Source organism: Buttiauxella cochleicola (assembly GCF_021282435.1).
Classification (GTDB): domain Bacteria; phylum Pseudomonadota; class Gammaproteobacteria; order Enterobacterales; family Enterobacteriaceae; genus Buttiauxella; species Buttiauxella massiliensis.
Map to the genome: position 1 here is coordinate 807,402 of NZ_JAJSOT010000001.1, position 57,671 is coordinate 865,072.

A 57,671-nucleotide genomic window follows, 5' to 3' on the forward strand; every position below is an offset into this window, starting at 1 on the left:
GTGCAATTGACCGGATCATAGCCGGCCTGCTTAACCAGCATATTTGCCAGCATGGTGATGATCGTACCCTGACTATGTGCCACGACGTTAATCACATCATTCTTAGTAACATCTTCACCACGGATCTGAATTATCAAATCTGCCAGACGCTGGGCGGCAAAAAACTGATAAATACGGTGCGGATTAGGGAAAATTGGATGGGTATAATCTCCTCCGTTCATATGCAGCGTGCCAAACCCGGCAACAGCTAACGCCACACCTCCGGCTCCCGGCCCCAACATATCGGGGATGTTGGTTGTCGCGTTCGCAAACGTCCCGCCATTTTTTGCAAAATTTGCATCCAGGGCGTTTTTGAAATTGTCGTTCTGGTACTTAAACGGGCTACTGCCATCGTTGCCCAATGCGGCTTTGTTCTTTTCGTTATCTTCCTGATAAGCGTCATATGGAAGATGGGCCGCGTCTGAAACTTTATCAATTTCTTCGCGGTAACGTTGCTGGTCAGCACGATAGTCTGCATGCGTCACCGGCTTATAACCCCAGTAGAATGGAATGACCGGAGATCGACCTGATTCAGAGACTTTCTTCTGTGCTTCTTCGTTATGCATCATGATGAAATCACGCCAGCCATGTGCATGAAAATCATTACGACCCAGGCGCTTACTTAGCCCTGCAATAATGCCTTTCTCCTGGTTTTGGTACGCTTCGCCAACATCATTAACGCCATGAATTAAAATCACAATACACGGCATCGGGCGTGGTACACCCACACGACAGGTCTGAGCCACTTCCCCCAGGTCTTTGTGTACCGGAATATCTCCCTGGGAAACTACCCGTGGGGCAAATGGGCTGTTTTTTGTCTCCGTCATTCCATTAACTCCAGCTTGTAGGTATCAAGATCATCCGCATCAAGCAGTGGGGAATAACCGTTGCTATCAGTGACGCCCTCCACCACCTGACCAGACGAGCTGGATAATTTAAATTTTCTGTTTGCAAGGACCTGGTCTGCATCGTCGCTCGCATGCAACTGATAACGCTGCTTAAATGCGCCTTTATTAAATGAAGGGGATTGTACCTGGGCACTTTCCGCACCGTCGTATTTCAGGTTAGGCGCTTTAAGTTCAATGCCCGTAGGCGAGAATATTGTCACTAACCCGCTCGGACTGACCCGAATCCCTCCACCTGCGCAAACAAACTGCAGCCCCTGTTTGGCACTACCGTTCAATTTCCCGGCCTTACTGACCATGGTGAAATCCTGCTCAGAAAGCATATGCATAGCACCGCGCTGGGCTTGGGTGTTGATGTCCCCTGCGCCAGCAATCAACTGGATACCGAGTTTGCGGACAAACAATGAAAGCTTTTCACCCACGGCCAGCGAGAATTTCTTCACTACGTTCACACTTGCGTTATTTCCCGCAGTCGCTATCAAATCTTTTCCAGCCGATAACTGCAGGCTCTGTGGCGTGACGTGTGCCATGCCTTCCCCGGCATAAGTCAGAATACCTGGAGCTGAGAGCTGGTTCAGCGTCTGACTTAGCGCATTTTGTTGCTCGGTATCCACATTACTGGCTCCTGCTGTATTGGCGCTTTGCTGTAAAGTCATTGCCACTTTCAAAGCAGCTTCCAGCTGTGCAATAGCGGCGTTCATATCCAGTTGTTGACCCAAGGCTCGGGGTTGTTTTTCGGTGGTAATCATCACCCCTTTTGCAGCACGCAATGTCATCCAGCTATCGGTGCGCGCCTCCAGACCTTCTCCACGTTTTTTCCCGTCGGCATCGACAAGGTGACCAACGCTAAGTTGCCCTTTGCTATATTCAGTGGAAATCTTGATATGTTGCTGATTGCGCCGGTCTTCAAGGCGAATTTTGTTCAGCCCAGCGGTGCGGATCACGTTGCGGGTATCATTGCGATTTGTCACCAGGTCCGGGCGACTTCCGTCATGCATGACGTGAGCGATAAATGGCCTGTCCGGGTCGCCACCTTCAAAAGCTACGGCCACTTCAGTCCCCTCAAGCAGTGGGAAGTGAAAACCATAGGTGTCACCGGCATACGGCCGTGCAAGGCGCACCAGAGCACTTTCAAAACCATCCCGCTTTTCATCCAGATCAAAATCAAACTGCACACGGTAACGGCCTTGAGCATCCACTCCGGCATATGTTTTATCGGAAGTCATGGCGGCCACTTTCGCGGGTACCGTTCCTGCAATCACTGGGCGAGAAATAAGTTCTGGGCGGAAATTGTAAATATGAAAATAAGGAATGCCTGTCAGGTCTGCGCAATAATGTTCTGCCCGGCTGCCCCTTATCGTCATGGCTGTTATGAGGAGTCCAGGTTTAAATCCATCGGGAATAGGGCCAGATATGTTGAACATGATGCCAGGCTGGAGTACAGGATCATTAGTTTTGGCCCCAAGAATACACTGCTCATTCAGTAGACGCTCATAACGAAGGCGAGCATAAAAGTTAGCTGTTTCAGCCTCTTTACCGTAAGAATCCCCTTTTTCCAAATAATGATCTGCGTAATGATATTCCTGCCCGTTATTTATACCGGCAGGCGTACTCTGTGTTGCGATGGTTTTATTTACCTGAGGTGATTGAGGGGTACGATAATTATATGTACGCACCAGTACACTTTGAGGGATTATCTTGTGCTGCTCTTCCAGATCCGTGACATATTCTTCATAGCTTGTCGTGCCAGAATCGCGAATATATGGTGTTTGTTTGTCGCTGAAAATATAACGTGCCGCAGAGTCACCAAAGATAGTGACCGTTTCCTTTTGCACTTTGTCGTGATTTTCAATGCGGAACCAGATACCCACCTCTGCAAGAAGTCGCTGGATAAACTGCAAGTCGTTTTCTTTCCACTGAATAACCATTTCACGCCGCGGATAATCGTGACTCAGCTTATCGAAATCGATGTTGAAACCTTCAAAAAAACCACTGTTTTTCATCACCAGCGTAACGAGATCTGGCACAGTTATATTCATATAAACAGCCGAACGATGATTTTGACTCAATAGTACTAATTCATGCTCCAGTACGCATTCGTACAGTGCCTCATCGGCTGAGGAACTGATACGTGATAAACGAGTGATTACGCCATTAATTTGTCGCACCAGCAACCAGTTAGATTCTCCGTGCCATTTTGCTATTGGGTTCGGAGCACGCAGTATAAATTCAGCCTTCTGATTGAGCACCGTATCAATAGAAATGTTTTGTTCTGAGGTTGTAAAACGGATGATATATCGATAAGGCTGGCTTAATGCTTCATTCGCTGTGAAAGAATTCACATCGGGTATAACACTCTCGTTACAGTGAAAATACAATAAATAGCGGTTTATAGTATCTTGCTGTTGAGCCGTTTCGGATAGCCCTGCCATAGCCAAAATCCTTTTAATTAAATCGAGTTTGTATGAAACAATATTTTTCGCTTTCCTTCAATTAAAACACCCTTCCATAGTGACATATAAGACATTACAAACTACTGCCTATTCATGAGGAAAATAAAAAAGTAAAAACTCATATGAAATAGAAATATTATCTCAGACAAAAATTATAATTAAACTCTATTAACAAAATGAGTAACTGTCCGCTGCACATCATGTGTATTAGTTAGATTATTATTAATATTGCCTATACTCTTCAAAAAGATTTGATACCCCAACCATCTGGACTGCTCGCTGACACGACCAACAAAGTATCGGCTATCATTTTGGTAAGTTTTAGCCAGATGGTGATTCCTGCTGAATTAACACCCACAATGTAACATCTTGTTAGCGCGCAATTGATTTCAAGTTGCAGTCTTAGCGCCATTCACTTACCGTGTTTTACAAACCTCATATCTATAAGGAGTGCTGCACGTGCTGTATGTCATTTATGCGGAAGATAATGCCGACTCTCTCGAAAAACGCACGGCTGTGCGCCCTGCCCACCTGGCCCGTCTACAACTTTTACGCGATGAAGGTCGCCTGTTAACTGCCGGGCCTATGCCTGCCGTCGACAGTAATGACCCTGGTGCTGCTGGTTTTACCGGTTCAACGGTGATTGCTGAGTTTGCATCTCTAGAAGATGCCCAAGCCTGGGCTGAAGCAGATCCTTATATTGCGGCGGGTGTCTATAAACAGGTAGCAATCAAGCCATTCAAGAAGGTATTCTGATTCAACTATTCGTACGGTGAATGAAGTTATCAGGAAATTTTTATGGATTTGTTTGATGAGTCTTATGAGCGCCACAAGCAATCTGTGGGTAATCAGGAAGCACGCTGGAACGCCTGGCTTGCCAAACATCCGTTGGTGATTGTCGCGGCGGCATCAGTCACAGTGCTGATTATTTTACTGGCAATGCATTTCTCGTAAGACCGAAGTTTCAGAAGATTTTGAAGATTTTGAAGATTTTGAAGATTTTGAAGATTTTGAAGATTTTGAAGATTTTGAAGATTTTGAAGATTTTGAAGATTTTGAAGATTTTGAAGATTTTGAAGATTTTGAAGATACTGGGCACCGCAAGCGGTGCCCTTTTCTTTACGACGCCCATTGATCGTGAATGGCAAACAGCAAGGAGTTACGCTGGCGGTTTGTCTGGCACTTTCTGATGGCGTGAATGCGCATATTACGGCGTGACTGACCTTCCAGCCAACGCGATCTGCGCCGTTGTGTCTGACGCAGCATACGCCAACGTCCGACCTCAGTTCTACTACGCCTCATTTTTACGACTCAGGTTGCATGTAAGACGCGCCATTATAGTGTCTTCTTCACGCCAGACCAGACGTTTTACGATTATACCCGTCATACTTCAAGTTGTTGGTGCGTTGGCTACTCGCCTTCACCCCAGTCACATTGTTATCTATGCTTCTGGGGACTCACGCGTTTGCCGCCTTCCTACAACTCGAATTATTTGGGTATTGTTTTATGGCGGTTATGCGTAAACTCAAAACATACGGTTTCTAAAGGATTTTTGAACTATGACAACCTTCTATACAGTCGTTAGTTGGCTGATAATTTTAGGTTACTGGCTATTAATTGCCGGCGTGACGCTCCGCATTTTAATGAAACGTCGCGCAGTTCCTTCTGCCATGGCTTGGCTTCTGATTATTTATATTCTTCCTCTGGTAGGGATAATCGCCTACCTCTCGTTTGGTGAGTTGCATCTGGGCAAGCGTCGTGCCGAACGTGCACGTGCTATGTGGCCATCAACCGCAAAATGGCTAAACGACCTTAAAAGCTGCAAACATATATTCGCCGAAGAAAATAGCGAAGTCGCGACATCGTTATTCCAGTTATGTGAACGCCGCCAGGGGATTGGTGGCGTTAAAGGCAATCAGCTTCAGCTCCTTACGACATCTGATGAAACCATGCATGCGCTGATCCGCGATATCCAGCTGGCGCGTCATAATATCGAGATGGTGTTTTATATCTGGCAGCCAGGAGGGTTAGCAGACCAAGTGGCTGAATCACTGATGGCTGCGGCTCGCCGTGGCATCCACTGCCGGTTAATGCTGGACTCAGCCGGTAGCGTCGCCTTCTTCCGCAGCCCGTGGGCAAATATGATGCGTAACGCCGGCGTGGAAGTCGTTGAAGCGCTCAAAGTTAATTTGATGCGTGTGTTCTTGCGCCGCATGGATTTACGCCAGCACCGCAAAATGGTGATGATCGATAATTACATCGCTTATACCGGCAGTATGAATCTCGTCGACCCACGCTTCTTTAAACAAGATGCAGGCGTTGGGCAATGGGTTGATTTAATGGCTCGTATGGAAGGCCCGGTCGCGACAGCTATGGGAATTGTCTATTCCTGTGACTGGGAAATCGAAACCGGTAAGCGCATTTTACCCCCTGCCCCAGACGCCAATATTATGCCGTTTGAAGAAGCCAGCGGTCATACCATTCACACGATTGCTTCAGGCCCAGGTTTCCCGGAAGATTTGATTCACCAGGCGTTGCTGACGTCAGTTTATGCGGCACGTGAATACCTGATTATGACGACCCCCTATTTTGTGCCGAGCGACGATTTGCTTCACGCGATTTGTACTGCGGCACAACGTGGCGTGGACGTCAGTATTATTGTGCCACGCAAGAACGACTCATTACTGGTGGGTTGGGCAAGCCGGGCATTCTTTACCGAATTGCTGGAAGCTGGCGTGAAGATTTACCAGTTCGAAGGCGGCCTACTGCATACCAAGAGCGTACTGGTCGATGGGCAACTCAGTCTGGTGGGTACGGTTAATCTGGATATGCGTAGTCTTTGGCTCAATTTCGAGATAACCCTGGTTATCGACGACTCCGGTTTTGCCAGCGACCTTGCCGCCGTACAGGACGATTATATCTCCCGCTCACGGCTAGTTGATCTACGCTTGTGGTTGAAACGCCCAATGTGGCAACGTGTGGTAGAGCGACTGTTTTACTTCTTTAGCCCGTTACTGTAAAACGTGGCGCATCAGTACTTAATAAGTGGAACCAGACATGGAAATGGATCTGAACAACCGCCTGACAGAAGATGAAACTCTCGAGCAGGCTTACGATATTTTTCTGGAGCTGGCGGTTGATAACCTCGACCCGGCAGATGTGATTTTATTTAACCTGCAATTTGAAGAGCGTGGCGGTGCCGAGCTTTTTGACCCCGCTGAAGACTGGCAGGAACATGTAGATTTCGACCTGAACCCTGACTTCTTTGCCGAAGTAGTGATTGGCCTAGCCGAGACAGACGGTGGCGAAATCAACGATATTTTTGCTCGTGTGCTGCTGTGCCGCGAAAAAGATCACAAGCTCTGCCATATCCTCTGGCGCGAGTGATGTTTTTTAGCGCGGCACTGCTGCCGCGCTACTCTTCTTTCCCTATTAGCGGTAATCGCCCACCACAAGACTTACAATATTGAGCGTTAGTCTCATGATCTTGCTGGTGACATAACGGGCATTTTCGCTCCAGCCTTTTGCGTTGTAATTCCGTCGTCATTTGCGCGGTCAAAATCCCCGTTGGGATAGCAATCACCGAGTAGCCAATCAAGATAAGCAATGAAGCCACTAACCTTCCTAACGGGGTATGAGGCGTAATATCGCCGTAACCTACTGTCGCAACCGTCACCACTGCCCAATAAACCGAAACACCAAGACTCGTAAAGCCGTTAACGGCCCCTTCAATTCCATACATTAATGCGCCAGCCGTGACTAATACGATGGCGATAAATGAATAGAATAGAATTAATTGATGCCGGGAGTTAACCACCGCACGCCATAAACTATTAAGCGCCGGCATTAAGCGCAGTAATTTCAGGATGCGTAAAACGCGAATTGCCCGCATGGCGCGCCAGGCAAAGAAATAGTGTATTGCCAGCTCCGGCCATAGCCACAAAACATACAGCGGCAAGATCGTCGCAAGATCGATAAATCCCCAGAAACTGAACACATAGCGCACCGGATCGGGCCAGACAAGCACGCGCAATACGTATTCAAGGGTAAAGACCAGGGTAAAACCAATTTCGATGGCGATAAACATCCGCCACTGATCTGGTGTGAAAGTGACTTGATTGCCGATGCTGGATTCAATAAAAACAGTGATGACACTAAGCAGCGCCAGTAAACCCCAGAATGCTTCACAGCGGCGCCCTGCGCGGGTTCGTTGGTCAAATAAAACGTGGTAACAACGTAGTCTTAAAGAACTCTTATTCCCTGTCACGAAAACCTCGCCTGTAAAAAAGGGCTGGCGTAATGCCAGCCCTGCGAGATTATAACGGGTCAACCTTCAGACAGGAAACGGCATGCTTGAAACTGCCTTCCAGAACCGGGCGAGTTTTCGCACATTCTGGGCCTGCAATCGGGCAGCGCGTACGGAATACGCAGCCTGACGGCGGGTTAATTGGTGATGGCAACTCCCCTTCAAGAAGTTGTATCGTTTTATTTCTCTCCAGATCCGGGTCAGGAATCGGCACCGCAGACATCAATGCTTTGGTATAAGGGTGCAGCGGGTTGTGGTACACCTCATCATAGGTGCCCAACTCAACAGCATGGCCCAGATACATCACCAGAACGCGGTCAGAGATGTGTTTTACCACTGCTAAATCGTGCGCGATGAAGATAAGGGAAAGCCCCATTTCACGTTGCAGTTTTTGCAGCAGGTTCACAACCTGAGCCTGGATTGATACGTCGAGCGCTGAAACCGGTTCGTCACAGATAATCAGTTTTGGCTCAAGGATCAAAGCACGGGCAATCCCGATCCTCTGGCACTGGCCACCTGAAAACTCGTGCGGGTAGCGGTTGATGAGGTTTGGCAGCAAGCCTACTTTCATCATCATCGCTTTTACACGGTCACGAACTTCCTGGCGCGGCATTTTTGGGTGATACGTGCGCAGTGGCTCAGCGATAATATCGCCGATATTCATACGCGGGTTGAGCGACGCCAGCGGATCCTGGAAAATCATCTGGATGTCGCTACGCACATCGCGCCACTCGTCCTGATTCATGCCCAGCAAATCTTTACCCAGCCATGCCACGCGGCCTTCAGTGGCTTTCACCAGACCGATAATAGCACGAGCAAATGTTGATTTTCCGCAGCCAGATTCCCCGACCACACCCAGCGTTTCGCCCTCATATAAACGCAGCGTCACGCCATCAACCGCTTTCAGGGTTTTAGAGGGTTGCCAGAACCACTGCTTGCCGTCTTTGATATCAAAGTGAACTTTCAGGTCAGCGATTTCTAAGAGGACTTTTTTCTCTTGCGTCACGGCGTTCATACTAACTCCTCCACTGGCTTAAAGCAGGCGCGTAAGCGGCCTTCACCAAATTGTTCCAGCGGCGGTGCTGTATTGCAGATTTCCATCGCATGTGGGCAACGCGGCTGGAACGGACAACCCTTCGGCAAACGCAACAGGTTTGGCGGGTTGCCAGGAATAGTCAGCAGTGATTCACCTTCAGCATCCAGACGCGGTACCGCATTTAGCAGACCGATAGAATACGGGTGAACCGGGTTGTAAAACACATCCCGCGCCTGACCATACTCCATAGTACGGCCAGCATACATCACCAGTACTTTGTCGCAGATCCCGGCAACAACACCCAGATCGTGGGTGATCATGATAATAGCGGTGTTGAACTCACGCTTAAGTTCATTCAACAGCGTCATGATTTGTGCCTGAACAGTTACGTCCAGTGCTGTCGTTGGTTCATCGGCAATCAGCAGTTTTGGACGGCACAGTAACGCCATGGCAATCATTACGCGCTGGCGCATACCGCCGGAAAACTCATGCGGGAACATGCGCATGCGTTTACGTGCTTCAGGCATTTTCACCGCATCGAGCATACGAACAGATTCTTCAAACGCTTCCGCTTTACCCAATTTTTTGTGCAACATCAGCACTTCCATCAACTGCTCGCCTACACGCATGTAAGGGTTCAGTGAGGTCATTGGGTCCTGGAAGATCATCGAAATCTGTTCTGCACGCAGACGGTTAAGCTGGCTTTCTGGAAGATTCAGAATCTCTTTACCATTAAACTTCGCTGAGCCACCAATACGGCCGTTCGCCGCCAGCAAACCCATCAAAGCAAAAGCCGTTTGCGATTTACCGGAACCGGACTCGCCCACAATACCCAGTGTTTCACCGGCTTTCAGGCTGAAATTCAGATCGTTTACCGCAGTAACATCACCGTCTGGCGTTCCGAAGGTGACGCGCAGATCTTTTACGTCTAACAACGTAGAAGTCTGGCTCAGTGGAGTAACCACCGCAGGATTTTCAATTGTGCTCATCGCGGCACTCCTTAACGATCTTTCGGGTCGAGGGCATCACGCAGGCCATCGCCGATAAAGTTGAAACAGAACAGAGTGATAACCAGGAAGCCTGCCGGGAACATCAGCAACCATGGGGAAACTTCCATGGAGTTGGCACCATCGCTCAACAATGCACCCCAGCTACTTAATGGCTCTTGTGTACCCAGACCCAGGAAGCTCAGGAAAGATTCGAACAGGATCATGCTTGGCACCAGCAGCGAAGCATAAACCACCACCACGCCGAGCACGTTCGGCACAATATGACGAACTACAATGTTAACGGTAGAAACACCGCCAACCTGGGCTGCTTCAATGAACTCTTTACGTTTCAGGCTCAGCGTCTGGCCACGCACGATACGCGCCATATCCAGCCAGGAAACCATGCCGATTGCGACAAAAATCAGCAGGATGTTTTGCCCGAAGAATGTCACCAGCAAAATTACGAAGAACATGAATGGGAAGGAGTTGAGGATCTCAAGCAGACGCATCATCACAGAGTCGGTTTTGCCACCCAGATAACCCGCAAGCGAGCCATACAATGTGCCAACTACTACCGCGACCAGTGCCGCTGCAACACCAACCATCAACGAGATACGACCACCGATTGCGACACGAACCAGCAGGTCACGGCCCGAGGAGTCCGTCCCGAAATAGTGACCTGAGGTCATATCCGGTGCAGCCGACATCATTCCCCAATCGGTATCAAAATAGCTAAATTGCGACAGCATCGGCGCGAAGGTCACGAACAGCGCGATAAGTGCCAGGACAATCAAACTCGCTACCGCTGCACGGTTATGCATAAAGCGGCGACGGGCGTCTTGCCAAAGGCTACGGCCTTCTACTTCTAGTTTTTCACTGAAGTTTTCCAGCGCCTCGCTGTTTTTATTACTCAACATCATGGCGTACTCCAGCGTCAGTAACGGATTTTCGGATCGATAACGGCATACAGCACATCAACAATCGCGTTAAAGAGAATAGTCAGCGCGCCAACCAGAATGGTCAGGCTCAGAACCAATGAATAGTCACGGTTCAACGCTCCGTTTACGAACAACTGGCCGATACCCGGTAATCCGTAAATGGTTTCAATAACCATCGAGCCTGTGATGATACCGACAAATGCCGGGCCCAAATATGACAGAACGGGTAGCAGTGCAGGTTTCAACGCGTGGCGCAAAATAATGCGGCGCATCGGTAAACCTTTCGCACGTGCGGTACGGATAAAGTTTGAGTGCAGAACTTCAATCATGGAGCCACGAGTGATACGCGCGATACTGGCAATATAAGCCAAAGACAACGCGACCATTGGCAGGATCATGTATTGAATGGCCCCTCCGTTCCACCCGCCTCCGGGCAACCACTTGAGGGTTATCGCAAATATCAGAACCAGTAATGGCGCAACCACGAAGCTCGGGATAACTACCCCGGTCATGGCTATCCCCATTACGGCGTAATCCCATTTGGTATTTTGATTCAGTGCGGCAATAACCCCAGCGAAAACCCCTAAAACAACGGCAAAGATAAATGCAGCAGCACCCAATTTTGCCGAGACTGGGAAGCTTGAGGCCACCAGGTCGTTCACTGAATAATCTTTATATTTAAATGACGGGCCAAAATCACCGTGAGCCAGTTGTTTCAGATAACTGAAATACTGGGTCGAGATCGGATCGTTTAAATGGTATTTGGCTTCAATGTTCGCCATAACTTCCGGCGGCAGTGCGCGTTCGCTGGTAAAAGGGCTACCTGGCGCAAGGCGCATCATGAAGAATGAAATTGTTATAAGAATAAATAGTGTCGGAATTGCTTCCAGACAACGACGCAGAATAAATTTCAACATTGCCCGTACCTTCTGGCTGTGCCTTTAGAGTGCGATAAAATAAGACACGATGGGGCAAGCTCTACCCTTTTATCTTAAATAATTCACGTTGCAGGAAGGCGACAAGCTCATGAACCCCCAGGAACATAGAAAACTATGTGACTGGGGTGAATGAGCGCAGTTAACGCACCTGCAGCGTGAAGTATGAGGGATAAAACCTGCCCCACGAATTGCCATTAATGTTTGATGATATACATATCTTTAGTATAGATATTATCCATCGGGTCTTTACCGGTATAACCGCCAACCCATGGTTTCACCAGACGGGCATTCACGTAGTAATAAACCGGAACGATTGCAGAATCTTTGCCCAATTGCTGTTCCGCTTTATCGTATGCAGCAGCGCGTTGTGCATCATCAGTCGCTTTCAGCGATTCCGCCATAATGGCGTCAAAGGCTGGGCTCTTATAATGCGCGGTGTTCATTGAGCTTGAAGACAGCATTGTGTTCAGGAAGGAAGTCGGTTCGTTGTAATCCGCACACCAGCCAGCACGTGCAACGTTGTAGTTACCCTGGTGACGCGTATCGAGGAAGGTTTTCCACTCCTGGTTTACCAACTTAACGTTCACACCGAGGTTTTTCTGCCAGATAGAAGCAGCTGCGATAGCCAGTTTCTTGTGCAGATCGGAGGTGTTGTACAACAGGTCGAAGGTCAGCGGTTTATCTTTGGTGTAACCCGCTTCAGCCAGCAACTTCTTAGCTTCTTCGTTACGTTTTTCCTGAGTCCATGAGAACCACTCAGGTTTAGTCAGTTTTGCACCGTCAGTATAAGGAGGGGTATAGCCATATGCTGGCAGATCGCCCTGCGCCTTCACTTTATTAACGATAATGTCACGATCCAGACCCAGTTTCAGAGCGGTACGGACACGCGCATCGTTAAATGGAGCTTTCTGGTTGTTAATTTCGTAGTAGTAAGTACACAGATATGGGTCAACGTGTACTTCAGCTGGAATTTCTTTTTTCAGTTTCTGGAACAGCTCGATTGGCAGGTTGTTATACGTCATGTCAATCTCGCCGCTGCGATAGCGGTTCACATCCGTGACTTCGGAAGAGATTGGCAGATAGGTGATTTGCGAAATAACGGTTTTCGCGTTATCCCAATAATTAGTATTACGCTCCATTACGATGCGTTCGTTAACAACCCAGTCTTTCAGTTTATAAGCACCGTTGCTCACGATGTTTGCAGGTTGGGTCCACTTCTCACCAAACTTCTCAATGGCGGTTTTGTTCACCGGGGACATCGCCGGGTTAACCAGAAGTTTGTAGAAGTAAGGAACAGGCTCGCTCAAAGTGACTTCCAGAGTGTGGTCGTCAATGGCTTTTACGCCCAGTTCACTTGGTTTCATTTTGCCGTCGATGATGGCATCAACGTTTACGATATGGCCGTATTGCGGGTAGCTTGCGTATGGGGAAGCAGTATTTGGATCAACCAGACGCTGCCAGCTATAAACGAAATCTTGCGCTGTGACTGGCTCGCCGTTAGACCATTTCGCATCTTTACGCAGATGGAAGGTCCAGACTTTGAAATCTTTATTATCCCAGGACTCTGCTACTCCCGGAATTGGGTGACCGTCTTTTGGAGAAGTAATCAATAAACCTTCAAACAGATCACGGCTGACGTTTGACTCAGGAACACCTTCAATCTTATTTGGGTCCAGAGACTGTGGTTCAGCACCGTTATTTCGGATCAACGTTTGCTTTTCTGACAGTTGAACACCTGCAGGAACTTCGGCCGCCATGGCCACATTGCCTACGATTAGCGCGGATAAAATGCTTGCTGCTACCAGACTTTTTTTTGTGATGATGGACATTGTGTTGATACTCCACTCATTATAATTACCGACCCGAAAGCCAGCCTCTTCCCCTTAGGGTTCCTTAACAGCGCAAGAGCGTTATGCGACTGTCCGGATTAACTTCTGTATTACTTGCTATCACCGACTTTATTTTTTGGGACGCTCTTATTGGCACCCTGTTCCGTCGATTCTTAATCAACCCACCCTGTACTCAGGTTGATTTTTATGAGTCATCTGTAAATGAAACATTTCTCAGATAATTGTGTTGCCCGGAAAGTATCAAAAGCCTTTGACGCTCGCCAATACAATTTGCAAATTTGTTAACCATTTCTCTTTTATCTATGTGGAGACTGGTTCGTAACGATGCTTTTGCCGTGCAAAACACTCGGTTAACTCTTTAAAAATAAAAGAGATACCGGTGACCAAAAAGATGGATTTCACGCAGACTGATGGCACTCAGCTGTCATTCACGAAAAAATAACAATTGGTTGTTTTTTAGCACATTCATCTACTGGATAGCATGATTTACTAATATCATCTCAATAAAGCGGCAGCAAGCATCATTGTGTAGTGTGAGTTAAATAACGAACTGATTGTCAGTTTTATGTACAGCGGGGAAAAGTGAAGGTTGTTAATACGCGGTTTCCAAAGCATTTTCTTATGAATAATTTTCTTATGAAAACTAAAAAAATGCTTATGCTTTAATCGCATTGGTAAAAAATTAACAAAAAAAAGCAGAATGGCTATTCTGCTTTTTCATATGCCGGTTTCAGCAGAACTAACTTAATAACCCTGGGAAGATCGTTTTCAGGCCAGTCACTATAAATTCGATACCCAGCGCCATCAACAACAACCCCATAATACGGGTGATAACGTTGATGCCGGTTTGCCCCAACAAACGGACTAACCACGGGGCAAGGCGGAAAACCAACCAGCAACAAAAAGCAAAGAGTGCAATAGCGATTGAAAAACCAACCAAATAATTCCAGCTATGGTAACGCGTGCCCCATACAATAGTCGAACTGATTGCACCGGGACCTGCCATTAAAGGCAATGCTAATGGCACAACACCCACACTTTCACGGATAGCGCTTTCTGATTTTTCTTGTTTGTTCTGTTTATCTTCCCCGAGCTTACCGCTGATCATCGACATCGCAATGGTGACCACCAGGATACCGCCAGCAATGCGGAAAGAATCAATTGATATGCCAAATAATTGCAGAATACCGTCACCGAGGAACAACGACGTCCATAAAATAATCGCTACCGACAAGTTGGCGGTAAGGTTTGTTTTATTCCTGGCCAACGCCGTTTGGTAGCTGGTCATACTGATGAATACAGGAATGATCCCCACTGGGTTTACCAGCGCGAACAAGCCAATAAAGAACTTAAAATAGGTAGGCAAATCGAACAAGGATTGAGCCACTCAAAACTCCGCGAATGAACGTAGCAAAGGCCGGCGTAATGTAATGGAAAACAGGTGCTGGCGCCACGCACTTTCGCAGCATAGATAACTACTTTTATTAGCAAATGCGATATTAAACGATATTGTTACCCACTTGTTGAAAATATGGTAATTTGTTTTATCTTTGCTGTGACTAAAATTTTAAAGACTTATCAGTTACCTGAATCCTCCCTGCTGAATGGAGTCAGCCTTAAAATATTGTGATTTATATCACAAAAAACCTACTCAGAAGTGAGTACTCTTGATGCATCTGAAGAGCAAATGATTCAGAAGATGAATAGGTTTTTTTAGGTAGGCTCTTTTAGTAAATCAGCAAGATGTTTTGGGAAGTTTTTGGATAGTCGTGGCTCGTGTCTTACGCAAGCTGTTGCCCGCTGACTATACTGTCGTCTCGAGCAGCTCATTTACTAAAAGAGTTTAAACATTATCAGGAGAGCATTATGGCTGTAACTAATGTCGCTGAACTTAACGCACTTGTAGAGCGCGTCAAGAAAGCCCAGCGTGAATATGCCAACTTTACTCAAGAGCAAGTTGATAAAATCTTCCGCGCCGCCGCTCTGGCTGCTGCAGATGCTCGAATCCCTCTCGCGAAACTGGCCGTTGCTGAATCTGGCATGGGTATCGTTGAAGATAAAGTGATCAAAAACCACTTTGCTTCAGAGTATATCTACAACGCCTATAAAGATGAGAAAACCTGCGGTGTGTTGGATGAAGACCACACCTTCGGGACTATCACCATCGCTGAGCCAATCGGTATTATCTGCGGTATCGTGCCAACGACTAACCCAACTTCAACGGCTATCTTTAAGTCTCTGATCAGCCTGAAGACTCGTAACGCGATCATCTTCTCTCCACACCCACGTGCAAAAGACGCGACCAACAAAGCAGCAGACATCGTTCTGCAAGCTGCGATCGCTGCTGGTGCACCTAAAGATCTGATCGGTTGGATTGACCAGCCATCTGTCGAACTGTCTAACGCTCTGATGCACCACCCAGATATCAACATGATTCTGGCAACTGGTGGCCCAGGCATGGTTAAAGCAGCATACAGCTCCGGTAAACCAGCAATCGGCGTAGGCGCAGGTAACACCCCTGTTGTTGTTGACGAAACTGCCGACATCAAACGTGTTGTTGCTTCTATCCTGATGTCTAAAACCTTCGATAACGGCGTAATCTGTGCTTCCGAGCAATCAGTTATCGTTGTTGACTCTGCTTACAACGCAGTGCGCGAACGTTTTGCATCCCACGGCGGCTACATGCTGCAGGGTAAAGAGCTGAAAGCTGTTCAGGATATCATCCTGAAAAACGGCGCACTGAACGCAGCTATCGTTGGTCAGCCAGCAACTAAAATTGCTGAACTGGCAGGCTTCACAGTACCGGCTGACACCAAGATCCTGATTGGTGAAGTAAGTGTTGTTGACGAATCTGAGCCATTCGCTCACGAAAAACTGTCTCCAACTCTGGCTATGTACCGTGCTAAGAGCTTCGAAGATGCAGTTGTTAAAGCTGAGAAACTGGTGGAGATGGGCGGCATCGGCCACACCTCTTGCCTGTACACAGACCAGGACAACCAGCCAGAGCGCGTTAAGCACTTCGGCGACAAAATGAAAACTGCACGTATCCTGATCAACACCCCTGCTTCTCAGGGTGGTATCGGTGACCTGTACAACTTCAAACTCGCGCCTTCCCTGACTCTGGGTTGTGGCTCATGGGGTGGTAACTCTATCTCTGAGAACGTGGGTCCTAAGCACCTGATCAACAAGAAAACCGTTGCTAAGCGAGCTGAGAACATGTTGTGGCATAAACTTCCGAAATCTATCTACTTCCGCCGTGGCTCCCTGCCAATCGCGCTGGACGAAGTGATTACTGATGGTCACAAACGTGCGATGATCGTTACCGACCGTTTCCTGTTCAACAACGGTTATGCAGACCAGATCACTTCTGTTCTGAAAGCAGCTGGCGTTGAAACTGAAGTATTCTTCGAAGTAGAAGCTGATCCAACTCTGTCCGTAGTACGTAAAGGTGCAGAACTGGCGAACTCCTTCAAACCAGACGTGATTATCGCGCTGGGTGGTGGTTCACCGATGGATGCTGCGAAAATCATGTGGGTTATGTACGAGCACCCAGAAACTCACTTCGAAGAACTGGCTCTGCGCTTCATGGACATCCGTAAGCGTATCTACAAGTTCCCGAAAATGGGCGTAAAAGCGAAAATGATCGCGGTTACCACCACTTCCGGTACTGGTTCAGAAGTGACTCCGTTTGCTGTTGTAACTGATGATGCTACTGGTCAGAAATACCCACTGGCTGACTACGCTCTGACTCCAGATATGGCGATTGTTGATGCCAACTTGGTCATGGACATGCCTAAGTCCCTGTGTGCATTCGGTGGTCTTGATGCCGTAACTCACGCACTGGAAGCTTATGTTTCTGTTCTGGCGAGCGAGTTCTCTGACGGCCAGGCTCTGCAAGCACTGAAACTGCTGAAAGAAAACCTGCCAGCATCTTACAACGAAGGCTCTAAAAACCCAGTTGCTCGTGAGCGTGTACACAACGCTGCGACCATCGCGGGTATCGCGTTTGCGAACGCCTTCCTGGGTGTGTGTCACTCAATGGCTCACAAACTGGGTTCTCAGTTCCACATTCCTCACGGTCTGGCGAACGCCCTGTTGATCTCCAACGTTATCCGTTATAACGCGAACGACAACCCAACTAAGCAGACTGCATTCAGCCAGTATGACCGCCCACAAGCGCGTCGTCGTTATGCTGAAATCGCAGACCATCTGGGTCTGAGCGCACCGGGCGACCGTACTGCTGCTAAGATTGAGAAACTGCTGGCATGGCTTGACAGCATCAAGGCTGAACTGGGTATTCCTAAGTCCATCCGCGAAGCTGGTGTTCAGGAAGCTGACTTCCTGGCTCACGTTGACAAACTGTCTGAAGATGCGTTCGATGACCAGTGTACCGGTGCTAACCCACGTTACCCACTGATCTCTGAACTGAAACAAATTCTGATGGATACCTTCTACGGTCGTGAATTCTCCGAAGAAGGCAACGAAGCAGCACAGGCTAAAACAGCAGCTCCTGCCGCGAAAGCTGACAAGAAAGCGAAGAAAACCGCTTAATTGTAATAGCTAATAAAAAACCCGCTTCGGCGGGTTTTTTTGTTTCTGCTTTCTAAAAACGCCGCACAAAGCCTCTCACGACGATGATTGAGAAAGGCACTCATCTGCCTTCCTATTTAATTTAATTCGCTCTGAATGCCTTCCAGAGAGCCTGTTTGCAGCGCTTCTTTATAGTGTTTACGGCAAACAGACACATAGCGCTCGTTCCCACCAATCACAACCTGTTCTCCCTGGTTATACGGACGACCTTCCTGGTCGAGGCGCAAAACCATGCTGGCTTTACGTCCACAAAAACAGATAGTTTTTAATTCCACGAGTTTGTCTGACCACGCTAATAAATATTGGCTTCCGCCAAATAACTCGCCCTGAAAATCAGTGCGTAGGCCATAACATAATACGGGAATATCTAATTCATCCACGACGTCTGATAACGCCAGAACTTGATCGCGTGTCAGGAACTGGCATTCATCTACCAGTACGCAATGCACAGCGTCCCGCTGATGCTCTTCACGTATTTCATTGAATAATTGGGTTGAGTCATTGTAGAGCTTTGCGGGCGACGATAATCCAATACGCGAACTCACCTTTCCAGAACCAAACCGATTGTCAATTTCTGCGGTATACACCAATGTACGCATTCCGCGCTCTTGATAGTTGTATGACGATTGCAGTAATGCCGTAGATTTACCCGCGTTCATTGCGGAATAGTAAAAGTAAAGTTGTGCCATTGGTCAGCTAGCCTGAGTTAAAATGTAAATATTATTAACACAGGATTATATCATAAGCCGTTAGGGAGTTGCTTTTACCTTATGACTCCAGGAAGAATTCATAGATTGTTAGAGAGATATATAAACCATAGCGTGGAATGCCTGAAATCGGCAGATGTTTGATGTTCATCACGTTGCACTTAACTTACGGAGTTTTCAGTGTTTTTGCTGGTACTCCCTGAAATCTATTGGATCATCAATAATAACTATCTATTAAAAATATCCACCATTACAGGCAATAATACCAAAGGTTGATATTTCACCATTAATGCGTTTATGTCTCAATTTACTACTTCGGCAACCCTGAAACTATCAGGGTTGTTGTAGAAAAAGTGAGTTCCCCACGTTTTGTTTACCTTAGATGCAAGCCAAAATTTAAGTTAATACCCTTTTATAAATCGACAAAATATTATGGAATTTTGAATTCCTTACATTACTTCCTATTGCAGAACTTAATTTAAGCCTCTATTATTAGCCCAACAAGCCAACCATCAATATAAGTTTGAGATTACTAAAATGAGCGAAGCACTTAAAATTCTGAACAACATCCGTACTCTTCGTGCACAAGCCAGAGAATGTACCCTGGAAACGCTGGAAGAAATGCTGGAAAAATTAGAAGTTGTTGTTAACGAACGCCGTGAAGAAGATAACGCTGCTGCTGCAGAAATTGAAGAGCGTACTCGTAAACTGCAACAATACCGTGAAATGCTAATTGCTGACGGCATTGATCCTAATGAATTACTGAATAGCATGGCTGCTGTTAAAACTACAGGCAAAGCTAAACGCGCTGCACGTCCAGCTAAATATCAGTACATCGACGAAAACGGCGAAAGCAAAACCTGGACTGGCCAAGGCCGTACTCCAGCTGTAATCAAAAAAGCAATGGAAGAGCAAGGCAAGAAACTGGAAGACTTCCTGATCGCCTAATTTTCGCTTTTAGTGCTGCTTATTAAATCCCGCTTCGGCGGGATTTTTATTTTGAGCGCATCATTAGCAGAATCTTTGTTACTACAAATAGTGCTCATAAAAAAAGGAAGCCAGGCTTCCTTTTTTCATTTAACTTCTCAGCATTAGCTGACTTTATAGAATGCCTTATACCAGTCTACGAAGCGCTGTACGCCATCCTGAACCGATGTCTGTGGTTTAAAGCCAATGACATCGTACAACGCCTTCGTGTCCGCACTCGTCTCCAGAACGTCACCTGGCTGCATAGGCATCATATTCTTCTGGGCAACCTTACCTAAAGAGGTTTCAAGGGCAGTAATATAATCCATCAACGTAACCGGATTACTGTTCCCGATATTATAAACTCGATAAGGTGCTGAGCTTGTCGCCGGAGTTCCTTCCTCTACTGTCCACGTGGCATCGGCTTGCGGAATGACATCCTGCAAACGAACGATTGCCTCTGCAATATCATCAATATAAGTGAAGTCACGACGCATTTGCCCATGATTATAAACGTCGATACTCTTTCCTTCGACAATCGCACGAGTAAATTTAAATAACGCCATATCCGGGCGGCCCCATGGACCATAAACGGTGAAAAAGCGTAACCCGGTCGTCGGTAACCCATATAAGTGCGAGTACGTATGCGACATCAACTCGTTAGCTTTTTTGGTTGCCGCATATAATGATATTGGATGATCGACAGTGTCATCAGTTGAGAACGGAAGTTTGCGATTTAGCCCATATACCGAACTGGACGAAGCATATAACAGATGCCCCACTTTATTATGGCGACAACCTTCAAGAACATTTAAATGCCCCACAAGGTTTGAATCAGCATAGGCGTGAGGGTTATCGATGGAATAACGTACACCTGCTTGTGCAGCAAGATGAATCACACGATCAAATTTCTCTTTGGCAAATAATTCCGCCATGGCATTACGATCGGCAAGGTCAATTTTATCGAAACGGAATGAAGAATGTGGTGCGAGGAGATCAAGACGAGCTTGCTTAAGATTGACATCGTAATAGTCATTCAGGTTATCGATACCGATAACCTGGTGACCGGCTGCCAGCAAACGTTCACTGACATGAAACCCAATAAAGCCTGCACTGCCGGTAACCAAAAATTTCATATAATCCTCATTTATACCCGTCATACTTCAAACTACATCTTTGTTGGCTTCGTAAACATACCCGAATCACCTACTGATGTAAGTTCATCGGGATGTGTTCACTTGCCGCCGCGATGCAGCTTGAATTATTTAGGATATATTACGCAATATTGATGGACGCTCCGCGGCCGATTGCATAATAGACAAAGCCGCGTTTGTTAAGTCTCTCAGGATCATACAGGTTACGGCCGTCAAAGATAACTGGTTGCTTTAGGGATTTCTTGATTGCATCAAAATCAGGTGCACGGAAACTTTGCCACTCTGTACAAATAACCAGAGCATCTGCATCTTGTAATGCGGCTTCTTTAGTTCCCATCAATTTCAGATCTGGACGATGTCCGTAAATGCGCTGAGCTTCGTCCATTGCTTCCGGGTCATACGCCTGCACCTGAGCACCGCGTTCCCACAGCGCTTCCATCAGGACGCGGCTAGAGGCTTCACGCATATCGTCGGTATTCGGTTTGAATGAAAGTCCCCACAGCGCGAAGGTTTTACCTTTCAGATCTTCACCGAAATGACGAGTAATAAACTCAGGGAGTTTTAACTTCTGGTCGTGGTTGACCTCTTCTACCGCTTGCAGAATACGTGGCGTGTAGCCAATCTGCTGAGCGGTACGAATCAGAGCCTGCACATCTTTAGGGAAGCAGGAGCCACCATAACCGCAGCCAGGGTAAATAAAGCTGTAGCCGATGCGGGAGTCTGAACCAATACCCATACGCACTTTTTCGATATCTGCGCCCAGCCGTTCTGCCAGGTTGGAGATTTCGTTCATAAAGCTAATTTTAGTCGCCAGCATGCAGTTCGCGGCGTACTTGGTCAGCTCAGCACTACGGATATCCATCAGGATCATGCGATCGTGGTTGCGATTGAACGGCTCGTACAATTCACGCAGCAAATCCACCACATCATCGTTATCGGTACCGATAACAATACGCTCAGGGCGCATGCAGTCAGAAACTGCCGCACCTTCCTTCAGAAATTCAGGGTTAGAAACCACATCAAATGGAATATCCACGCCACGGGCTTTCAGCGTCTCTTCCATTACGTTGCGAACTTTGTCTGCTGTTCCGACAGGAACGGTAGATTTATCGAGCACAACTTTGTGGGATGTCATGTGCTGCGCGATAGTACGTGCAACAGCGGTGACATATTTCAGGTCAGCAGAACCGTCTTCATCCGGCGGAGTTCCAACGGCAATAAATTGCATTTCACCATGATGGACGCCCAATTCAGCATCGGTGCTGAACTGTAAACGGCCTTCTTCATAGTTTTTCTTCACCAGTGGCGTTAAGCCGGGTTCAAAAATTGGGATCACGCCGTTTTTCAGATTTTCGACTTTCTTCGCATCGACATCTATGCACATTACATCGTGACCAACTTCCGCAAGCACTGCAGCCTGAACAAGTCCAACATAGCCGATACCAAATACAGTAACTTTCATCTTTCTATCCTGCGTTGAAATGAATTACTTTTTCGCGCCAACTGTCTCTTCTAGCCAGGCTTTAAAGTCTGCGCCCAAAGTGCTGTGACGGATACCGTACTCCACAAACGCCTGCATATAACCGAGTTTGTTACCACAGTCATGGCTCACGCCTCTCATGTGATAGGCTTCAACAGTCTGTTTTTCCATCAACATAGCAATGGAGTCAGTCAGCTGAATTTCATCACCAGCACCTGGAGGTGTTTTGGACAACAGCGGCCAAATATCAGCAGTCAGCACATAACGGCCTACAACTGCAAGATTAGATGGTGCAACATTGGCTTTAGGTTTCTCAACAATACCGACCATTGGCACGCTGTCACCTTCGTTTAACTCAACGCCTTTGCAGTCAACAACACCGTAAGCGGTAACATCTTCTACCGGCTCAACCATGATTTGGCTGTGGCCTGTAGTATCAAAACGTTTGATCATTTCGGCCAGGTTATCCTGCGAAAGATCGGATTCGAACTCATCAAGAATTACATCTGGCAGAATAACGGCTACTGGCTCATCGCCGACAACCGGATGGGCGCACAGCACTGCGTGCCCCAGGCCTTTAGCCAGGCCCTGACGAACCTGCATGATAGTGACATGCGGAGGGCAAATAGCCTGAACTTCATCCAGCAACTGGCGCTTAACACGTTTTTCGAGCATGGCTTCAAGTTCGAAGCTGGTATCGAAGTGGTTTTCGATGGAGTTTTTCGAAGAGTGAGTCACCAGCACAATTTCAGTAATGCCCGCGGCGATACATTCATTGACCACATACTGAATTAACGGTTTATCGACTAAAGGCAACATCTCTTTTGGAATAGCCTTGGTAGCCGGTAACATACGTGTGCCCAATCCCGCGACAGGGATTACTGCTTTTCTTACTTTAGAATTAATGGCAGCCATTGAAAAATCTCCTGGACTGTTCAAGTTTTCACTTGCACGTCAATTAAAAAAACGTCTCGAGTATATCAGCTTAAAAATGGAATCTGCGGCTGTTTACCCGTTGCGTTGATAATTTAAGACTAATACGATTTGGATAGATACGATATTACCACCAGCAATGATAGGGGAGAAAACCTAAATGATTTCAACCATCCAGATGCTCATTCCGCAGACAACATCAGCCGTAATCGCCCGCCACTTCCCCAAACCTGACACTGCCAGGACTCACAACGCTGGCTAATTTGATTGAGATAAGTATTGCCCAGTGTTCCCAAAGGCACACCGTTGCTGACCTGAATTTGATGCTCACCGGTATTTAAGGTGGCATTTAGCCCCGCCGAGACCAAAATGAGGTTTTTGAGTTCACTATGGTAATAACCCACCATCAGCGGAAACTGCCCGGTAAGATTGGCCTGACGTAATAATTGATTCACTTGTTTGAGTAAATTACCGAGCTCAGGTAAACGTTGGTTTTGTTTGGAAAGTTGTTCCTGCAATAGCCCGTTAAATAGCGCTCGTAATAACAGCGCCGCCAGCACCCCATTATCCCCTGCTCTTGTCACATCAAGGCAATAAAATGCCAGGTCGTTCTCTGACAAAGCAGCAATATCCAGAACAAGTCCTGGTTGATTATGAGTGATTAACTGGCGGTAATTCACCCGGCAATGCGAAATCACCTGTTGTACCGGGGGTTGTAGTTCTTGAAGTAGCGTAGATGCAGCCTGCGGGTCGCTGACCAGCGCATCCCAGTCCTGAAACAGCCGCTCTTCTTCTTCAACACGCGAATTAAACATGTTGGGATAGAGGCAGGCGAAGACTGTTTCACGCAGACGATTGAGGTCTTTAATTGGCTTGAGCAGAACATCCTGCACCCCAAAGCGTAAGGCTTTGGCGATATCTGACATGTTCTCGGTGGCTGAGATCACAAGGATTGGCGTCTGTACGCCTTCATTACGCAAGTGCTCTACCAGCTTCAATCCATTCATGCGCGGCATAGCCAGATCGCAAATCAGCAGATCGGGCGCAAAACTGGTCATCTTTTCCAGAGCATCTATACCATCAACGGCAACGGCAATGACCGCACCTAAGGAAGAGAGATAATTTTCCAGTAAAGAGCGGAAAACGGGCTCATCCTCAACAATGAGAATCAGTTTTCCAACGAGTGGCTGTGTCATTTTCGCTCCCCTGACTGGCGATAGATCAATAGTGGCATGGTATGACAATCACCGCCTGTCAGAATTGCCTGAAGATGCGAGTTTTCACCATACTCAATCATGGGTACGAACCAATGGCAGCAGCTCATCCATCTTTTTCTCGACGGCAAGACTGCCCGCACTTATCGCTTCCGCGGCACGGTGGAAATCAAGCGTTGAAATCTGGGGGCAAAAAGGTTGCAGCAAAATATCCGGTGGGTCACCCGCCATACGGTTACGCTTTAAGCGGTTTTCCAACACCTGAATAGAGGTGGTCATGATTTCCATGGCCGTTGGCGTGGTATTGGCACGACGGGTAGTGATTTTGCCGAGCTGTTCGCGCAAACGACCACGCCATGAATCAGGCTGCACCTGATTTTCAGCCAGAGGAGTCGTCATATTGACGGAGAGTAAATCTTGCTGCATCAAATGCGCATCATGTTGCAGGTCGACGGCAATCACGATATCGGCACCCAGCGCACGCGTTAGCGAAACAGGCACCGGGTTAACCACTGCGCCATCCACCAGCCAGTAGCCGTTATACCCGACCGGCGACAATAGCCCCGGCATACTGCAAGAGGCTCGAACAGCCTGATGCAAATCACCATCCGTGAACCACAATTCACGTCCAGTACTTAAATTGGTGGCAACAGAGCCAAAACGCAGCGCGCAGTCTTCAATTTTTTCTTCAGTGATGATTTTACGGACGTTGTTGAACACGCGCTCGCCACGCAACAAACCGCCACGACGCCAGGAAAGATCCATTAGTCGCAGTACATCCCAATAGCCGAACGATCGCACCCATCGTTCCATCATAGGTAAGCGATTACTTGCATACGCGGCACCGACCAGTGCCCCAACCGAGCAACCTGCAACGATATCAACCTGAATGCCTGCTCGTTTTAACGCATTAATGACACCAATATGCGCCCATCCTTTTGCTGCTCCCGACCCTAATGCCAGGCCGATCTTTACCTGTCTCATTTTGCCTCGGTCTTTCTTCCCCGGTTTATACCCATCATTCTTCAAGCTGCGGGAGGTGTTGATTGCAACTCAAATGCCCATGGATATATCACCTCGTGGCGAACTCGCCACAGCTCAGTTAACATAACTACCCCGCGTATTTACGCTGACTATTTTTTGTAACCAAGGAGATGCTGTGTCGCAACTTTGCCCTTGTGGTAGCGGTCTGGAGTATAGCGTATGTTGCCAGCCTTACCTACGCGCAGACAAGCCCGCGCCAACCCCATCACAGCTAATGCGTTCACGTTATAGTGCGTATGTGATGCAGGACGCAGACTATCTTGTCACGACCTGGCACCCGCAAACCCGCAGCCCTTCGCTGAAATCAGATATTTCAGGAAGTTTTGGCACAACCAAGTGGTTAGGTCTGACAGTTTATGAAGCTGCTGCCGGACGCGATGAAAACGAAGGTTTCGTCAGTTTTGTCGCGCGCTTTGAAGAACAAGGCGAAGAAAGTGGCATTATCGAGCGTTCGCGTTTCTTAAAGGAAAACGGCCAGTGGTACTATGTCGATGGAACACGCCCGCAATTTGGTCGCAATGACCCCTGCCCTTGCGGTTCTGGAAAAAAATATAAAAAGTGTTGTGGTCGTTAACTCACCGTGGCACAAATCAATTAGCAAACACACGCACAACAGGATTTCCCCGTGACACAAGCACTACAGCGAAAAGTACTCCGCACCATTTGCCCTGACGCTAAGGGCCTGATCGCCAAGATCACTAACATTTGTTACAAGCACGAACTGAACATTGTTCAGAACAACGAGTTTGTTGACCATCGCACCGGGCGCTTCTTTATGCGTACCGAGCTTGAGGGGATTTTCAACGACAACACGCTACTGGCTGATTTAGATGGCGCATTGCCTGAAGGTTCGGTGCGTGAACTCATTCCTGCGGGTCGTCGTCGCGTGGTGATCCTGGTAACCAAAGAAGCGCACTGCCTGGGTGACTTATTAATGAAAGCCAATTATGGCGGCCTCGATGTTGAGATCGCTGCCGTTATCGGCAACCACGAAACTCTGCGCACGCTGGTTGAGCGTTTTGATATTCCGTTTGAGCTTGTCAGCCATGAAGGTCTGACGCGCGAAGATCACGACCAACAAATGGCCGACGCGATTGCAGCGCACAAACCGGACTACGTGGTACTGGCGAAATACATGCGTGTGTTGACGCCTGAGTTTGTTTCGCGCTTCCCGAACCAGATTATCAACATCCACCACTCGTTCCTGCCTGCGTTCATCGGTGCGCGTCCTTATCACCAGGCGTACGAGCGCGGCGTGAAGATCATCGGTGCCACCGCGCACTATGTGAACGACAACCTGGATGAAGGCCCAATCATCATGCAGGATGTGATTCACGTCGATCACACCTACACTGCAGAAGATATGATGCGTGCCGGGCGTGATGTTGAAAAAAATGTTCTCAGCCGCGCACTGTATCAAGTGCTGGCCCAGCGCGTGTTTGTATACGGTAATCGCACGATTATTCTGTAGATCAATCATGTAATTGCTTAGGTTTGCGACGTTACGTGTAAAAAAACGGCAAACGATTCATTTTCTTACAGTGAATGCTTTACAGCGGCGCTTCATTTGATATGATGCGCCCCGCTTCCAGACGAAGGAGGCGAGTAAGAAAGCCAACAAAATGTAATACCCCTGGCGGGGTTCCCGAGCGGCCAAAGGGAGCAGACTGTAAATCTGCCGTCATCGACTTCGAAGGTTCGAATCCTTCCCCCGCCACCATTCTTGACCACTACATTGTGGTTAAGGCAATAAGTTATCATTGAGATGAGCACTTATTGGGGAAGGACGAGAATCTTCGATTAAGGTTCGAGTCGAACGTAGTGAGACAACGTTGCTTTAGCAACGGTCATCCTTCCCACTATGTTCAACAAGGCAACACCAATCAGGCTTTAGCAGTACCCAACACCCCTGGCGGGGTTCCCGAGCGGCCAAAGGGAGCAGACTGTAAATCTGCCGTCATCGACTTCGAAGGTTCGAATCCTTCCCCCGCCACCATTCTTTGCAACACCTTCCCAGCTCATCCAAATCGTACAATCTTCCATATTCCCGTTGGGGAAGGATGAGAAGCTTCGACTAAGGTTCGATTCGAGCGAAGCGAGAAAGCGTTGCCGCAGGCAACGACCCGAAGGGCGAGACGCAAAGCGTCGAGTAATCCTTCCCCCGTCACCATCTTCTGAAGTACCTTCCCAACTATTCCAAATCGCACCATATTCAACACCTCTGTTGGATGACGCTTCGCTTATCCAACCTACAAAACCAAATTCAAAACCAAACACAAAACGCAAAACCACAAACGCAAAACCGATCCGTAGGTCGGATAAGCGCAGCGTCATCCGACACAGCCCCACCAAAAAAACACAAAAAAATACCCGGCCGAAGCCAGGTATTTTCAATCCAACCAACAACCGTCAGCGGCGAGCGCGCACAATCTGATACTTACGCGTCAAATACTCCACCGGTGCGCTCCACACATGCACCAGACGGGTGAACGGGAACAGCAGGAACAGCGTCATGCCCAATACCAAATGCACGCGGAAGATAAACGCCACGCCGTCCAGATACTCAGATGCACCGCCGTGGAAAGTCACCACCGCCTGTGCCCAGCCCACCAGCTTCATCATCTCGCTGCCGTCCATATGCTGCGCCGAAAACGGAATCGTCAACAAACCCAACGCACACTGAATCACTAACAGGCTGAGAATCAGAATATCCGCCACGCTCGACGTTGCACGAATGCGCGGGTTAAACAGGCGGCGTTTCAGCAGCAGCAAACCGCCCACCAGCGTCATCACACCGCACGCGCCACCGGCAATCATCGCCATCTTCTGCTTCACATCAATCGGCAGGAACGACTCGTACATCCAGTGCGGCGTTAACATCCCCAGGAAGTGACCGGCAAAAATCCCGAGAATCCCGATATGGAACAGGTTTGACGCCAGATTCATCCCTTTGCGATCCAGCATCTGGCTGGAACCCGCTTTCCAGGTGTACTGGCCGTAGTCGTAACGCAACCAGCTCCCCAGCAGGAATACCGTCCCGCAAATGTACGGATACATGTCGTAGAAGAACACATTGAGAAATTGCATGATTACTGTCCTCCGATATTCAGATACTGCGGAGCGACAGCCCCGGCAAAACGCTTCTGATGGCTGGAAATTTCAGATTCACCGCAACCGGCGTCAGCCACAAATTTCACCTGCTCTTCTTCCCATACCGCATCCAGCGCCTGCGGCGTATCATCGCGCGCTTCGCCAGCAATCTGCTTGCTCACGCTCTCAACCGCCACATCGCTTTGCGACAGGCCGAGCAGCACATCAAACAGCGCCGCATAATCACTTTCGCGCTGTTTCAGGCGCGCAGCCAGCAGGGCGAGAATCGGTGCGACATCCTGCAAACCGCCACGCGCTTCACTTTCTTCACGCTGCGACAGATATTCCAGATACAGCGGCAAATGGTCCGGCAGCTCGCGGCTGTCGATCTCCATCCCGGCTTGCTCGTACTGCCCCATCAGGTTAACCATCGCCTGCCCACGGTCACGGGATTCGCCGTGAACGTGTTCAAACAGCAGCAGTGAAGTCGCGCGACCACGGTCAAACAACTCGCTGTAACTCGCCTGCGCATCCAGCAAATCGCGGCTGCACAACGAAGTAATGAAACCGTTAAGCTGAGCCGCCTGCTGCAAATTCAACGCGCTTCCTTCAGCCATCGCATCGCGCAGTTCCTGCTGATGCTGCCATAGGGCAGCATCCGGGTACTCAAGCAGACGGGAAATCACCAGAAGTTCAATCATGGTTTTGGCTCCGTTTTGCTGGATACATCAATCGCATCGATACGCTTGCTGTTGAACAGGTTGAATTTGGAATCCGAACCGTGGCAACCGTCGCCGAAGCTGAAACCACAACCTTTACTTTCCGGAAAGGCATCTGCAGCCAGCTCGCGGTGGCTTGATGGCACTACGAAACGGTCTTCGTAGTTGGCAATCGCCAGATAGCGATACATTTCCTGCGCCTGCGCTTCGGTCAAGCCCACTTCTTCCAGCGCGCTGATATCGTGAACGCCTTCTACCGTTTCCGCACGCTTGTAGTGGCGCATCGCCATCATGCGTTTCAGAGCGCGAAGAACCGGCGCGGTGTCGCCCGCGGTCAGCAAATTCGCCAGGTATTCCACCGGAATACGCAGGCTTTCAACGTCAGGCAGGATCCCGGTGTGCGGCAGTTCACCCGCGTCAGCCGCAGACTGAATTGGCGACAACGGCGGCACATACCAGACCATCGGCAGCGTGCGATATTCCGGGTGCAGCGGCAGCGCCAGCTTCCAGTCCATCGCCATTTTATAAACTGGCGACTGCTGTGCGGCTTCGATAACGCTATTCGGGATGCCGTCTTTGCGCGCCTGCTCGATAACCGCCGGATCGTTTGGATTGAGGAAAATACCCAACTGGCGCTCGTACAGATCTTTCTCGTTCTCGGTGCTGGCTGCGGATTCAATCGCATCCGCGTCATACAACAACACGCCGAGGTAGCGAATACGGCCCACACAGGTTTCCGAACACACCGTTGGCTGGCCCGCTTCGATTCGCGGATAACAGAAGATGCACTTCTCAGATTTACCACTCTTCCAGTTGAAGTAGATTTTTTTGTACGGGCAACCGGTAATACACATGCGCCAGCCGCGGCACTTGTCCTGGTCAATCAGCACAATGCCGTCTTCTTCACGTTTGTAAATGGCACCACTCGGGCACGTCGCCGCACACGCTGGGTTCAGGCAGTGTTCGCACAAGCGCGGCAGGTACGCCATAAAGGTGTTTTCGAACTGGCCATACATCGCTTTTTGCATGTTCTGGAAGTTCTGATCTTTGGAGAGCTTTTCAAACTCGCCACCCAGATCGTCTTCCCAGTTCGGGCCTGCTTCGATTTTGTTCATCCGCTGGCCGGTAATCAGCGAGCGTGGGCGCGCAATCGGCTGATGCTTGCCTGCTGGCGCGTTATGCAGATGCTGATAGTCGAAATCAAACGGTTCGTAGTAATCGTCGATGCCCGGCAGATGCGGGTTAGCGAAGATTTTGCCCAGCAGCATCGCGCGGTTACCCATGCGCGGTTGCAGTTTGCCGTTAATTTTACGGAGCCAGCCGCCCTTCCATTTTTCCTGGTTTTCCCAGTCAGTTGGGTAGCCGGTTCCCGGTTTGGTTTCCACGTTGTTGAACCACGCGTACTCCATCCCTTCGCGGCTGGTCCAGACGTTTTTACAGGTCACAGAACAGGTGTGACAGCCGATGCATTTATCAAGATTCAGCACCATGCCGACTTGTGAACGAATTTTCATTTTACGCTCTCCTGTTTCTGGTCGTTGCCTTCACCGTCTAACCAGTTAATGTCTTTCATCTTACGTACCACTACGAACTCATCACGGTTTGAACCGACGGTGCCGTAGTAGTTAAAGCCGTAAGCCAGCTGCGCATAGCCGCCAATCATGTGCGTCGGTTTCGGGCTAATTCGGGTGACCGAGTTATGGATACCACCACGCTGACCGGTAATTTCAGAACCCGGCAGGTTCACGATACGTTCCTGCGCGTGGTACATCATGGTCATGCCTTCCGGCACACGCTGACTCACCACCGCACGCGCGGTCAAAGCACCGTTATTGTTGAATACTTCAATCCAGTCGTTATCGACGATGCCCAAATCTTTGGCGTCGATTTCGCTCATCCAGACAATCGGCCCGCCGCGCGACAACGTCAGCATCAGCAAGTTGTCGCTGTAGGTTGAGTGAATGCCCCATTTCTGGTGCGGCGTCAGGAAGTTCAACGCTTTCTCTGGGTTACCGTTAGATTTTTTACCCATCACGCCTTTCACGGAGCGGGTATCAATCGGCGGACGGTACACCAGCAGGCTTTCGCCAAAATCACGCATCCACTGGTGATCCTGGTAAAGTTGCTGGCGGCCTGACAGCGTGCGCCATGGGATCAGCTCGTGAACGTTGGTATAACCGGCGCTGTAGGAAACGTGTTCATCTTCCAGACCCGACCAGGTTGGGCTGGAGATGATTTTGCGTGGCTGCGCCTGGATATCGCGGAAGCGAATCTTTTCGTCTTCTTTATTGAGCGCCAGGTGCGTGTGGTCGCGTCCGGTAAATTCGCTGAGTGCCGCCCAGGCTTTTACCGCAACCTGGCCGTTGGTTTCCGGTGCCAGGGTGAGGATCATTTCCGCGGCATCGATCGCCGTGTTGAGAGTCGGCTGGCCTTTCGCCGGGCCTTCGGTTTTGGTGTAGTTGAGCTTACGCAGCAGATCCATTTCGGACTGTGTGTTCCACGCAATACCTTTGCCGCCGTTGCCGATGGTTTCCATCAGCGGGCCAATCGAGGTGAAACGCTCGTAAGTCGCCGGGTAATCACGTTCAACGGTGATTAGATGCGGTGCGGTTTTGCCCGGAATCAGATCACATTCGCCTTTTTTCCAGTCCATCACGCCAAACGGCTGCGCCAGTTCTGCGGCGGAATCATGCTGAATCGGCAGCGTCACCACGTCGGTTTCTTTGCCCAAATGCCCGACGCACACTTCGGAGAATTTCTTCGCGATGGCTTTATAGATTTCCCAGTCGCTTTTTGAATCCCAGGCTGGGTCAACAGCGGCAGAAAGCGGGTGAATAAACGGATGCATATCCGAAGTATTCATGTCGTCTTTCTCATACCAGGTCGCCGTTGGCAGCACGATATCGGAATACAAGCAGGTGCTCGACAGGCGGAAGTCCAGCGTCACCACTAAGTCCAGTTTGCCGTCCAGCCCGTTATCCAGCCACTCGACTTCCTCCGGCATTACACCGCCTTCTTTACCCAGATCTTTACCCTGAATACCGTTCTCGGTACCGAGCAAATATTTGAGCATGTACTCGTGGCCCTTACCGGAAGAACCCAGCAGGTTTGAACGCCAGACGAATAAGTTGCGCGGATGGTTATTGCCCGCATCCGGTTGTTCTGCGGCAAAGCGAATGTCGCCGCTTTTCAGTTGCTGCGCGGTGAAATCAGCCGGGCTCATGCCTGCCGCTTTCGCCTGCTTCGCAATGTGCAGCGGGTTGGTATTAAGCTGTGGTGCCGACGGCAACCAGCCCATGCGTTCAGCACGCACGTTGAAGTCAATCAAATGGCCGCTATAACGGGATTTATCCGCCAACGGCGACAGCAGTTCTTCGGCAGTCAACGACTCGTAGCGCCACTGGCTGGAGTGGTTGTAGAAGAATGACGTGCTGTTCATCTGGCGCGGCGGGCGCTGCCAGTCGAGGGCGAACGCCAGCGGAGTCCAGCCGGTTTGTGGGCGCAGTTTTTCCTGGCCAACATAGTGTGCCCAACCGCCGCCGCTCTGGCCGACGCAACCGCAGAAGATCAGCATATTGATCAGACCACGGTAGTTCATGTCCATGTGGAACCAGTGGTTCATACCGGCGCCGACGATGATCATCGAACGGCCATGGGTTTTGTCGGCGTTGTCAGCAAATTCACGAGCGATGCGGATGATGTTCTGGCGAGTTACGCCGGTAATCTGCTCCGCCCACGCCGGAGTATACGCTTTTACATCGTCGTAGCTGGACGCACAGTTTTCGTCATTCAGGCCGCGATCCAGACCGTAGTTCGCCAGCGTCAGGTCATAAACGGTGGTCACCAATGCGGTAGAACCGTCTGCCAGCTGAATGCGTTTAACCGGCAGTTTATGCATCAGCACGTTATCGAGCTTCACGTTGCTAAAATGCTCGGTGCTTTCACCGCCGAAGTATGGGAAGCCAACTTCCGCCACTTCATCGTGGCTGCCGAGCAGGCTCAGGCGCAGTTCGGCCTCTTCGCCACTGGTGCCGTCGCGCTGCTCCAGGTTCCACTTGCCTTTCTCGCCCCAGCGATAACCGATAGAACCGTTCGGTGCCAGCAACTCGCCGTTCTGGCTGTCCATGGCGACCGTTTTCCACTGCGGGTTATTTTCCTGGCCCAAACCGTCAACCAGGTCAGAGGCGCGTAACATGCGTCCAGCGGCGTAGAAGCCGTCACGCTCTTCCAGCATCACCAGCATTGGCATGTCGGTATAACGACGCACGTAATCAGTGAAATATTGGCTTGGGTTATCGAGGTGGAATTCACGCAGCATCACATGGCCCATCGCCAGCGCCATCGCCGCATCGGTGCCTTGTTTTGGTGCCAGCCACTGGTCGCACAGCTTGGCGATTTCAGCGTAATCCGGCGTTACCGCGACGGTTTTGGTGCCTTTGTAACGCACTTCGGTAAAGAAGTGGGCGTCCGGCGTACGGGTCTGCGGAACGTTAGAGCCCCAGGCCATGATGTAGCTGGAGTTATACCAGTCGGCAGATTCAGGAACGTCAGTCTGCTCGCCCCAGGTCATCGGCGACGCAGGCGGCAAATCGCAATACCAGTCGTAGAAGCTCAGACAGGTACCGCCAATCAGGGAAAGATAGCGAGCGCCGGAAGCATAAGAAACCATCGACATTGCCGGAATCGGCGAGAAGCCCGCGATACGGTCAGGGCCGAAAGTTTTCGCGGTAAACACGTTAGCCGCGGCAATCAGCTCGTTCACCTCCTGCCAGCTTGAGCGCACAAAACCACCGCGACCACGGGCTTGTTTATAGCTTTTGGCTTTTTCCGGGTCGTTGATGATTGAAGCCCAGGCATCGACCGGATCTTGATGCAGGGTTTTCGCTTCACGCCACAGTTGGATCAGACGCTTGCGCATCAAAGGATATTTCAGACGGTTGGCGCTGTAGAGATACCAGGAGTAGCTTGCGCCGCGTGGGCAGCCGCGTGGCTCATGGTTTGGCATATCTGGGCGGGTACGCGGGTAGTCGGTTTGCTGGGTTTCCCAGGTTACCAGGCCGCTTTTGACGTAGATCTTCCAGCTACAGGAGCCCGTGCAGTTTACACCGTGAGTGGAACGCACCACTTTGTCGTGTTGCCAACGCTGGCGATAACCTTCTTCCCAATCACGATTGGTATCGAGCAGTTGGCCATGTCCATCGGCAAAAGTTTCGCCCTTCTGTTTGAAGTACCGAAACCGGTCAAGAAATTTGCTCATCGGGGTTCTCCTGATGTGGAGCCTGGAGGCTCTATCTTATGAAAACGACATTACTAACGATGGCGGCACGGTAACTCGCGCATATGAAGGGATAATTGATAAGGATCAACTGGGGTTGAGGATGTTTTAAGCGCGAAGTGGCGATATACCACCAAAGTGGCAATCGAATATTGATAGTTAATTAATTGATATATAAATAAAATACCCTTTCTCTACATTCTGTAAGGAGTAGAAATCAGAACGACTGGGTATTAAGGGGTAAGTCCGCCAAGATGGAGGGTGGGAAACCCAAAATGGGGCATCCTCTATCAGAGAAGCCCCATGTTGGATGGTGTCACAATCAGACAGAAGTTAACGGTTCAGCTTTGCGTTCCGCACGAATGTTTTTGATAAGCAGACCCGAAATAACTATCCCGGCGCAGGCGAAAACAGCCATCAAGCCAAACACGATTTTATAGCCCAATAACCCTGGGTTGGTATCTAAAATGTAGCCATACAGGCTGTAGCAGAACATCGCCGGGGCATAACCGATAAAACTGCCCAATGCCATTGCCGCACCGGTGTTTTTCTCACTGATTCCCGCTTCACCGATTGGGGCGAAGAATACTGCACGTTGCGTAAAGATAACCGCACCAAACATCAGCGTGCAGGCCATGCCCAAATAAACAGGCATTTGCTCATGCGGCAGTAATATCAAGGCAACCAACGCCAGAGCGCTAATAATAAAGGTATAGAACAAATACTGGCTGGGAGATTTTAAAACCTTGTCAGCAATTAAGCCACCAATAGGGCCGCCTACCATTTTCAAACAATATTGATTGATAATTCCATAGGCGCCCACCAGTGCAATAGGCAATGCGTAGACATTTCTTAAGAATGGAATAAAGAATGTCAATCCACAATACACCGCATAAACACAGAACACACTAAAAGCGATTAACCAGACGGTTTTGTTTTTTAATACATTCCCCAAACCTGGATTGCTTTCTTTTTTCGCTGCATTCTCTTTTTTCGCCGTTTGTTCTTCCGGGCTTTCTTTTAATACGAAGAAAATAATCACACCCACCGCAATCGCGATAAATGAGTAAAACAATATTGCGGCTTTAAAACCGAAATAGTCGCTACCAAACCAGGTGAAAACAGCCAGCGCGCTAAAGGCGATAATGGTATCAACAATGCCTCGCCCGGTTTCGAAGAAACCAAACAAGCGCCCCTGTTGGGTGTTGTCTCCGAGCAAACTCACCGACTTTAACAGCACAGGCCAGTTCAGCATGTCGCAGGTCACGCCGAACAGCGCCCAGACAAAAAGTATCCCCCAGTAGCCCGGCATGGTAGAGAGGTAGATCCCCAGCAGGCCAGTCGCAATCAGTGAAAGCGACATCGTAAAGCGGCGCGGTAATTTGTCGGAAAAGTAAATTGATAAGAAGAAACCAATGGTCGTAACAATGGAGTTAACCGACATCGCATTACCAATCTCACCGTTGGTCAGGTGAAAATACTCCTGCATAGGAACATAAAATGCGTCTTTCAATGACGGCAGTTTATATATTGTCCCACCGCACAGAACCAACAAGCTAAATATAGTCCATCTTTTTTTGGATAGCATAAGACACCCCACCCCTGAATTAGCGGAATTAATTATTATTTGAGAGTACAGTCACTTCACGAAAAGCAAAGCGCCGGAATTAAACGATTCGAATTATTTATTCCTGAAAAATAGCCATGGCATCTTTGTTAAGCTCAGAAAGAATATTACGCACATGCAATATTTGATTCATGGCATCGTCAATTTCTTTATTCAGTCTTTCTTCCAGTCCGGAGGTTGGCAACGGGGTTTCACTCATCTGCCGTAATGGAATCCACGGATTTTTATCTTCATTGGTGAAGCGAAATGCCGGGGCGTAATAATCCACTTCTTCTTCCAGACCAAATGCCGTGACCTGCGGTTTATCTTCACCTAAACAAATTAATTGCAGCAGTAACTCTTTAAACGGTAATTCACCCTGCCCGGAAATACACGCCGTATGCCCGCGCCCTTCACCTTCGTGAGTTATTAACGCATCTTTAATATGGACCTGGGTGACTTCATTTCCCATGACTGCCAACGCTTCAAGTGGCTCTTCGTTAGCGTTAATCATATTGGCAAAATCAAACAGCAGCGAAAGCTGAGGGAAGTCGGCCTGTTGAACCAGTCGTACCAATTCATGGCTTTGCAGATCTTCGTGTTGCTCGAGGGTAAATGTCAGGCCGCTATGTTGGTATTTCGCTTTAATGTATTGAATATCCTGGGCAATGATTTCCATCACCTCAGAAAGTGTCCCTTCATAGCGCGGATAAAAGCGCACCGAAGTCGCCCCGGATTTCAGCGCAATGTTCACTGCTTCATCAATGGTTTGGGCATCCGAGGCGCTGGTTTCGATGTGAACATCCAACCCCAACTGGCGCGATTTTTCTGCAAAACTTTCAAGCCGCTCATCGCTGGCATGCCTTAACGATTGGCTCTCACCATCCACGACGTGAATTTTCACCCCTTTCAGCCGCTGTTGGCTGGCGATATCCAGCAAATCTTCCGGCAGGATCTTCTCCATACGCATATTTAAATGAAACGCGTAGGCATGCAGATAAAGCGGCAAATTGGCAGCGCGCTCGACAATTTTTTTAGCCTGGATGTGGTTCATGGAAACTCCTAAAAATCGATATAAAACTCTACAGATTCAAAACGCCAATATTCGATATCAACCTGAATGACGTGCCCGGATTCGTCGGCACGGTATTTTTCAACGCGAATAGACGGTGTGCCCGGTGTGCCGCCCATGCCTTTGCACGCCCCCGCCGAGAGCCGCGTAGGTTTAAACGCTAAATGCTGCGTGTGCGAGCTTTTGCCAAAATCTTCTCGCCACACTTCGACAAAAGAACGCTCACCTAATTTGTCGATAAAACCAGGAGCGAACTGCGCGTTGATAAAGGTTTCGTGGTAGAAAACTTTATGGTTATCAAGCGCTCCCCAGCCGCAAATCTTGTAGATTTCATCGCCCTCTTTCACATTCAACTGCGCGAGGATTTCAGGTTCCGCTGTGTAAACCCGTTCTTTTTCCAGAAAGCCCCAGGACGGCAAACGCCCTTGTTCCAGAGCCGCCTGTTTAAAACTGGTGGAGGTATTTGGCGTGTACTTGAAACATGGCAAGGCAACAAACCAGCCACGACGATCCTTACGGAAGATCTTCTCTTCCCCTTCTAGAAACAACAGCGCCTGGCGCAGCGTCATGCGTTTAATGCCCAGTAATTCTTCCAGTTCACGCTCGGAAGGTAACTTACTGCCTGGCTGGACAACGCCTTTATTCAGCCAGTTGTTGAGCATCTCTTTTGCTGCTTCGACGGTGGAATGGTTTTTCATGCTTTAATCCATTTGGTTTAAACCAGATTTGTCATCACGGTACTCTTCACCAGCGAATGTGACAATGGTGCCCGGGCGGGTAGTTATTCTAAATGTGAGGTTTCTCGCAGAATAAAGCCGGATCGAGGAGGAATTTCAGGCAAAAAAAAAGCGCGACCTAAGTCGCGCAAGGGATAACCAAAAGGTCAATCGGTTGTCATCAGCGTGAAGATTTACGGCCATAAACGACCCAGGTAATCACCACGCACACAATATAAAACACGAGGAAAACTTTCATCGCACCTGCCGGAGAACCGGTCAGCGCCAGCGAAGTGCCGAACGCTTTCGGGATAAAGAACCCACCGATCGCGCCAATGGCAGAGATAAAGCCCAGCGCCGCAGCGGTGTCAGTTGCCGCTTCACGCAGCGCGCGCTCTTCAGTGCCACCCTGAGCTTTCACGCGGTCCATGGTCAACTTACGGAAGATCACGGAGATCATCTGGAAGGTAGAACCACTCCCCAGACCGGCGGTCAGGAACAGCATTAGGAACACGCCGAAGAAGGCAATAAAGTTACCGCCAACGCCATTGTGCGGCAGCGTGGTAAACAGCAATGCACTGAAAATCGCCATAAAGATGAAGTTCAACAGCGAAACACGTGTGCCGCCAAAGCGGTCAGAAATCGCGCCACCTGCAGAACGTGCCAGCGCACCAAACAGCGGGCCGAAGAAGGCGAAGTGCAGAATATTGATGTCAGGGAACTGGGTTTTCGCCAGCATCGCAAAACCGGCGGAAAAACCGATAAACGAGCCGAAGGTTGCCAGATACAGCACGCCCATAATCCACAGGTGTGCACGTTTGAGAACCGGCAACTGCTCTTTTAAAGAGGCTTTTGAGGTGGCGAGATCGTTCATCCCAAACCAGGCTGCAATAGTAAAGATTGCCAACAGTGGCACCCATACCCATGCCGCATTTTCCAGGAACAGCATAGTCCCGTCAGCCTGCTCAACACCTATGCCACCAAACACGGCAAACATGGAAAGTGAAATCACCAGTGGCGCAACCAACTGCATAACACTCACACCGAGGTTACCCAGGCCACCGTTGATACCCAGTGCACCACCCTGCTTCGCCTTCGGGAAGAAGAAGCTGATGTTCGCCATACTGGAAGCAAAGTTTGCGCCCGCAAAACCACACAGCAATGCAATGATGATAAACACACTAAAAGGTGTTGCAGGGTTTTGCACCGCAAAACCCAACCACACACAAGGGATGATCAGAATCCCTGTGCTGAACGCCGTCCAGCGGCGGCCACCGAAGACCGGCACCATAAAGGAGTACGGCACGCGCAGCAGTGCACCGGAAACCGAAGGCAGCGCGGTCAACATAAAGAGTTGATCGGTAGTGAAGCTAAACCCCACTTTATTCAGGTTTACCGCAATGGCACTGAAGAGCATCCACACGCAGAATGCCAGCAGTAAACAAGGAACGGAAATCCATAAGTTTCGGCTGGCAATGCCATGGCCTTTGCTTTGCCAAAATGCTGGGTCTTCAGGTCGCCATTCGGTAATGAGCGATCCCGTTTTTGGGCTGTGATCCGGTGACTGAGACATAAACACCTCAAAAAAGTGAGAGTAATTGCCGCCACCTTAGGTGCTAATGGGGAATAAAAATTGATGTGAATCAAGGGATAAACCATCTTACAGACGGCTAAAAAACAACTGTCATTCTTTATGGGTAAACGTAAAAAACATAAATAGTGTGGCTTTTCACAAACCTGAACGCAGGTGTTAGTCACCTTACACCGCGTTATGCTACTTCCGGCAATTAGTGGGTAATCCTTAAGGGGTATGGGTATACTCCGGGGGATGTCTGAGAATACCCGCAATAGATTTCCTTTACCCCGGAGTATACCTGTCAATGCTAAAACGCCTGCTTTCTCCCCTCACTTTGTTCAACCAACTAGCGCTGATTGTGCTGTTGTTGGCACTGTTGGGTGTCGCGGGGATGAGCCTTGCAGGCTGGTTGGCACAAGGTATTCAGGGAAACGCGCACGCTATCAATAAAGCCGGGTCGATGCGTATGCAAAGTTATCGCCTGCTGGCAGCCATTCCGCTAACCGAGAAAGACAACGTTCTGTTAGATGAGATGGAGCAAACCACCTGGAGTTCCGATTTACAAGAGGCGGCACAGCAAGACGGGCAGGAAGCAAAATTAGCTGCACTGCAACACTACTGGCGTGAAGAGTTAGAACCCGCTCTGCGCAAGGCACAAAGTGCAGAACAAGTTAAGCCGCATGTCGCCGGATTTGTCGGGCAAATCGATCAACTGGTCACCACTTTTGATCACACCACCGAAATGCGCCTGCACCGCATTATCCAGCTCCAGATGGGGATGGCAGCCTTAATGGGCTTGCTGATTATTTTTACCGTCATCTGGTTACGCAAGCGCCTGTTGCGCCCGTGGCAGAAATTATTGACGATGGCTCAGGCCATTGGGCAGCGAGACTTCACTCACCGCGTGAATGTGCGTGGCCGCAATGAAATGGCGACGCTGGGCATCGCGCTGAACAGCATGTCCGCCGAACTAGCTGAAAGTTACGCCAGCCTCGAACAGCGCGTGCGCGAGAAAACCGCCGGGCTTGAGCAAAAAAACCAGATCCTTTCTTTCCTTTATCAGGCCAACCGCCGCCTGCACTCTCAGGCTCCGTTGTGCCAGCGCCTGTCGCCGGTTCTCAGCGAGTTACAGCATTTAACTCCGCTGCGTAATATTGAGCTACGCGTGTATGAATATGAAGACGAAGAGAATTACGAAGAATATACCTACCAGCCGGACAGCAGCTGTGAAGCCAGCGGCTGTAACCTTTGCCCGCGCGAACCAATCCTGCAACCTTGCGAAACCACCGCACAAAAATGGCGTTTAACCGACAACCATATCCAGTACGGTCTGATGTTGGCTCAATTGCCCACTGGCCGCAGCCTGACACACGATCAGCAACAGTTAATTCTGACACTGATGGAACAGCTGACGGCGACACTTGCGTTAGAGCGGCAATATGAACATCAGCAGCAGTTGGTGGTGATGGAAGAACGTTCCGCTATCGCCCGCGAGCTACATGACTCCATTGCTCAATCGCTCTCTTGCCTGAAAATGCAGGTGAGTTGTCTGCAAATGCAAGGGGCTACATTGCCTGAGCAGGTGCAGACCTTGCTCGGGCAAATGCGTAGCGAACTCAATACTTCGTGGCGGCAACTCAGAGAATTACTGACAACGTTCCGCCTGCAACTAACTGAGCCAGGACTGCGTCCGGCACTAGAAGCAAGCTGCCGAGAATTTAGTGAGAAATTGGGTTTCCAGGTGAGTCTTGATTATCAAGTACCACCACGTCTGGTGCCGTCGCATCAGGCAATTCATCTGGTGCAAATCACTCGAGAAGCACTTAATAACAGCCTGAAACACGCCTGTGCCACTTCATGTGGAGTCAGTGTTTTCTATCACGACAAGCAAATTACATTAACCATATGGGATAACGGTCATGGCATTGCCGATAACGGTGAGCGCCGCAACCACTACGGACTTATCATTATGCGAGACCGTGCGCAAAGCCTGAAAGGTGATTGCCAGGTGCAAGCGCGCCCGGGTGGCGGTACCCAGGTCATCGTCAGTTTTATCCCCGAAATAGCCACAGGAGCAAATCATGAGTAACCCGGAAGCTTCAACCATACTGCTTATCGACGATCATCCCATGCTGCGTACTGGCGTTAAACAGCTCATCAGTATGGCTCCTGAACTTGCAGTTGTTGGTGAGGCAGGCAATGGTGAGCAAGGAGTGCTGCTTGCCGAAGAGCTTGACCCTGATTTGATCCTGTTGGATTTGAATATGCCGGGGATGAACGGGTTAGAAACGCTCGACTGCCTGCGCGAGAAACCGCTCTCGGGCCGCATCGTGGTGTTTAGCGTCTCGAATCACGAAGAAGATGTGGTGACCGCGCTCAAACGCGGCGCAGACGGCTATTTGTTAAAAGATATGGAGCCGGAAGATTTACTCAAAGCGCTGCAACAAGCTGCTGCGGGCGAAATGGTTTTAAGCGAAGCGCTCACGCCAGTTTTGGCTGCCAGCTTACGTGCGAACCGCGCCACGTCTGACCGCGATGTCAATCTGCTCACGCCGCGCGAGCGCGACATCCTCAAGCTCATCGCCCAGGGTTTGCCGAATAAGATGATTGCCCGCCGTCTGGATATCACCGAAAGCACGGTGAAAGTCCACGTGAAGCATCTGCTTAAAAAGATGAAGCTGAAATCCCGCGTCGAAGCGGCAGTTTGGGTGCATCAGGATCGGATATTTTAAGGTTTAAACGGTAAATGCGGTGGATGACGCGCCAGCGTCATCCGACATTGCTCCGCTACTGCGGCAACAGCTCATAACGCGGATCGTCCACGGGGCTGACCACCAGCGGCTCCGCCAGTTTCAGCGTAATCCAGTTAGATGTCACCTTCTGGCCTTTATCATCTTCTATAACCACCGACAGACGATACTCGTTCGGCCCTTCATTGTTCCAGGCTGGCATGATCATGCTCCAGCCGTTGGTGTCGCGGTTATCCGCAGGCGGCGTCAGGCTTAACTCCTGGGTATCGCCCTGCCAGGTAATATTGCGAATCTTATGGCTGGCGCGGATTTGCAACTTAAGTGCCACGGTTTCACCCGAGTGCAATTCCCATGGCGGCGTCGCCAAAAATACCGATAGCGTTTTACGCTGGCGATATTCCATTACTGGAAGCGAATCACGTTCTACGTTGTCATAACGGCTGCCACGCAGCGAACTGCTGGTCGCCACTTCGGCGGCAGAAAGCTGTTTTGCCACCGGCACGCCAAAACGGTAATTCAGCTTCAGGCCAAGATTATCCTGCGAAACGCCGCTTTCCCCCTGCTTATGCTGCGCGGTGAGCGTCAGCAGTGGGATCGGTGTGTAGCTCAGCCCCATAGTTACCGCCACCGGATTGCGATAACCGGTACCGCTATCAAACAAATCCACGCTGTTTCCGTAGTATTTCTCAAAACTCAGGCTGGTGTTGATATGGCGATAAAACGGTAGCCATGCCTGCGCGGTAATGTCATAACCTCGTGCCAGGCGTTGTTCCAGCGTTTCATTATCACCTTCCTGCCAGCTGGCTAACGGCTGGTAATAATTCGCGGAAAGGCGTAAATACTCGCCCCACGCTTCGGTACCGAATCCGGCGCGCTGCAATTGAGTGGCAAGCTGATTGTCATAAAACGCGTTGTAGCCCAGCAGCCAGTCGCCCGCCACCCAACGCTGCCCGGCACCGATATTGCCAATCGTGCCGTCGTCTTTCTGCGTAAAACCCACCTGGCTCCAGGTCAGATAACGGTTGTTATCCTCCCAGGGCGTAAACACCGAGGCGCTGCTGCCGTTCCAGTTCCCGTGTTCGTCGACCAGCAAATTAATGTTGGCTTTGCCCAGCGGCGACAACAGCGATTCCGCTTCGCTGGTCACTTTGTTGGTCAGCACATCACGCAGTTGGGTGAACGCGAGCGTGCGAGCCTGGTCGCCCGCATCCAGCCCGTCATCGACCATACTCGCTTCGCCAAATTTCTTAGCCATCGCGGCAATTTCACGCGCGGCGGCGTCAGTTTCTGGGGCAATACCCAAATCCGGTAATTGTTCGGTGGACTGGTCAAAAGGATCGGCGGCTTTTTCGATAAAGGTCTGGTGGGTACTGGCAGCCCCTCCTGCGCTGAGGAGTGCGTATGACAAAGTGAAAAATGGAACGGCTTTTCTAAACATCTGGAAATTATAACATCACACAACAGCAATTCATTCCCAAACTCGTAAACACAGATTACTCCGGGTGTTATTTCAACAATGCTTTCAGCTCTGGAATACAAGAGCCACAGTTGGTGCCACAGCGCAGTTTTACACCCAGTTGCGCGACTGACTGGCAGCCGCCTGCGATTGCGGCAATAATCGTTTTCTCCCCGACGCCAAAACAGCTACACACCGTGGCACCCGCATCCATAGCGGCTCCGGCAGTTTTTCCAGCTAATAAGCGATGACGTTCAGCGGCCGTTTCCGGTGCCTGTTCAAAAGCCGCAACGACCGCAGCTGAGCTGATATTCGGCCAGACGTTGGCGCTGTAAAACGCCAGCTGTAACTCCCCGTTTTGCCAGGCCAGTACATGATAAAACTGCCCATCCCCGCTGGCGGTTTGCAACTGCCATCCGCGCCCGGCGTCAAGGGTTTCAATCCATGCCTGGGCGTTACCGTCTGCGGCGCAAAGGAAGTGCTGCAAGCCAGATGTCGCCTGCTTCCACCATTGAATATCCTCTGCAAAAGCGATGTCATCGCGGGCGAAAATCTCCCCGCACCAGGCGGGCTGCCAGCGCTGAATGCGCACTGCGGATTGCTTGCTTTCGGGCTGCCCGGAATGCGGATCGCACACACTTTCCACCAGGCCGTTAATCTGCCCTTTGCGGGCAAACTGCTGGTTCCAGTGCATCGGTGCAAACACGTTTCCCGGTAACTGGTTTTCGCTCACCAGCACCTTCGCCACCATGCCGCCACAGCGCGAGGCGGTTCTGACCAGATCATTATGAGTGACACCGTAACGTTTCGCATCCGTCGGGTGAATTTCAAGAAACGGCATATTGATGTGCTGCATCAGGCGCGACACCGAGCCGGTGCGCGTCATGGTGTGCCATTGGTCGCGAATGCGCCCGCTATTGAGGATCAGCGGATAATAGCGATCGGCGTTTGCCTGGGGTAATGCCGGTTCAACCGGCAGCAACTGGAATTTTCCGTTCGGTCGCCAGCTTTTAAACGAAGAATGCACTTGTGCAGCGACCGGCCAGCGCACCGGTTCCAGCGCGTCATATTGCTCACGGCTTAACGTCGCCAGAGCGCTGATATCAAACGCACGCGTGCCGTTATTTTCATAACCGGAAAGTGCAGCATGTTCGCAAAAAATCTCCTGCGGATGCTGCCAGCTAAACGCTTCGCCATAACCCAGACGCTGGGCAATTTGAGAAATAATCCACCAGTCGGCACGCGCCCCGCCGGGTGCGGGTAAAAACGCACGCTGGCGGGAAATACGCCGCTCGGAGTTGGTGACGGTGCCGTTTTTCTCGCCCCACGCCAGCGCCGGAAATTTGACTGTGGCGAAGCGCGAGGTGTCCGTTTCGCGCACCACATCCGAGACAATTACCAGCGGGCAGTTCGCCAGCGCCTGTGCCACACAGGAGCTATCCGGCAGCGAAACCAGCGGATTGGTTCCCATGATCCACACGGCTTTGACCTCTCCGCGTCCTATCGCCTCAAACAGTTCGACAGCCATTAATCCCGGCGTTTCGGCAATGCGTTCGCTGCCCCAGAACCGCCCCAGGCAGGCAATATCCGCAGGTTCAAAATTCATGTGGCAGGCGAGCTGATTGGCAAGCCCGCCGACTTCGCGACCGCCCATGGCATTTGGCTGCCCGGTCAGCGAAAAGGGGCCGCAGCCGTCGCGACCAATTTTGCCGCTCGCCAGATGGACATTGATAATTGCGTTGCATTTGTCGCTGCCGCTCGACGACTGGTTGATACCCATGGTGTAGAGCGTCATGGCGCGGTCGGCCTGCGCAAACCATTGCCAGAAAGTTTGCACATCCGCGCTTTCCAGCTGGCAAAAGTCGGCGGTTTTTTCCAGTGTCCAACTGGCGGCTATTTCCAGCGCGGCGGTTTGTCCGTCAAAAGCGTTTGGCTCAGTCGGCGGCAAAACATTCAGCAAACCAACAAACAAAGCGGCGTCGCTTCCTGGGCGAAGTGCCAGGTGCATATCGGCGATATCACAGGTCGCGGTGCGGCGCGGGTCGATCACCACCACTTTCATATTCGGGCGCTGCTGTTTAGCCTTGACCAGGCGCTGATACAAAACCGGATGCGCCCATGCGGCGTTGGAACCCACCAGCACCGCTAAATCGGTTTGCTCGAGATCCTCATAGCTGCACGGCACAAAATCCGCGCCAAACGCCCGCTTGTACCCCACCACCGCCGAGGACATACACAGCCGCGAGTTAGTGTCGATATTCCCCGCGCCGATAAACCCCTTCATCAACTTATTGGCGGCATAATACTCCTCGGTCAGCAGCTGGCCGGAGGCGTAGAACGCCACCGCTTTGGGGCCGAATTCGTCAATAATCCCTTGCAGACGACGGGCGGTTTCATCCAGTGCGGCTTCCCATTCCACGCGCTCGCCGTTGATTTCCGGGTACAACAAGCGACCTTCCAGCCCGAGCGTTTCGCCGAGTGCCGCGCCTTTTACGCACAAGCGCCCAAAGTTTGCCGGATGCTGTTCGTCGCCGCTAATCTGCAAGCCGTTTTCCGTTTGCTGCGCCTTCACGCCACAGCCGACGCCGCAGTAAGGGCATGTTGAGCGCACAAAGTTTGTCATGATGCCTCCGCACGCATAATCAGCGCCTGGCTTCCCACCCACACGGTGCCCTGTTCCACTTTCACCGGCCAGGCACGAACCGCCTGTTCGCCATCCTGGGTGCGCCCGTCGCGCAGGCGAATGCGATGTTTATACAGTGGTGAAATGACAATCGGCTCGCCGCCCGCATCGCCGACAATCCCGCGCGAAAGCACGTTGGCATCGCTGCCCGGTTCAAGGTTATCAAGGGCATAAATCGCATCGCCAAAGCGGAATAGCGCAATTTGCTGATCGCCAAGACGCGCGCCGATTCCCGCCTGCGCGGGGATTTCGCTGACGTTGCACACCGCCTGCCACGGTTTGACCGGTGCGGCGGCTGGCAGATGCACCACTTCGCTGACCGGCTGTAACTGCCCGCGCAGTGTCTGGCGCTGCACCGCTTCATCCGGTTGTTCGCTGTTAACATAGGAGCGGAACAGCGCGAGGCGATCCGGGCTGTTGAGCGTGGTTTGCCATTCGCACTGGAAGGTATCGACCACGCTGACCATCTCTTTTTCCAGCTCGTCGTTGAGGCCGAGGCTGTCGTTAAGGATCACTTCGCGCAGGTATTCGATGCCGCCTTCGAGGTTGTCCATCCAGGTGCTGGTGCGCTGCAAACGGTCGGCGGTACGGATGTAAAGCATCAGCAGGCAGTCGATGGTGCGGATCAGCGTTTCCCTGTCGAGATCGCTGGCGAACAAATCTGCATGGCGCGGTTTCATGCCGCCGTTGCCGCACACGTACAGGTTCCAGCCTTTGTCGGTGGCAATCACGCCGATGTCTTTGCTTTGCGCTTCGGCACATTCGCGGGTGCAGCCGGACACCGCCATTTTGATTTTGTGCGGCGAGCGCAGCCCCTTGTAGCGGTTCTCCAGCTCAATCGCCAGCCCCGTCGAATCCTGCACGCCGTAACGGCACCAGGTAGAACCGACGCAGGATTTTACGGTGCGCAGCGACTTGCCGTAAGCGTGACCGGTTTCAAAGCCTGCCGCTACCAGCTCTTCCCAAATCGCAGGCAACTCCTCAAGACGCGCGCCAAACAGGTCGATGCGCTGGCCGCCGGTGATTTTGCTGTAAAGCTGGTAACGTTTTGCCACCTGGCCGATGGCAATTAAACCATCCGGGGTGATTTCCCCGGCGGGAACGCGCGGCACAATCGAGTAAGTGCCGTCTTTCTGGATGTTGGCAAAGTAGCGATCGTTGGTGTCCTGCAACGGTAAGTGCGCAGGTTTCAACAAATATTCATTCCAGCAAGACGCGAGAACGGAGGCCGCCAGCGGCTTGCAGATTTCACAACCGTTGCCGCGCCCGTAGCGGCTAATCAGCTGTTCGAAACTGCGGATATGGTTGACGCGCACCAGGTGGTAGATTTCCTGGCGTGAGTACGCGAAGTGTTCGCAAATGTCCTTTTTCACCTCCACACCCTGCTCTTGTAGCTGAAATTCCATCACCTGTTTCACCAGCGCCGAACAGCCGCCGCAGCCCGTCGCCGCTTTGGTGCAGGCTTTGACCGCGCCCATGTCGCCCGCGCCGTTGCTCACCGCCGCGCAAATATCCGCTTTGCTGACGTTATGGCAGGAGCAAATCTGCGCGGTTTCCGGTAACGCCGCCACGCCAAGCCCTTTTGGCGCACCGCCTGCAGATGCTGGCAAAATCAGGCTTTCCGGCTGCGCGGGCAGCGCCATACCGTTGAGCATCATTTGCAGCAACGTCGCGTATTCAATGCTGTCGCCCACCAGCACGCCGCCGAGTAGGGTTTTGTTATCGGCTGACACGACGATCTTTTTGTAGATTTGCTGCGGCCCGTTGGTCCATTGGTAGCTCTGGCAGCCGGGCGTGCGCCCGTGGGCGTCGCCAAACGAGGCCACTTCCACGCCGAGTAGTTTCAGTTTGGTGCTCATATCCGCGCCGAGGAAAGCAGATTCCGCGCCCGCAAGCGTTGCCGCCGCGACGCGTGCCATTTGATAACCCGGTGCCACCAGGCCAAAGATTTTCCCTTCCCATAAAGCGCATTCGCCGATGGCGTAAATCGCGCTGTCGCTGGTCTGGCAGCTGTCATTAATCACAATTCCGCCGCGTTCGCCCAGCGCCAGTTCGCTGGTTTTTGCCAGCGCGTCCTGTGGCCGGATACCGGCGGAAAAGACGATAAGATCGGCACTCAGCGTTTCGCCATCGGCAAAATTAAGCTGTAAACCGTCGACGTTGGTAATGGCGGTTGTCGATTTACTGGTATGAACCCGGACGCCGATTTCGCCGATCTTTGCGCGCAGCATCGCAGCCCCGTCATTATCGAGTTGCACCGCCATCAGGTTGGGGGCAAATTCCACCACGTGCGTTTCGAGGCCAAGCTGTTTGAGCGCGTTCGCCGCTTCCAGCCCGAGCAGGCCGCCGCCAATCACCACGCCACGCCTGGCGTTGCGCGCGCGTTCAGCAATCGCATCCAGATCGTCGAGCGTGCGATAAGCAAAGCAGCCGGGCAGATCGTTACCGGGAACAGGCGGCACAAACGGGTACGAGCCGGTCGCCAGCACTAACTTGTCGAAGTAAGTTTCGCGCCCTTCGCCGTCGCGAACCACGCGCTGCTGGCGGTCGATCTCCACGATTTTGCTGTTACAGCGCAGTTCAATGCCGTTCTCAACAAAGAAATCGCCCTGCACCATCGAAAGCGATTCGGCGCTGCGTCCGGCAAAATATTCCGAAAGATGCACGCGGTCATACGCCGGATGGCGCTCTTCACCAAACACCACAATGTGATAGCTGTGGTGCAGTTGCTGCGCCACGCACTGTTCCAGAAAGTGGTGCCCGACCATGCCGTGACCGATTACTACCAGCGTTGCTTTTGTCATGTCGTCATTTCCGGCAGCCAGCGGCTGCTCATCAGAGTGGTATTCGTCAAACAGCACGGCAGGCGTAACGGGCGCCGCGCTGAGTAAAATGTCGGTAAGCGCGTTGGCGGGCGTGATATCGCCCAGCAGCAATGCACCCACCAGCCTGTCGCCGCGCATATGCAGGCAGCGATAGTGTTTTGAAAGAGGATCGAAAGCGGTAAGGATGCGCGTGTCGGGTTGTTCGCCAAGATCGCCTGCGGAAAACAGCGGGATGCCGCTGACTTTGAGGCGCGTGCCGCAGTCCTGATATTGAAAATCTGCCGTTGGCTCGCCGCATAAACGCGCGGCTAAAACGTCGGCCTGTTGTAAACACGGTGCCACCAGCCCCCAGGTTTGCCCGTCGATTTCACAGCATTCACCTAACGCGCTTACACGAAGCGTTGAACTGCGCAATTGGGCATCAACGGTGATACCGCGCTGGCAAGCCATTCCGGTCTGTTGCGCAAGGGCGATATTGGGTTTTACGCCTGTGGCGATAATGACTCTTCCTGCGGGTAAAACGTCGCCGTTGCTTAACGTCACGCTGGTTTCAGAAATGCGCTCAATGCCGCAATTAAGCTGGCAACGAATGCCCCGTGTTGCGAGATGTTCCTCAAGCAGCAAACCTGCCTGCTGGTTAAGCTGAATGTCCATTAGCCACGACTGGCGGTGGATTAACGTAACGGGAATACCGCGGGCGCAAAGTGCCGCCGCCGCTTCCACGCCCAGTAAACCGCCGCCGAGCACCACGGCGTTTCCCTCGCCGCCCAGAATCGCGTCGACGTCCGCGAGGGTGCGGAATCCGTGGACATGCGGCAACTGATGCCCGTCAATCGGCGGGATAAACGGGCGTGAACCGGTGGCGAAAACCAGTTCGTCATAGTCGAGAGTGCGCATATCCGTGCTCACCGTCTGGCGCTGGGTGTCCACTTCCCGCACCGCTTCGCCCGTCAGCAGTTCAATGCCGTGGGAAACGTACCAGACGGCATCATGCAACTGCGTCGCCAGCGCGGGCTTTTCCCCCGCCAGCACCGGCGAGAGCAAAATGCGGTTGTAGCTGAGCGCGGGTTCTTCACCAAAAATGGTAATGGCGAAACGCCCCGCCGCTCGGGCCACAATTTGCTCCACCAGGCGGATGGCCGCCATGCCGTTGCCGATCACAATCAGACGTCGCGTCATGAGTAGCTCCTCAGGCGGCCTTCGGCTGCTTTTCGTAGAGGAAGCGCAGCACCTGCTGGCGCAGATGGTGATAGCGGCTGTCTTCGGCGAGTTCCACGCGGTTGCGCGGTTGCGGTAAGTCAACGTTCAGCGTTTCGCCTACCGTCGCCGCCGGGCCGTTGGTCATCATCAGCACGCGGTCGGAAAGCAGCACCGCTTCGTCGACGTCATGGGTGATCAGCACGATGGTGGTGTGCAACTGTTGCTGGATGTGCATCACGGCGTCCTGCAAATGGGCGCGAGTCAGGGCATCGAGCGCGCCGAAAGGTTCGTCCATCAGTAAGACTTTGGGTTTCATTGCCAGCGCACGGGCGATGCCGACGCGCTGTTTCATGCCGCCGGAGATTTCATTGGGGCGCTTATTAATGGCGTGGCCCATTTGCACGCGCTCAAGGTTGTGAATAATCCATTCGCGGCGCTCGGCGCGGTTCATGGTGTGGCGAAACACCTGATCCACTGCCAGCGCGACGTTTTCAAAACAGGTCATCCACGGCAGCAGCGAGTGGTTTTGAAACACCACGGCGCGTTCCGGCCCTGGCCCGGCGATTTCGCGGTTATCGCACAGCAGGCCGCCTTCGGAGGGCAAGGTGATCCCAGCAATCAGATTCAGCAGCGTGGATTTGCCGCATCCTGAGTGACCGATCAGGCTGATGGTTTCCCCTTCGGCGATATCAAAGCTGATGTTGCTCAGCGCCAGAAATTCGCCGCTGGCGGTGGAAAAACGCTGGCTAACATTTTGAACCTGAATAATTTTCTTCATAATTATTTCTCCCAGCTAAAGCGACGCGCCAGCAGCATCAAAGCCTGTTCAAGCAGCAGCCCGACGACGCCGATAATCACAATCGCGATAAGAATGTTTTCGACGTTAAGGTTGTTCCATTCGTTCCAGATCCAGAAGCCAATCCCCAGGCCGCCGGTGAGCATTTCGGCAGCGACAATCACCAGCCACGCGATGCCGATGGACAAGCGCACGCCGGTCAGAACCGCAGGCAGAACCGCCGGGAATAAGATCTTGCGCATCACCGTCCATTCGGAAAGCTTCAGCACGCGCGCCACGTTGAGGTAATCGTCCGGGATACGTTTCACGCCTTCGGCGGTGTTAATCACCATCGGCCAGATGGAGCAGATAAAAATCGTCCAGCTCGATGCCGGTTCTGCCTTCTGGAATAAAAGCAGGCCAATCGGCAGCCAGGCGAGCGGGCTGACGGGGCGCAACAGCGAGATGATCGGGTTGAACATGCGGGCTAAAAAGGTGAAGCGGCCAATCAGGAAGCCCGCCGGAATGCCGACAATTGCGGCGAGGCCAAAGCCCACCGCCACGCGCTGGAGCGAGGCCAATATATTCCAGCCGATGCCCTGGTCGTTCGGCCCGGCGTTGTAGAACGGGTCGGAAAACAGCGTTATCGCCGATTGCAGCGTGCTGAGCGGCGTCGGGAAACCTTTGCTGTTGAGCGCCGCGATTTGCCAGGCGATGACTAACAATCCCATCCCAAGAACGGCGGGCACCAGGCGCTGGAAAAAGCCCAGGCAAAACTTGCGCCACTGCGGCGTGCGGCGGCGAACGGTGACGGGCGGCAGGGTAATCACTTCCCCAACCGTGGCGCTAAGCGCGGCGGCGGGCGGTTGGTGTGCAGGCTGATTCATCTCATTCCCCTTAACGTTTATGAATGGCGAAACTTGCGGCGTAGGCGGCAGGGTCGCTGCCGTTCCAGGTGCTTCCATCCATCAGCGTGCTGGTGCGCATTGGGCTGGCTGGCACGGAAACGTTGCCCACGGCGGTGGCGGCTTGCTGATAGATGTCGATACGGTTGATGCGTTTGGCGACGGCGAGGTAATCGGGGTCGGCTTCGAGCAGGCCCCAGCGGCGATGTTGGGTCAGGAACCACATGCCGTCGGAAAGCCACGGGAAGGTGACTTCGCCGTCGCGGAAGAAGTGCATGGCGTGGTCGTCCTGCCATTTTTTGCCAATGCCGTTGTCGTATTGCCCGAGCATGCGCCCGGTCAGGAAGTCGGCTTTGGTGTTGAGGTACGCACGTCCGGCGAGCACGTTGGCGGTTTCGCGGCGGTTGTCGTCGCTGGCATCAATCCAGCGCGACGCCTCAAGAATCGCCGCCACTAAAGCGCGAGCGGTGTTCGGGTTTTGTTCAACCCAGGCGCTGCGCGTGCCGAGGATTTTCTCCGGGTGATCCGGCCAGATGGATTGCGAGGTTGCGGCGGTAAAACCGATGCCGTCGCTAATGGCGCGTTGGTTCCACGGCTCGCCCACGCAGAAACCCTGCATATTGCCGATGCGCATGTTCATCACCATTTGCGGCGGCGGAACCACCACGGTGCGCACGTCGGTAAACGGGTTGATTCCCGACTGCGCCAGCCAGTAATAGAGCCACATCGCGTGGGTGCCGGTCGGGAAGGTATGCGCAAAAGTGAAGCTGCCCGGCTCTTTGCTGGCGACGAGTTTCTTCAGGCTTTGCCCATCGGTGACGCCCTGCTTTGCCAGCTCGCTCGAGAGAGAAATCGCCTGGCCGTTGTTGTTGAGCGTCATCAGGTTGGCCATTGGCTCTTGTTTTCCGGCGATACCCATTTCCAGCCCGTAGACCAGGCCGTATAAAACATGGGCGGCATCGAGTTCACCGGAAACCATTTTGTCGCGCACCGCGGCCCAGCTCGCCTCTTTGCTAGGCACGATGGAGATGCCGTATTTTTTGTCGAAGCCTTTGACCGCCGCCATCACGACCGACGCGCAGTCGGTGAGCGGGATAAACCCGACTTTGACCGTGGTTTGTTCAGGTTTGTCGCTCCCCGCCGCCCAAGCGGAATTCATCATGCCCGGCAGCAAATACGCGCCGCCTAATGCCGCTCCCGCCTGTAAAAATCGGCGGCGCGAGAGGGTTATGCTTTTGTGGCTCATCGGCTTCATCCTGATCAAAGGGTAAAAAAAAAGCGCCCAACAATGTGGGTCAGCACATTGAAGGACGCCTTTGTCCAACCGGAACCGCACCGCCATTGGCGCGTTTCAGGTCAAAGTAATTTTCATAATGAGTGTTGCAACTCGCGTGCCAGATTCAAGATCACCCCTTTAAACCCTTTAGATTTCGTGGTGCAGGAAGGCGGCAAACTTACGAATCCTCAGGAGCTTACTAAAGTAAGTGACTGAAGTGAGTGAGTGAGTGAAGCCAACGCATCTGCAACGTGAAAGATGAAGGGTTTTGCACTACGGAAAGGCAGTTTACGCCCACTGTTTGTGCACCTACTCCTTAGTGGGTAGTCGCCAGATATCCGCCACGGAAACCATCGCGCTCGCCACATCCACCATGCGTTTGTTCTGGTTCATCGCCATTTTCCGCAGGGTTTGCCACGCCTGTTCTTCGCTGTAACCTTGATGGCGAATGAGCAACGCTTTGGCCTGGTCGATAACTTTGCGTTCCTCAAGTGTTGCCTGAAGCGAGGCTAACTGTTGCGCCATGGTTTCAAGCTGCTGTGCCTGCTGGCGCACCAGCGGCAAAAGATGGCGGTCAAAATAGCGTTCCCCATCGTAGCCACCGTGCCCGGCGACCCAACTGGCGATGTCGCTTTCCACCGGTTCTGTTTGCTGCAAAACCTGCCCGAGCGCCTGCTGCGCCTGGACCATGACGGCGTTGATAAGCGCATCTTCCACGTTTTTCAGGGCGTCGATTCGCGTGGTTAATAGCGCAAACCAGCGCAAGGCGCGCTGCGGTTCATCTGCAGCTTGCAGCCGGGTGCAGGCGATGCGCCGGAGCCGTTCGGTTTCGCGGCAAGGTTCACCGCAGGCCAGAAATTGCTGGCGCAGTGGCAAATCGACCATGCTGCAAAAGGCGTCAAAACAGTGCTGCTGGCTGTCAATTCTATCGACCAGTTGCTGGCGCAAGGTGTCGCTAAATTCCCCCTGCATGAAACCGAGCGCGCCAATCGCCCGCTCCTGCCCCGCCAGTTCTTTACCCTGCATAAAGCTGAATAACGCCGCCAGCGCTCGCGCCACACCACTGTCATCAACCACGTTGCTGGTTTCAGGAACAATACTCAGTAGATGGCGCAGCGTGATGTTGAACTGCTCCATCGCATTGAGCGGCTGAATCTGTTGGACGGTAATCTGCGTTCGCAGCGCGGGCAGTTGCTCAAAGTAATGCAGCGCGCATGCGAGGCTGACAAACAACGCGCTTCCTGGCAGGTAATCCGGTTCGGCGATTGCCCGGCGAAAAAGGCCTAATTCGGTATCCACTTCCTGAATGCAAAGCTCGCGTTCGGCGGCAAACAACCTGCCCCGGGAACACAGCCAAATGTTGGAAGCCCCGCGCTCGCGTTGTAGCATGTGAGCGAGCCTGGCGATGCAGCCGGTGAGTTCACCGATTTGCAGAATATCCTGCAATTGCTCGCGCCCACGGTTTCGGGCGGCCAGTAAAAAATCATGGGCGGTGGCCTTCATAAAATACTCCTGAGCGGCAACGGATAATGTAGAGAAGCAAAAGTCGTGCCGTCGGGTGCTAAGGAGAAAAAATGCAAAAGATTGTGATTATTGCCAACGGGGCGGCATACGGCAGTGAATCGCTGTTTAACAGCCTGCGCCTGGCTATTGCGCTATGCGACCAGCAGCCGCAGCCGGAAGTGAAAATGTTTTTGATGTCTGACGCGGTGACGGCTGGCCTGCGCGGCCAGAAGCCCGCCGAGGGCTATAACATCCAGCAAATGTTGGAGATTTTAACCGCGCAGAATGTGCCGGTGAAATTGTGTAAGACCTGCACCGACGGGCGCGGCATCACTGCTTTGCCGTTGGTGGATGGCGTTGAGATTGGCACGCTGGTTGAACTGGCGGAGTGGACACTGAGCGCCGATAAGGTTTTAACGTTCTAATAAACGAGCTTATAGCTCTGGGCTGAAACCAAATTTAATGATGACCTGACGCTAATTCTCCGTATAAAAAACCGTCAGCTGAATGGTTTCAGGTGCATCTGCATTTTTGTTTAATCGTTATGGCATTTTTTGATCAAAGTCAGCATTTGTGAAGCTGGGGTCTGGTGTTATGCATGAAGTGTAATTTGTGAGCAGCGTCACTGATTGCAAGGATAACCCGGCGCATGGATGTCTAACTTTGATGTGATAGCGGAGTATAAAAATGCCAGTAGTGAAAGCCAGTTTGCATCTTTTTGGCGGTGACACCGTGGTGGTTCACTGTTCAAACAAAAGCCATATTCATTTGATGAGCGACACCAGTTCTGCGGGTAAACCACAGGCCGATATTCTGAGTGTGGAAGATAAGCAGTCTGCTTATTTGACGGTACCTTACAGCGGGACGTGGAAAGTGTTGATTGATAGCCACAGTAAATCTCTTGAGCACTCAATCAGTTATGTAGCCGCATAAAAACCTCATCCCGGCCCTCTTTTTGAGGGCTACTTTTTTGCAGGATGAGGCTTAGAAATGGTCAGGCAAAGCCAGGCTGAAACTCCCCATCCTCACCTTTCGGTTGTAACCAATCTCTGACTTTATTCACTAGTTCATCAAGACAATCATCGTGCATGCCCCGCTTTATCAGTTCTTGTTCAAGTGAGAACAGATACTGTGCGTTGGTGCCCAATGGGCCACTGGCGGCGGCAATCAGCGGCGCGATAATGTCAGCACGTGTGTCAGCTTCATAGAGTGGATGACGCGGGTCCATAATAAACACCAGCGCATTCACCACGCGACCATCATCCAGCTCGAGTTTGCACCAGGTAGGCAAATAACAGCCGGTGATCATCTCACGCTTCCACACCAGCGTCAGTTCGTCTTCAAGAATGGCTTCTGGCAAGCGGTAAGCAAGCCCTGTAGTGCGCCCGCCTTCTTTTAGGGCGAGCATGCGACCAGGCTGGCATGCAGTGCCGCGCCCTGCCGTTAAACGCAGACAAAAGGCACGATGCCAGCCAACAAGTGTACCTGCCGCTGAATCTTCATATTCAAATGCAGGGTTCCACATCAGAGAACCATAGCCAAAAATCCATACGGGACTGCTATCGGGACGGCAAGCGAGCGTCGCGGCGAGTGATGCCGAGCGCTGCTCAGGGGTCCACAACAGCGATTCCTCTATGGAACCAAAAGCTGTCTTACAATCTGCTTTAATTAAGAAATCACGCGTTAACACCATACACCTCCGCCACTGCATACTTCCGTGTTAATACGTCAGATGCGCCTTCCGGGCTTTTGACTTTTTTATAACCCTCATTCTTCAATCCACAGGGGTGTTGGCGCTCTCGCTTACCTGTGAATCGAATTATGAAGGTTATTTATAAAGCAACATATCTGTGAACATAAGCAATTAGCGGGACGCTGGCAAGTTTGATGACGATCACAAAACAACAAAAATGTCATATTAACTTGCCATACTGGAGTGTGCTGAGAAGTTTGAAGATGAATATCAATACATTATGTAAGGTTTAGTTTTTCTTATGCCATTTATCATCATCACCCTTTTGGTAACTATGTTTCACGGCCGCCCACGCAACTTTATGGGCAGTTTCTTCACGACTGGCATCATCCCGCCGGTCTTCTTTATCTTTGTACTCATTCCACGCGCTGTTAAAGGCCTCTTTGTAAATATCCTGAGCATGCGCGGGAAGGACATTTTGCACGCTTTCCGGGAGGTCACTTCGGGTTTTATAAGGCATCACGTTATCCAGAATCAGGGAAACTTAAAGTGTGAAACACGAGGACCAATCCTGCCAGTTAAAATCAATAATTGTATTTATGACAAACACATCCTTATGTTTTGTATTGCTTAATATGAGTAAACAGCCATTTTCACTCATCAGAAATACTATTGTTATCTAAGCGGTAAAACTGAGTAAATTTTCTCAGAAAACGCCCGTTCTTTGCTATTTTAACGGGGATATAATGTCCGACTATAATCAATAAATAGCTTAATGCCTGCACAGATGGAGATGCATTTTGACCAAAACACAACATGAGGCGGTGAAAACCCGTCATAAGGAGAGTTCGCTCATTTTCCCGGTATTAGCGCTGGTCGTACTGGTGATGTGGGGAGGAAGCCAGTCTTTTCCAGCGGTGATAGGGATCAATATTCTGGCCCTGGTGGGCATTTTAAGTAGCGCATTTAGCGTAGTTCGTCACGCAGACGTACTTGCGCACCGTTTGGG

46 protein-coding genes, 2 tRNA genes and 1 other RNA gene (2 of these 49 cut by a window edge) are annotated in these 57,671 nt (G+C 51.1%); 16 read left to right on the plus strand and 33 right to left on the minus strand.

Annotated features, from left to right (window positions below; translation table 11 throughout):
- Both LVQ77_RS03645 and LVQ77_RS03650 read right to left on the minus strand, forming a co-directional pair.
- A protein-coding gene (locus LVQ77_RS03645) for a T6SS effector phospholipase Tle3 domain-containing protein (RefSeq protein ID WP_232903704.1) crosses the window boundary here: on the minus strand, positions 1–866 show its beginning. Its footprint begins 1,273 nt before the window's first position; the window shows 866 of its 2,139 coding nt (coding positions 1–866); its start codon is at positions 864–866; the stop codon falls past the left edge of the window.
- On the minus strand, positions 863–3,376 hold the full coding sequence (locus LVQ77_RS03650) for a type VI secretion system Vgr family protein (RefSeq protein ID WP_232903705.1): 2,514 nt from the start codon (positions 3,374–3,376) through the stop codon (positions 863–865). Before LVQ77_RS03650 ends, LVQ77_RS03645 begins: the two co-directional genes overlap by 4 nt.
- A 480-nt stretch (positions 3,377–3,856) precedes the next feature.
- Here LVQ77_RS03650 and LVQ77_RS03655 point away from each other — a divergent pair, with 480 nt between their 5' ends.
- Both LVQ77_RS03655 and LVQ77_RS03660 read left to right on the plus strand, forming a co-directional pair.
- Positions 3,857–4,153: a YciI family protein gene (locus LVQ77_RS03655; RefSeq protein WP_034455828.1), complete on the plus strand. Its 297-nt coding sequence runs from the start codon at positions 3,857–3,859 to the stop codon at positions 4,151–4,153.
- Between the two features lie 42 nt (positions 4,154–4,195).
- Complete coding sequence (locus LVQ77_RS03660) at positions 4,196–4,351, plus strand: hypothetical protein (RefSeq protein ID WP_154150139.1); 156 nt, start codon at positions 4,196–4,198, stop codon at positions 4,349–4,351.
- Positions 4,352–4,516: 165 nt separating this feature from the next.
- On the opposite strand, the gene LVQ77_RS03665 is transcribed toward LVQ77_RS03660, so the two are convergent.
- The gene (locus tag LVQ77_RS03665; protein WP_072009405.1) at positions 4,517–4,699 is read right to left on the minus strand and encodes a YciY family protein; all 183 of its coding nucleotides are present in this window, start codon (positions 4,697–4,699) and stop codon (positions 4,517–4,519) included.
- Positions 4,700–4,956: 257 nt separating this feature from the next.
- Between LVQ77_RS03665 and cls the strand changes: the two genes are divergently transcribed.
- Positions 4,957–6,417, plus strand: coding sequence for a cardiolipin synthase (gene cls, locus LVQ77_RS03670; protein WP_151993295.1), 1,461 nt, complete (start codon positions 4,957–4,959; stop codon positions 6,415–6,417).
- Between the two features lie 37 nt (positions 6,418–6,454).
- A complete protein-coding gene (locus tag LVQ77_RS03675) occupies positions 6,455–6,784 on the plus strand; it encodes an HI1450 family dsDNA-mimic protein (RefSeq protein WP_124025185.1) in 330 nt (109 codons plus the stop codon).
- Between the two features lie 28 nt (positions 6,785–6,812).
- Here LVQ77_RS03675 and LVQ77_RS03680 read toward each other — a convergent pair whose 3' ends face one another.
- The 7 genes from LVQ77_RS03680 to LVQ77_RS03710 form a co-directional block, all read right to left on the minus strand.
- On the minus strand, positions 6,813–7,664 hold the full coding sequence (locus LVQ77_RS03680; RefSeq protein ID WP_232903706.1) for an ion transporter: 852 nt from the start codon (positions 7,662–7,664) through the stop codon (positions 6,813–6,815).
- Positions 7,665–7,713: 49 nt separating this feature from the next.
- Entirely contained in the window at positions 7,714–8,718 is a 1,005-nt protein-coding gene (oppF, locus tag LVQ77_RS03685) for a murein tripeptide/oligopeptide ABC transporter ATP binding protein OppF (RefSeq protein WP_232864424.1), read from the minus strand.
- Entirely contained in the window at positions 8,715–9,728 is a 1,014-nt protein-coding gene (locus LVQ77_RS03690; protein WP_232864423.1) for an ABC transporter ATP-binding protein, read from the minus strand. The genes oppF and LVQ77_RS03690 overlap by 4 nt, the downstream gene beginning before the upstream one ends.
- Positions 9,729–9,739: 11 nt before the next feature.
- A complete protein-coding gene (gene oppC / locus LVQ77_RS03695; RefSeq protein ID WP_064518507.1) occupies positions 9,740–10,648 on the minus strand; it encodes an oligopeptide ABC transporter permease OppC in 909 nt (302 codons plus the stop codon).
- 14 nt (positions 10,649–10,662) lie between these two features.
- A complete protein-coding gene (oppB, locus tag LVQ77_RS03700) occupies positions 10,663–11,583 on the minus strand; it encodes an oligopeptide ABC transporter permease OppB (protein ID WP_064518504.1) in 921 nt (306 codons plus the stop codon).
- A gap of 215 nt (positions 11,584–11,798) precedes the next feature.
- Positions 11,799–13,433: an oligopeptide ABC transporter substrate-binding protein OppA gene (gene oppA / locus LVQ77_RS03705; RefSeq protein WP_232864422.1), complete on the minus strand. Its 1,635-nt coding sequence runs from the start codon at positions 13,431–13,433 to the stop codon at positions 11,799–11,801.
- 760 nt (positions 13,434–14,193) lie between these two features.
- Positions 14,194–14,841 carry a YchE family NAAT transporter gene (locus LVQ77_RS03710; RefSeq protein ID WP_034455840.1) on the minus strand — a complete coding sequence of 216 codons (648 nt, stop codon included), beginning with the start codon at positions 14,839–14,841 and terminating at the stop codon, positions 14,194–14,196.
- A gap of 479 nt (positions 14,842–15,320) precedes the next feature.
- Between LVQ77_RS03710 and adhE the strand changes: the two genes are divergently transcribed.
- The gene (gene adhE, locus LVQ77_RS03715) at positions 15,321–18,005 is read left to right on the plus strand and encodes a bifunctional acetaldehyde-CoA/alcohol dehydrogenase (RefSeq protein WP_232903707.1); all 2,685 of its coding nucleotides are present in this window, start codon (positions 15,321–15,323) and stop codon (positions 18,003–18,005) included.
- Positions 18,006–18,121: 116 nt separating this feature from the next.
- On the opposite strand, the gene tdk is transcribed toward adhE, so the two are convergent.
- The gene (gene tdk, locus LVQ77_RS03720) at positions 18,122–18,733 is read right to left on the minus strand and encodes a thymidine kinase (RefSeq protein WP_232864420.1); all 612 of its coding nucleotides are present in this window, start codon (positions 18,731–18,733) and stop codon (positions 18,122–18,124) included.
- A 555-nt stretch (positions 18,734–19,288) separates the two neighbouring features.
- Here tdk and hns point away from each other — a divergent pair.
- A complete protein-coding gene (gene hns / locus LVQ77_RS03725; protein ID WP_151995693.1) occupies positions 19,289–19,699 on the plus strand; it encodes a histone-like nucleoid-structuring protein H-NS in 411 nt (136 codons plus the stop codon).
- 143 nt (positions 19,700–19,842) lie between these two features.
- Here hns and LVQ77_RS03730 read toward each other — a convergent pair whose 3' ends face one another.
- From LVQ77_RS03730 to rssA, 5 genes are all read right to left on the minus strand, one after another.
- Entirely contained in the window at positions 19,843–20,853 is a 1,011-nt protein-coding gene (locus tag LVQ77_RS03730; RefSeq protein ID WP_232864419.1) for an NAD-dependent epimerase, read from the minus strand.
- A gap of 139 nt (positions 20,854–20,992) precedes the next feature.
- Entirely contained in the window at positions 20,993–22,333 is a 1,341-nt protein-coding gene (locus LVQ77_RS03735) for a UDP-glucose dehydrogenase family protein (protein ID WP_064518490.1), read from the minus strand.
- A gap of 24 nt (positions 22,334–22,357) precedes the next feature.
- Positions 22,358–23,266, minus strand: a complete 909-nt coding sequence (gene galU, locus LVQ77_RS03740; RefSeq protein ID WP_151995691.1) for a UTP--glucose-1-phosphate uridylyltransferase GalU — start codon at positions 23,264–23,266, stop codon at positions 22,358–22,360.
- Between the two features lie 200 nt (positions 23,267–23,466).
- Entirely contained in the window at positions 23,467–24,480 is a 1,014-nt protein-coding gene (gene rssB / locus LVQ77_RS03745; RefSeq protein WP_232903708.1) for a two-component system response regulator RssB, read from the minus strand.
- Positions 24,481–24,573: 93 nt separating this feature from the next.
- Positions 24,574–25,482, minus strand: a complete 909-nt coding sequence (rssA, locus tag LVQ77_RS03750) for a patatin-like phospholipase RssA (RefSeq protein WP_034455850.1) — start codon at positions 25,480–25,482, stop codon at positions 24,574–24,576.
- A 175-nt stretch (positions 25,483–25,657) separates the two neighbouring features.
- Between rssA and LVQ77_RS03755 the strand changes: the two genes are divergently transcribed.
- From LVQ77_RS03755 to LVQ77_RS03775, 5 genes are all read left to right on the plus strand, one after another.
- Positions 25,658–26,116 (plus strand): YchJ family protein, encoded by a 459-nt coding sequence (locus LVQ77_RS03755; protein ID WP_232903709.1) that lies wholly within the window; start codon positions 25,658–25,660, stop codon positions 26,114–26,116.
- Positions 26,117–26,167: 51 nt separating this feature from the next.
- The gene (gene purU, locus LVQ77_RS03760) at positions 26,168–27,013 is read left to right on the plus strand and encodes a formyltetrahydrofolate deformylase (RefSeq protein ID WP_151995688.1); all 846 of its coding nucleotides are present in this window, start codon (positions 26,168–26,170) and stop codon (positions 27,011–27,013) included.
- Between the two features lie 164 nt (positions 27,014–27,177).
- Positions 27,178–27,262: transfer RNA gene (locus LVQ77_RS03765), tRNA-Tyr, on the plus strand.
- Positions 27,263–27,453: 191 nt separating this feature from the next.
- A tRNA-Tyr gene (locus tag LVQ77_RS03770) sits at positions 27,454–27,538 on the plus strand.
- Positions 27,539–27,581: 43 nt separating this feature from the next.
- Positions 27,582–27,712, plus strand: a non-coding RNA gene (locus LVQ77_RS03775) — RtT sRNA.
- Between the two features lie 239 nt (positions 27,713–27,951).
- On the opposite strand, the gene narI is transcribed toward LVQ77_RS03775, so the two are convergent.
- The 8 genes from narI to LVQ77_RS03815 form a co-directional block, all read right to left on the minus strand.
- A complete protein-coding gene (narI, locus tag LVQ77_RS03780) occupies positions 27,952–28,629 on the minus strand; it encodes a respiratory nitrate reductase subunit gamma (RefSeq protein WP_232903710.1) in 678 nt (225 codons plus the stop codon).
- A gap of 2 nt (positions 28,630–28,631) precedes the next feature.
- Entirely contained in the window at positions 28,632–29,333 is a 702-nt protein-coding gene (gene narJ / locus LVQ77_RS03785) for a nitrate reductase molybdenum cofactor assembly chaperone (protein ID WP_232903711.1), read from the minus strand.
- Positions 29,330–30,865: a nitrate reductase subunit beta gene (gene narH, locus LVQ77_RS03790; RefSeq protein WP_232903712.1), complete on the minus strand. Its 1,536-nt coding sequence runs from the start codon at positions 30,863–30,865 to the stop codon at positions 29,330–29,332. Before narH ends, narJ begins: the two co-directional genes overlap by 4 nt.
- Entirely contained in the window at positions 30,862–34,608 is a 3,747-nt protein-coding gene (locus tag LVQ77_RS03795) for a nitrate reductase subunit alpha (protein WP_232903713.1), read from the minus strand. The genes narH and LVQ77_RS03795 overlap by 4 nt, the downstream gene beginning before the upstream one ends.
- Positions 34,609–34,948: 340 nt before the next feature.
- Entirely contained in the window at positions 34,949–36,214 is a 1,266-nt protein-coding gene (locus LVQ77_RS03800; protein WP_232864412.1) for an MFS transporter, read from the minus strand.
- 97 nt (positions 36,215–36,311) lie between these two features.
- Positions 36,312–37,286: a sugar phosphate isomerase/epimerase family protein gene (locus LVQ77_RS03805; protein ID WP_232903714.1), complete on the minus strand. Its 975-nt coding sequence runs from the start codon at positions 37,284–37,286 to the stop codon at positions 36,312–36,314.
- Between the two features lie 8 nt (positions 37,287–37,294).
- Entirely contained in the window at positions 37,295–38,002 is a 708-nt protein-coding gene (locus LVQ77_RS03810; protein WP_232864410.1) for a GntR family transcriptional regulator, read from the minus strand.
- Between the two features lie 199 nt (positions 38,003–38,201).
- A complete protein-coding gene (locus LVQ77_RS03815) occupies positions 38,202–39,593 on the minus strand; it encodes a NarK family nitrate/nitrite MFS transporter (protein ID WP_232903715.1) in 1,392 nt (463 codons plus the stop codon).
- A 307-nt stretch (positions 39,594–39,900) separates the two neighbouring features.
- Here LVQ77_RS03815 and narX point away from each other — a divergent pair, with 307 nt between their 5' ends.
- Together narX and narL are read left to right on the plus strand one after the other, a co-directional pair.
- Positions 39,901–41,685 (plus strand): nitrate/nitrite two-component system sensor histidine kinase NarX, encoded by a 1,785-nt coding sequence (narX, locus tag LVQ77_RS03820; RefSeq protein WP_232903716.1) that lies wholly within the window; start codon positions 39,901–39,903, stop codon positions 41,683–41,685.
- Positions 41,678–42,328: a two-component system response regulator NarL gene (narL, locus tag LVQ77_RS03825; RefSeq protein ID WP_064518454.1), complete on the plus strand. Its 651-nt coding sequence runs from the start codon at positions 41,678–41,680 to the stop codon at positions 42,326–42,328. Before narX ends, narL begins: the two co-directional genes overlap by 8 nt.
- Positions 42,329–42,383: 55 nt before the next feature.
- On the opposite strand, the gene LVQ77_RS03830 is transcribed toward narL, so the two are convergent.
- From LVQ77_RS03830 to LVQ77_RS03860, 7 genes are all read right to left on the minus strand, one after another.
- Positions 42,384–43,784 (minus strand): YchO/YchP family invasin, encoded by a 1,401-nt coding sequence (locus LVQ77_RS03830; protein WP_232903717.1) that lies wholly within the window; start codon positions 43,782–43,784, stop codon positions 42,384–42,386.
- A gap of 67 nt (positions 43,785–43,851) precedes the next feature.
- Entirely contained in the window at positions 43,852–46,425 is a 2,574-nt protein-coding gene (locus LVQ77_RS03835) for a nitrate reductase (RefSeq protein ID WP_232903718.1), read from the minus strand.
- Positions 46,422–50,489: a nitrite reductase large subunit NirB gene (gene nirB, locus LVQ77_RS03840; protein WP_232903719.1), complete on the minus strand. Its 4,068-nt coding sequence runs from the start codon at positions 50,487–50,489 to the stop codon at positions 46,422–46,424. Before nirB ends, LVQ77_RS03835 begins: the two co-directional genes overlap by 4 nt.
- A 10-nt stretch (positions 50,490–50,499) precedes the next feature.
- Entirely contained in the window at positions 50,500–51,288 is a 789-nt protein-coding gene (locus LVQ77_RS03845; protein WP_232903720.1) for an ABC transporter ATP-binding protein, read from the minus strand.
- Between the two features lie 2 nt (positions 51,289–51,290).
- On the minus strand, positions 51,291–52,172 hold the full coding sequence (gene ntrB / locus LVQ77_RS03850; RefSeq protein ID WP_232864515.1) for a nitrate ABC transporter permease: 882 nt from the start codon (positions 52,170–52,172) through the stop codon (positions 51,291–51,293).
- Positions 52,173–52,182: 10 nt separating this feature from the next.
- The gene (locus tag LVQ77_RS03855; protein WP_232903721.1) at positions 52,183–53,436 is read right to left on the minus strand and encodes a CmpA/NrtA family ABC transporter substrate-binding protein; all 1,254 of its coding nucleotides are present in this window, start codon (positions 53,434–53,436) and stop codon (positions 52,183–52,185) included.
- A gap of 339 nt (positions 53,437–53,775) precedes the next feature.
- Entirely contained in the window at positions 53,776–54,969 is a 1,194-nt protein-coding gene (locus LVQ77_RS03860; protein WP_232903722.1) for a nitrate- and nitrite sensing domain-containing protein, read from the minus strand.
- Between the two features lie 71 nt (positions 54,970–55,040).
- Between LVQ77_RS03860 and LVQ77_RS03865 the strand changes: the two genes are divergently transcribed.
- Positions 55,041–55,394 (plus strand): DsrE/DsrF/TusD sulfur relay family protein, encoded by a 354-nt coding sequence (locus LVQ77_RS03865; RefSeq protein ID WP_232864401.1) that lies wholly within the window; start codon positions 55,041–55,043, stop codon positions 55,392–55,394.
- 262 nt (positions 55,395–55,656) lie between these two features.
- Positions 55,657–55,902: a DUF1883 domain-containing protein gene (locus tag LVQ77_RS03870; protein ID WP_154150083.1), complete on the plus strand. Its 246-nt coding sequence runs from the start codon at positions 55,657–55,659 to the stop codon at positions 55,900–55,902.
- A gap of 61 nt (positions 55,903–55,963) precedes the next feature.
- Here LVQ77_RS03870 and LVQ77_RS03875 read toward each other — a convergent pair whose 3' ends face one another.
- Positions 55,964–56,659, minus strand: a complete 696-nt coding sequence (locus LVQ77_RS03875) for a gamma-glutamylcyclotransferase (RefSeq protein ID WP_232903937.1) — start codon at positions 56,657–56,659, stop codon at positions 55,964–55,966.
- A gap of 292 nt (positions 56,660–56,951) precedes the next feature.
- A complete protein-coding gene (gene chaB / locus LVQ77_RS03880; RefSeq protein WP_232903723.1) occupies positions 56,952–57,182 on the minus strand; it encodes a putative cation transport regulator ChaB in 231 nt (76 codons plus the stop codon).
- 280 nt (positions 57,183–57,462) lie between these two features.
- Here chaB and chaA point away from each other — a divergent pair, with 280 nt between their 5' ends.
- A protein-coding gene (gene chaA / locus LVQ77_RS03885; protein ID WP_232903724.1) for a sodium-potassium/proton antiporter ChaA crosses the window boundary here: on the plus strand, positions 57,463–57,671 show its beginning. It continues 895 nt past the right edge of the window; only the first 209 of its 1,104 coding nucleotides appear in the window; it begins with the start codon at positions 57,463–57,465; the stop codon falls past the right edge of the window.

Coding starts and splice junctions, on each gene's coding strand:
- cls (WP_151993295.1), top strand. CDS start 4,957: ATGACAACCTTCTATACAGTCGTTAGTTGGCTGATAATTTTAGGTTAC.
- LVQ77_RS03860 (WP_232903722.1), bottom strand. CDS start 54,969: ATGAAGGCCACCGCCCATGATTTTTTACTGGCCGCCCGAAACCGTGGG.
- LVQ77_RS03805 (WP_232903714.1), bottom strand. CDS start 37,286: ATGAACCACATCCAGGCTAAAAAAATTGTCGAGCGCGCTGCCAATTTG.
- galU (WP_151995691.1), bottom strand. CDS start 23,266: ATGGCTGCCATTAATTCTAAAGTAAGAAAAGCAGTAATCCCTGTCGCG.
- LVQ77_RS03650 (WP_232903705.1), bottom strand. CDS start 3,376: ATGGCAGGGCTATCCGAAACGGCTCAACAGCAAGATACTATAAACCGC.
- LVQ77_RS03795 (WP_232903713.1), bottom strand. CDS start 34,608: ATGAGCAAATTTCTTGACCGGTTTCGGTACTTCAAACAGAAGGGCGAA.
- narL (WP_064518454.1), top strand. CDS start 41,678: ATGAGTAACCCGGAAGCTTCAACCATACTGCTTATCGACGATCATCCC.
- narX (WP_232903716.1), top strand. CDS start 39,901: ATGCTAAAACGCCTGCTTTCTCCCCTCACTTTGTTCAACCAACTAGCG.
- LVQ77_RS03815 (WP_232903715.1), bottom strand. CDS start 39,593: ATGTCTCAGTCACCGGATCACAGCCCAAAAACGGGATCGCTCATTACC.
- LVQ77_RS03855 (WP_232903721.1), bottom strand. CDS start 53,436: ATGAGCCACAAAAGCATAACCCTCTCGCGCCGCCGATTTTTACAGGCG.
- oppF (WP_232864424.1), bottom strand. CDS start 8,718: ATGAACGCCGTGACGCAAGAGAAAAAAGTCCTCTTAGAAATCGCTGAC.
- LVQ77_RS03730 (WP_232864419.1), bottom strand. CDS start 20,853: ATGAAATTTTTGGTTACCGGCAGTGCAGGCTTTATTGGGTTTCATGTC.
- ntrB (WP_232864515.1), bottom strand. CDS start 52,172: ATGAATCAGCCTGCACACCAACCGCCCGCCGCCGCGCTTAGCGCCACG.
- oppB (WP_064518504.1), bottom strand. CDS start 11,583: ATGTTGAAATTTATTCTGCGTCGTTGTCTGGAAGCAATTCCGACACTA.
- tdk (WP_232864420.1), bottom strand. CDS start 18,733: ATGGCACAACTTTACTTTTACTATTCCGCAATGAACGCGGGTAAATCT.
- adhE (WP_232903707.1), top strand. CDS start 15,321: ATGGCTGTAACTAATGTCGCTGAACTTAACGCACTTGTAGAGCGCGTC.
- chaB (WP_232903723.1), bottom strand. CDS start 57,182: ATGCCTTATAAAACCCGAAGTGACCTCCCGGAAAGCGTGCAAAATGTC.
- rssA (WP_034455850.1), bottom strand. CDS start 25,482: ATGAGACAGGTAAAGATCGGCCTGGCATTAGGGTCGGGAGCAGCAAAA.
- LVQ77_RS03835 (WP_232903718.1), bottom strand. CDS start 46,425: ATGACAAACTTTGTGCGCTCAACATGCCCTTACTGCGGCGTCGGCTGT.
- narI (WP_232903710.1), bottom strand. CDS start 28,629: ATGCAATTTCTCAATGTGTTCTTCTACGACATGTATCCGTACATTTGC.
- LVQ77_RS03800 (WP_232864412.1), bottom strand. CDS start 36,214: ATGCTATCCAAAAAAAGATGGACTATATTTAGCTTGTTGGTTCTGTGC.
- LVQ77_RS03690 (WP_232864423.1), bottom strand. CDS start 9,728: ATGAGCACAATTGAAAATCCTGCGGTGGTTACTCCACTGAGCCAGACT.
- nirB (WP_232903719.1), bottom strand. CDS start 50,489: ATGACGCGACGTCTGATTGTGATCGGCAACGGCATGGCGGCCATCCGC.
- LVQ77_RS03870 (WP_154150083.1), top strand. CDS start 55,657: ATGCCAGTAGTGAAAGCCAGTTTGCATCTTTTTGGCGGTGACACCGTG.
- narH (WP_232903712.1), bottom strand. CDS start 30,865: ATGAAAATTCGTTCACAAGTCGGCATGGTGCTGAATCTTGATAAATGC.
- LVQ77_RS03865 (WP_232864401.1), top strand. CDS start 55,041: ATGCAAAAGATTGTGATTATTGCCAACGGGGCGGCATACGGCAGTGAA.
- oppA (WP_232864422.1), bottom strand. CDS start 13,433: ATGTCCATCATCACAAAAAAAAGTCTGGTAGCAGCAAGCATTTTATCC.
- LVQ77_RS03675 (WP_124025185.1), top strand. CDS start 6,455: ATGGAAATGGATCTGAACAACCGCCTGACAGAAGATGAAACTCTCGAG.
- LVQ77_RS03660 (WP_154150139.1), top strand. CDS start 4,196: ATGGATTTGTTTGATGAGTCTTATGAGCGCCACAAGCAATCTGTGGGT.
- LVQ77_RS03665 (WP_072009405.1), bottom strand. CDS start 4,699: ATGAGGCGTAGTAGAACTGAGGTCGGACGTTGGCGTATGCTGCGTCAG.
- rssB (WP_232903708.1), bottom strand. CDS start 24,480: ATGACACAGCCACTCGTTGGAAAACTGATTCTCATTGTTGAGGATGAG.
- narJ (WP_232903711.1), bottom strand. CDS start 29,333: ATGATTGAACTTCTGGTGATTTCCCGTCTGCTTGAGTACCCGGATGCT.
- LVQ77_RS03845 (WP_232903720.1), bottom strand. CDS start 51,288: ATGAAGAAAATTATTCAGGTTCAAAATGTTAGCCAGCGTTTTTCCACC.
- LVQ77_RS03830 (WP_232903717.1), bottom strand. CDS start 43,784: ATGTTTAGAAAAGCCGTTCCATTTTTCACTTTGTCATACGCACTCCTC.
- LVQ77_RS03735 (WP_064518490.1), bottom strand. CDS start 22,333: ATGAAAGTTACTGTATTTGGTATCGGCTATGTTGGACTTGTTCAGGCT.
- LVQ77_RS03810 (WP_232864410.1), bottom strand. CDS start 38,002: ATGAAAAACCATTCCACCGTCGAAGCAGCAAAAGAGATGCTCAACAAC.
- hns (WP_151995693.1), top strand. CDS start 19,289: ATGAGCGAAGCACTTAAAATTCTGAACAACATCCGTACTCTTCGTGCA.
- oppC (WP_064518507.1), bottom strand. CDS start 10,648: ATGATGTTGAGTAATAAAAACAGCGAGGCGCTGGAAAACTTCAGTGAA.